Consider the following 57,671-nt stretch of genomic DNA (forward strand, 5'->3'; position numbering starts at 1 on the left):
TATCCGTCTGTTTACCATCAGCCAACAAGTTGATAGTCACAGAACCCGGACGATCAGCCTCCACATCACCAGACCACTTCTTTTCCACAGGTACCGAGGTAACTGGTGGAGCTTCCTTGGTGTTGGTGACTACGTAACCCTCGGCTGCGCTACCGCTGATGGAGGAGCTGTAGCCAGGAACCTCTACCTCAACCACCGTGTAAACGATCTCGGTCTTCTCACCATCAACCGTCACATACTTAGGTAGATCGGTAAACGTACCCTTCCAGCCATTCTCGGCAGTCAGTTCCAAAGACTTATCCGTCTGTTTACCATCAGCCAACAAGTTGATAGTCACAGAACCCGGACGATCAGCCTCCACATCACCAGACCACCGCTTCTCAACAGGTACCGACGTGGGAGGTTCGTTAACGATCGCGACCTCGATCGTCTTTGTGTCTTTGTTTTCCGTCACTACTGCGTCGTGAGATATGTAGCCATCGACTTCATGCTCGACGAAGGTTAGCGGGATAGTCTTGCCCGTCTTGGCATCAATGAGCGTGCTTGGATCGGGATAGTTGGCTAGCTCAGCCTTCCAACCGTTCTCCTTTGTGAGCTCGATGGTCTGTAGCGTCTTGTCACCAAGTTTCACGTCCACCAAAATGCTCTCGGGGCGATCTTCTGGATCATCATTAGCCCACTTCTTTTCCAGCTTCAGTTTCCACGGTTCAGGATCGCCGAAGGTCAAAGTACCGTTGTTCGCGATGCCAGCTCCGGAAATACCAGTGCCGGTGGCTACGTTATTGGTGATCTTTACAGTCGCAAGAGTCTCCGCGATAGCCTTAGCGTCCTCAGTTGGGACAGACTTGAAAGCAATGTCTTGGGAAATTTCTTCGTTTGGCTTGATAGCCGTGTTCGGCCCCTCCACTGAGTAGCGCGGAACCTTTCCCTCAGCGGACCAGTTACCGTGAATGCCGTAAATCGAACCGTCCTGGTACCAAACGCGCGGGCTTCCACCAAGCATACGTTCAGCAACAACAACCGAATGACCTGCTACCGGCTTACCGAATTCATGTGTGATAATGCTGGCGAAATCATCGCCGGCACCTGCGTTTTGCCCCTTGAAAACATTGGGTGCCACATTGTCATAAATCGCCACACCGCGTGTCACATGCATGATTGTGGAGCCCGTGGGACAGTTCCACACACCGCCGCCCTGGGCACTCACAGGGTGGTTGCCGGCTTGAATGAGAAAACCGGGCTTAATGACGTTGTCGCGAATAAGACCGTTGTAAATCGTGACCTCGGCTTTGCCGTCAATGTACATCGCTCCACCACCCCAGAAGCCTTGCGAGGTGTTACCGCTCAAATCAGCGGCGTGGATCACCGCCTTCGTAGTTCCATCGAAAGCAACGCCTCCACCAGACCTCGCAACGCTGTTAGAAGTTATCTCGGCGCCGGCAATATCGACCCTCGTATCGCCCTCTGTGTAGATCGCACCGCCGGCACCAGTGGACACGTTCCCTGTAAACGTTGCATCGCTGATGTTCAGCGTGCCTCCGTCTTGATACAGGCCGCCGCCAACGCCTTCATACTCCCCGTTGTCGTTGCCTTGAACAACAACCCCACCTGATAGAGACACGTCACTATTGATAAAGGCAAGACCCGCACCGATCTCCGTGGTGTTCTCCTGCACGGTGCCTCCGGAGATATTCACGAAGGTTCCCTCACCGTACACTGCACCGCCACGGCCTCTGTATTTGGGGTGACTAATAACGTTTCCAGTTAACGTTCCACCCGTCATTTCAAAGGTTGACTGTCCACCGCCTCTGGCCCATAGGCCAATCGCGCCACCGCGTAGCAGCCCCGTGTTTTTGCTCAGCGTTCCGCCTTCTACTCGCACGGTTCCGTTGTAAGCCGTGATAGGCGCATACTTCAGCTTTTCAACCCCTGCCGGGCGAAGCTCGCCAGACTCATCTGAAACGTTGTTACCAGAGAACTCGGCGTCTCCACCGATCGTTAGAGTTCCTCCGTCAACAAAAATGACCGGGCCCGTTACCGCAGTGTCGCGGATCGCGCCGCCCACCAGGCTCATATCTCCCGCAACGCTAAACTGCGCGTTGGTGAAAGTCGGGCCGGATAGGGTGAGCGCTGCCCCCCCTTCTACCGTGAACAGCGGGGATCCATTTCCGTTGATCTTTCCACTACCCGTGAAGGTGACCTGTTTCCCCGCAGGCACAACCAGCGGTTGAGCACCGTCCTCTACGGTGATTTCTGATGTGATTGACAGTTCTGTTGACTCACCGTCACCAAGACCATTAACCGTAGCAATAACGTCGTCCCAGGAAGTAATATCGGCTGCCTGAGCTACTCCCCCAGACAATCCGACTGTTGCCAGCACTGTGGCCAGTAAAATCCCGAATGACCGCACCCAAGGGCCCATCATTATTTGTTCCTCTCATAAGAGCGACCTCTGGTCTGCTCAACAACGGGCCAGATTACGCGCGATGTTACTTCGAGTCTTTCACATTTGGGACTCAATTCCCAAGTCTTTTCGCGATCATTTGGCTTCACCTATTGCGTTGTGTGACCGACCACTTTTGACGTCGCGCAACACGTCGGATCGTATCCGACGATCCCGCTAGGTGCTGACGCGTATTGCACTTATTTGTGTAGACACGGTCGTATCTTGTTTCTTCGCAATTCCTCTGGCAGAATGCCTTTGGTTCTATAGGGTCCCCGACCGTTTTCTGAGGCTCTTCTTGCGCTCTAAAGAAAGTGGAAAAGTGAAAAGCACAAAGCGCTACAGTTTTCTCCCCGCCTTGTGGACGGCATGTCTAACGGTATTTCTAGTGGTGATGGGCACTGGCCTGCCTCCGATTGCCGAAGCCGCGCCAGAATCCCCGGACCGGCAGGTTCTCAAGTGCTATGAAGAGGGACGTGTTCTGTACTGTGAGCCGGACCGTCTAGAAGAACTCATTGCGCAGGCTGGAACTACCCCGACCAGGATTGAAATTGGTAACGGTACCGAGACTCTGCTGACGAAGACTATTGTTATTCCCGCTGGCGCAGATATTGAGCTAGTGGACGCAAACACAGCTGCATGGTCATCAGAAAGCAAGATCATTCGCGATGACGGTGACTTCACCGGCAGCCTACTGAAGGTTGAGAAGGGCGCAAAACTAACGCTTTCTGACGGAACTGGAAACGGCGCGGGCATCACTATTGACTCGCGCGCACAATACGAGAATGTTGTTAAAGGCTCCAGCTTCTCCCCCACGATTCTCGTGGAAGGCGAACTGGTGATGAACGCCGGAACCGTTACGGGTGCGCGGAAGCTGAGTGGCTTCTATCAGGGTGCTGTCACGGCGCAGGGCGAAGGATCTAAATTCACTATGAATGGTGGAAAGATCACCGATAATCACCGCAAGAAAGACTCTGCCACTACCGTGCAACAAGGTGCCGCCAACGTTGCATTGAGTGACGGCGCCACCATGGTGCTGAACAACGGCGAAATCTCCAAAGGCGAAACGGATACATCGGCGGGCGCTTACGGTGAAGTAGGCGGAATCGGTCTCTTTAAGAGAGCGCACTTGGAAATGAACGGTGGCAAAGTCACTCAAAACACCGGCTGGGTTGGCAACATTGGCGCGTTCTCCTGGACATTGCTCGGACGGAGTTGCTCAACACTTGGTGAGAGCACGGAAGACATGCGGTCAACTATTACTCTCAATGACGGCGAAATCTCAGAAGGTGATGCAAGCTTTGGTGGCGGTGGCATAAACATCTTCGGAAATGCTGACGTCACTATGAATGGCGGCACCATCGAAAACAACCATGCGGCAAACGGCGGCGGCGTAAACGCTATGGATCTATACGTGTGGGGCGCGGCTGGCAGTTGGCAGGAAGTTGCCGGGGACGGTTTCAACTGCACCTCGGAACGAAACGGCGAACCGAACCCAGAAGCATGGACCGAGCTTTCCCCCGGCGGCTTCACTATGAATGGCGGCAGCATTATCGGCAACAGTGCTACCCGCACGGGCGGCGGCATAAACGTGGTTTCCAACGGTGTACACCTTAACGCGGGTACGATCGAGGGAAATACTGCTACCCAACAGGGCGGCGGTATCTACGTTGCCACCCAGTCGTACACCGCCCATTTCAAGGACGCCCTCATCACCGAGAACAGCACAACCGATGGAGATGTTGCGGTCGGCGGCGGTGTGTGGCTCTGCCCAACAGGGAGCCTGCTGATACACGTCACGAACGGCGTGGCGATATTCGATAACCAATCCCCAACGACTGCTACCGATCACCACTGGGGCGATGACATTGCGCATGATGCCTATGGTGGGTCCACTTCCGCACGCATGCTTATCGATTCGCGCATGCTAGGTGGTGGCGAACCTACCTTCTACAAGGATGGCGGATACAATCAACCTCGTTTCGATGCCGAGAATCCTGGTAAGAAGCAGGTGTTCGATGGTAAGGAGAGGGAATCCGACGAAACCAGTGATTATCGGACCTCGCTTCACAACGCGGGCCTAAAGACAATTATTGATCAGGACGCGAAGGACCGCGCGAAGTCCTGGGCAAGGTTGATTATCACGAAGAACCAGTCCCCACGCGGTGGTGGTATTGGCTCAAACGGTGGCGTTGAGTTTGGAACCCCAGAAAAGACCGAGGTGAAGGTTTCTAAGGCGTGGAAGGACGCAGAGGGCAAGGACCTTGACGAAGCGTCCAAGGTTGCAGTCAAGGTGCAGCTGGTGGGATCAGTTGGTAACGAGCGGTTCAACGTCGGCCAACCGGCAGAGCTGAATGCGGACAACCAATGGACGCATACGTTCAAGGACCTGCCCAAGACCAAGACGGTTGACGGCCAACAGGTAGAGGTACAGTACTCGGTTGAAGAGCTCTCTATTGAGGGCTTCACCTCTACAGTTTCGGGTGATGCGAAGGATGGTTTCACCATCACTAACGTGCAGAACCCGCCAACCGACACCCCCCCTGGGCCCACCCCGCCTACACCGCCTACACCGGAGAAGCCACGCAAACCGATGCCACGCACTGGTGCTGAGATTGGCTCCACTATTGCCCTCGCACTTGGCCTGCTTGGTGCTGGCGTACTGGTGCTTAGGCGTAACCGGGCATAGCAACACTTAATGCGTAGCCAAACAAACCAGGCAGCGCATAGCCCGTAACAGTTTGGCCGGCCATTTCAGGTGACGTGGCCGGCCAAACTCATTTAAAGCATGTTGCGCACGATCTTTGTCCTACCGTCCGTGCAGCGCGAAGCTTTCCAATACTGTGATGACTCGTAATAAGAACTGGCTCACCTAGAGCTCGGATAGACCAGCCTCGTATGCGCGAGTCCGCACAATCCTCACTAACAGCACGAACGCAAAACTTAGGTTAGGCATACTTAAGCCCTTCTAGTACTGTTGTGTCATGGACACAAATAAGAGTGAACCCCGCCTTCCACAGAGTGACCGGTCAACTAGTGTTGCGGCAGGCCATTGGGTGCTTGCCCGGGCCGGCAAGCGAGTTTTACGTCCGGGCGGATTGAAACTAACGAATCGAATGTTGGATGCGGCCGACCTATCTGGCAAGAAAGTGCTGGAATTTGCTCCGGGATTGGGACGCACGGCCACGCTCATGCTTGAACGAGGAATCGCCTCCTACACGGGCGTGGATCAAGATCCAGATGCCGTCGCACGAGTGCAGGCTGTGGTGGGTCCGAGGGGCAGGGTTGTCAATGCTAATGCGCAATCCACCGGCCTTGAGTCCGAATCAGCTCAGGTTGTGGTTGGTGAAGCGATGCTGACCATGCAAGGCGATAAAGGCAAACGAGAGATCATCGCCGAAGCGTTCCGACTGCTTGAGCCGGGCGGTTGCTATGCGATCCACGAGCTTGGACTCACTCCTGACAGTATTGGCGCGGAGCTAACGGACCAGTTGCGTCGGCGCCTAGCCCGCACGATTAGGGTTAATGCCCGCCCTCTCACTCGCGGTGAGTGGTGCGCACTGTTAGAACAGGCGGGTTTTTGTATCGAATGGGTGGGGTATGAGCCGATGGCTTTACTGTCCCCACGTCGCAATCTAGCCGATGAAGGCGTAGTCGGAGCCATGCGAATTCTGCGTAACATTGCGCGTGATAAGGAGTTGCGTCGCCGCGTGTTGGATATGCGCGCAACGTTCAACGAATACCGCGATAATTTGACTGGCATCGCTATCATCGCGCGCAAACCTGCCGCTAACCCGGAAGAAAAGGAGATCTGACTATGACTGAACTCAAACCATCACCAGCCGACGCACTGGGGTTTATTGACAACCTTGCGCAGCATGTTGAGTATTGTGCGAACTCGACCACTTCTACAACGCTAATGCGCGCTGAGGGGGTGAACGTGGTGTTGTTCTCGTTCGACGAGGGAGAAGAACTATCCGAGCACACCGCCGCGATGCCGGTGATTGTTCAAGCCCTTGAAGGTGAACTAGAAATCATGGGGGACGGTAAAACGGTGACGTTGCGTCCCGGCGGAATGGTGCATTTTCCTACGCGCCTACCACACGCGGTTAAGGCACTAACCAAAGCAAAAATGGTGCTTTACATGATGAGCCGGCCATCGGCGAACTAAGTACTTCACGCCAATTCGCGCAGGAGCAGGCCGGTTCCGCCCGCTCCTGCGCGTTGACTTTAAGGTGGCATTGTCGGGCTTGTAACGGCAGTGGGCTTAACAGTATTGATAACGTGGCCAAACGTTGAGAGAAGTTTGAAGTGTCCAGGGCTACTTCAACCCCCGAAAGCACGCGGAACAATAGAAACAAGAAAACACGGTCAACACATAAACCAACTGAACCTAATTCTCAGGCCACTTCAAGTTTAAACTCAGTCTCGGCGGGAAAACCCTCTTCTAGCACCAATCCCTAACAACACAAAACACTCTAAAAACAATCCGCACCCTCAAAAGCCCTATAGCCCGATTGGGCGTATTTCTTGGGGATCAGCAAACCCCGTCACCGCTCGATCGCGACGGTGACGGGGTTTGCACGCAAGGTAGACCGGGATCAAACCTCGTTACTGGATGCGCTCAGCTTGACGCCTGCGCCTCAGCAACAACACGCCAGTAGTGCTGAGGAAAACGAGAGCTACTAACGCGACCGGCCCCACAGAAGAACCAGTATTCGCTAATGCCGATGTCTTACCTGCGGTTTCTGGAGCACTCTGACTCGGGTTTGACGAGGAATTGCTCTGCTGCGAAGGGTTACTGCCAGGTTCACCTGTACCTGGATTAGGCGTGGTTCCAGGAGTTTCTTCACCTGGCTGTGTGCCGGGTTCAGTAGGTTCGGTACCTAGTTGCTCGTCAGCCTTTACTATCACTTTCAGAGTGATTTCTTCACTGCTGCCGTCTTCATACGTAACGGTTGCCACTGCCGAAAGCTCTCCTGCTTCGTCGGTACTGGGCGCATCACCTTTCCACCCAAAGGTGACCTTAGTTAAATCAGCTGGACCCTTCCCTTCAAACGTAATGACCGTACTCAGCTCCGGCAGCTTCTCACCTTTTTTCACCGTGATCGGATCGGCTTGCGGAGTATAGACATCTTTATCAGGAACAGTCTCAGCTGGGCCCAAATCTTCCCAGCAGAAATCGCCCGAATCCTTCGCTACCCCAAAGTTGTGGGCGCTAGTGTTATTTTCGAAAACAAAGCCGTCTTGAGTTTTAGCTATCAACTCTTTCGCTTGGTTGATTTCCCAAGTGACCTGCTCAGTATCGTCGGGTTTAATCCACGTCGCATTAGGCTCTGATTTCCCGTTAGCCACCCATTTATTGCAGGGATCGTTCACCTGAGGGATTTGCGGAATCTCTATCTTGACTAAGGGTTTAGCATTAACGCTAATAGCCACGATGATTTCTTCACTGCTGCTATCACCATACGTAACAGTGATGGTTCCCTCAATATCACCGACTGCCTCCGTGCTAGGTGTCGGCGCTTTCCATTCGAACTTCACTTTATCTAAATCGGTAGGCGCCTGACCCGGAGTATCCGGGAACTTAACCACATCTTTAGGTAGCGGAAGCATATCTCCCACTGTCAGGGAAATCGGGTCAGCAAACGGGGCGTACCGGTCTTTGTCACTCACGCGGGTAAACGTAAATTCCCACGAGGACGTAGCGGAGGGATTAAGGCTATAACCATCCTTTGCCCTAGCGGTAACGGTAAGCGTAACCGGAGCGTTCACATCAGCCTGATTAGGACTCACGTTGACAGTTCCGGCAACAACATTCCCGTCAACCACGTATTCAACGCCCTCTACCTCAGGTACCGTGTAGCTGCCGATATACTCATTTTCGCCTTCAGTAAAGTCATCATCTCGACTGCTAGGGGCATTCGGGGTCACATAGGCAGTAAAAGACCAAGTGCCAATAACGGTTTCGTCTTTAGCTATGTTCGTGATTGTCTTAGGTTCCCAGCCCTTGAAGTCATAGATCCCCTTATCGGTAATCACTTGCTTCTCCCCTGGTTCAGCCAGGGTTACCGTGCTACCAGCAGCAATATCGGTTTGCGAGGCTGGTAGGAGTTTTTGCACGTCCCCGGGGAGGGCGTCAAAATCGTTAAAGCGGTACGTGACCGTGTAAGTTTTCGGGGCGTCCTTATAAATGTTGATAGCAAACTGATTGGTGTTTGTTTTATACGCTAAGAAAATTGCGCTCTTTAACTGTTCCACCTTTGTTTGCGTGGGCAGTTTGCTGTACCAGCCCGATGGCAGCAGGCGATTATTTTTCAGGTCGTCTTCCACAGCAACATCCATCAGTTCTTTGAGCTGAGCGTAGGTGGTGACCTGCTGGGTCTTTCCCTCCCAATCAATAGTGATTGGTTTTAAGTTATCTTTCTTAGCGATCCGGTCAGCATACTGAGCCTTTTTGAAAGCCGCCATAGTAGGGTAGGCACCGCCGCTCACCTCAGAAATAATCACGTCATCGCTAAACTGAGTATTTTGCGCAACGTTACCTGGTTTTAGCTGATTAGACAGGTAGGGAACCATACCCTCGTAGTAGCCATATGCCGCAAGCATCTCCCAGCTCAGACGCTTAGTATGTATATCTCCGCTCATACCATTGGGATTATGGGGCGCTCCATAAATCGGGGTAAACAGCGGGATCGCGTAGTAGCCATTATATTTAGCGGTACCGGTTACCTTTTGCCCATCAACCATGAGTCGGTAGGCAACCACGTTCATATCCACCAAGTCATTGATTGTTTTAAGATTCTTTGCCTCATCGACAGTGATATTGTCAAACTTTTCGTCCTTGTTGGACAAGGAGGCTTTATTGAACAGCTTTGCTCTGGTGGCATCGTCTTTAGATAAAGCTACCTCAGCTTCTACATAATCCAAGGTGTAGATCAAATCCATCTGGTTGCCGTAATAGGTTTTCAAGTCCTCGGCTGTCTGGAAACGATCTGGATTTTCATTCCCATAAGTTTCTTGCCCAGTGCGGTCAAAAATCTGGTTGAGGTCGAAGTTCGCCCCTTTATCCGTATCATCGTTCTTATGCCACGGCTCGAACACGCCTCGAGTAATCAGTTCGGCACTCGCGCCAGAACGCTGACCATATCCCGCAAAATGAACTTGATTCGCCATTTGGTGGGTGTGTTCGTGAGCGTAGGTGGTCAGCCCGCGATCATCTAGACCATTGGCCAACCAGTAGTGGATTTGTCCGCTATTAATGTCGGCCACTCCATCTGCCTGCGTGAAAGTAAAATAGTAGCCCAACGGTGTCATAAACTCTTTAACTCCGCTGGCAACTCCTTCACCCTGTTTAGGCGACCAACGCTTTTGAGCAGAAATCTCATTTGGGTTCTTAATCTGCTGGTTATCCCATACGCGACGGTTACCTACCAGTTGTGCGCGTTTATCCTCTTTTGCTATGCGATACCAAAAATCCAAATAGTCGGCGTGGCGGTCAGCGGCATACTCGACCTTGTTTTCAAACTCCTCTAGCTCGGCAATATAAGCATCTCGATCGGTATCTTTGAGCGTTCTATTCACATAGGTATCTGTCAGACCGTACATGATGGATTCCGCCGTCGACACCACATACATGGAGTTCTCTGACACGTTCAACAGGGCAAGTAGCTCAGCCTGACCGTTCGGTTCACCTTTGAGCTTATCGAATACCCTATATGAAGCAGTTGGGTTCGCCTTAGACTGTTTTTCGAAAATGACAGCTTTAGAAGTCTTCCAAAACCAATCGGCAGGATTCTGACCTGTCTTGGCTACCTGCTCATTGAGGAACGATCCCAAATCAGTCTGGTCAGCTATTTTCCCGCCTAAAACATCTTTAAACAGTTGAGGCGTAGAGAGCATTTTGCGCTGGTTAGCATTCTGCTGCCCAATAGTTTTGACGACGTCGAGGGGAGCATATTCCTTCCCGAAAGCATTATTTTCCGTCATCATTTGCCGGGCAACCGTAACACCTTCTTTGAGGTTAAATCCGTAGTTACGTTGCAGATAGGCAAGACCAACCAGAAATCCAGCAGTATCGTTTTTAATCGCGTTTACATAGTAGGCTGCGTCTTTGTTCTTCCCATCTGCCACGGCAGAATCTGCTTTTAGTATGAGGGGAAGGACTGTTGGTAAGTCTGCTTTGATTTGGTTGAATGCGCCTTCCATATCGGAAGCGAGCAAGTACTCTTCTTGTAGCGCCTTGAGTACTACATCATCCGGGACTTCGTTAAGGGAAGGATACTTATCTTTATTATCCTTCCAAATCTCAACTTTTTTGTTGAGTTTCTCGGCTCCCGTGAAGTTGGTCTTTGCAAGTTTCGCCCTGATGGCTTCATCACGAAAATCAACTGTCTGCAAATCGCCCAGGACCTGGTTGAGCACTTGCTGAACCTGTTGCTCTTCTAAAGCATCTGCCGCATAGGCACGAGGGAGGACCACCGAACCTGCAATAGTCAGCATTAAGAGAGTTCCCAAAGTTAAAGCCAACAGTTTAGATAGGCCACGCTCAATCTTTCCACGTAACAGAACAGAGTGGTGACCCCTCATATTTCTCCAATGCACTTTCTTGCGAGAATTACCATCAGCAAAGACTTTCGGATTCAAGCCCAGACTCTTGTATTTGCTTCCCAAATTATCCCCTAAGATGCCGTGCCAACGCAATAAATCACTGCGCATTGCCCTTACAAAGCCAAACGACGCCTCCTGGCGACAATCGGCGCTGTCATCACCGGTTTATTCGGGATGAACGTCTCATTCCCCGTCCAGCACGACCTCAACGCATAGAAATACATTTGAGTCTTCGCGCTGATACTGGGAGTTTTCAACGCTCTGATCCTGAACTGGCTGATTTACAAGCGCTGACCTTGAGGGGTTATTCACGAGGTTCGCGCGGGATTCTCGGCGACAAAACGCAAAGGAAAAACACGTGGGTACCAAAAGTGGGCCCGGCCGGATTCGAACCGACGACATCTGCGGTGTAAACGCAGCGCTCTGACCAACTGAGCTACAGGCCCGTTACCCGCACGCGCGCGGGAACAGTCGCAAGCATACTGGGCTTGCGTTTCTCGCGCGAATCCCAGTGGCTCTTTGAGACTAAATCAACGACCTCGAGGACGAGCCGTCAAACGAATACCCGCCCAGTCATCACCAACCGAGGCAGCGGACGTGGAATGCAGTCCCGCTACCTTCGCAGCTTCTTCAACGTCAGCAACAGGAACGGTTCCAGCACGACCCGGCTTCGGGATGAAGACCCAGATCAGACCACCGTCATCAAGGTTCGACAGAGCATCAACCAGAAGGTCGGCAAGATCGTCTTCTTCAGCATCATCTGCACGCCACCACACGATGGCACCGTCAACGACATCTCCGTAGTCCTCGTCGACGAGCTGTTCACCCGTCTCGGATTCAATGGAGACGCGAATCTGCTGGTCAGCGTCATCGTCGACGTAAAACTCTTGAACAATCTGTCCCAGTGTGAAACCGAGGCTCACCGCCATGATGAACAACCACCCTTCGGCGTGAGCGCACGGAGCGCTGAAGTATGTAACACCCTTTTATCGTATTGCACATCACTGCTGAAACTCCATTTGTCCACGCCGTGAAGACTAGCGGAAAGGTCGGGCACATGTTCCCGATTGCACACCTTGAAATAATGAGGCATTACTCATGGGTCAGAAGTCCCTGTAAAGGTCGCATGAAGGGCACAAACAGTGGACAATAGGAACGAGCGCACGAAGCCGTGCACCACCGTAAAAGCTAAGCAATACCAGAGGGGATTCGTGAGTCACTTGAGCGAAAACCATCCCGTTGTTAACGGCCTGATTAGCCAGGTTCCGGACAACGATCCGGCAGAGACCGCCGAATGGATTGAGTCGCTGTCCGGATTGATCGACGAAAAGGGTGGTCCGCGCGCCCGCTACATCCTGCTTCACATGCTGGATCAGGCACGCCACCAGGGCGTCCATGTTCCGCAGGAATACACGACTCCTTACGTCAACACCATCCCGGTGCACGAAGAGCCCTACTTCCCCGGTGACGAGGCCATGGAGCGCCAGTACCGCCGTTGGATCCGCTGGAACGCAGCCGTCCAGGTGACGCGCGCACAGCGCCCCGGCGTCAAGGTCGGCGGACACATCTCGTCCTACGCATCCGTTGCCACCCTGTACGAAGTTGGTTTAAACCACTTCTTCCGCGGTAAGGATCACCCGGGCGGTGGCGACCATGTCTTCTTCCAGGGCCATGCCTCCCCTGGCCCCTACGCACGTGCGTTCGTCGAAGGTCGCCTTTCCGAAGAGGAAATGGACGGCTTCCGTCAGCAGGCATCGACCGAACATGGTCTGCCCTCATACCCGCACCCGCGCCAGCTCCCCGACTTCTGGGAGTTCCCGACCGTTTCGCTGGGCCTCGGCCCAGCAGAAGCCATCTACCAGGCATGGTTCGACCGCTACCTGCACCTGCGTGGCATCAAGGACACGTCGCAACAGCACACCTGGGCATTCATCGGGGACGGTGAAATGGACGAACCCGAATCGCGTGGCATGCTCCAGCTTGCTGCCCAGCAGGGCCTCGACAACCTGACCTTCGTCGTCAACTGCAACCTGCAGCGCCTCGACGGTCCGGTCCGTGGTAACGGCAAGATCATCCAGGAACTGGAAGCCTTCTTCAAAGGCGCCGGCTGGAACGTCATCAAGGTCATCTGGGGCCGTGGCTGGGATCAGTTGCTCGCCTCCGACAAGGACGACGCTCTTGTCCACGTCATGAACGACACGCTCGACGGCGACTACCAGACATTCAAGGCCAACGACGGCGCATACGTTCGCGAGCACTTCTTCGGTCGCGACCCGCGCACCAAGGCCATGGTTCAGAACTGGACCGACGACCAGATTTGGGCACTGCAGCGCGGTGGCCACGACTACCGCAAGGTCTACGCCGCTTACAAGGCAGCGATGGAGCACACCGGCCAGCCGACCGTCATTCTGGCGCACACCATTAAAGGCTATGCTCTTGGTTCTCACTTCGCAGGTCGTAACTCGACCCACCAGATGAAGAAGCTGACGCTAGAAGATGCGAAGCAGCTACGAGATCGTCTACAGATTCCGATCACGGACGCAGAGCTCGAACGCGATCCCTACATGCCTCCGTACTACAAGCCGTCTGAGGACGATCCGGCACTCCTGTACATGAAGGAGCGTCGCGAGAAGCTTGGCGGTTGGGTTCCCGAACGTCGCGACGACCGTCAGCCGAAACTACCACCGTTGCCGACCAAGCCGTTCGAAGGCCTGTCGAAGGGCTCCGGCCCACTCGAGGTCGCAACAACCATGGCACTCGTTCGCCTCTTGAAGGACCTCTTCAAGGACAAGCAGGTTGGCCGTTACTTCGTCCCGATTATTCCTGACGAAGCCCGTACCTTCGGCCTCGACGCCATCTTCCCGTCCGCAAAGATCTTCAACACGCACGGCCAGAACTACACGGCCGTTGACGCTGACATGATGCTCTCCTACAAGGAATCCGAGCAGGGTCAGGTTCTCCACACGGGCATCACCGAGGCTGGCTCCGCCGCGGCCTTCCAGGCTGTTGGCACCGCATACGCGACCCACAACCTGCCGATGGTTCCCGTTTACATCTTCTACTCGATGTTCGGTTTCCAGCGCACCGGCGACCAGTTCTGGGCTGCCGGCGACCAAATGGCGAAGGGCTTCGTCATCGGTGCAACCGCTGGTCGTACCACGCTCGCCGGCGAAGGCCTGCAGCACATGGATGGCAACTCCCAGGTTCTGGCTTCCACCAACCGCGCGTTCGTCTCCTACGACCCGGCATACGCATACGAACTCCGTTACATCATGGAGGACGGCCTGGCACGCATGTACGGTGAGAACGACGGTCGTGACCCGAACGTCATGTACTACATCACCGTCTACAACGAGCCGATTCACCAGCCTGCAGAGCCTCAGAACGTTGACGTTGAAGGTATCAAGAAGGGTATCTACAAGGTCGAGGATCACTCAGGCCAGGGCCACAAGGTCCAGCTACTCGCTTCCGGCGTGGGTGTGCCGTGGGCACGTGACGCCAAGCGCATGCTTGCTGAAGACTGGGGCGTTGACGCAGCCGTGTGGTCAGTGACCTCGTGGAACGAACTGCGCCGCGACGGCCTGGATGCCGACGAGCACAACTTCCTCCACCCGGAGGAAGCACCGCGCACCGCGTACCTCACGCAGAAACTGGCCGGTTGCGAAGGCCCGTTCATCGCAACCTCCGACTTCGACACGCTGACCCAGGATTTGATCCGCCAGTGGGTGCCCGGCGAATACCGTGTGCTCGGTGCCGACGGCTTCGGTATTTCCGACACCCGCCGTGCAGCACGTCGTTTCTTCCACATCGACGCTGAGTCGCTGGTCGTTCGCACCCTGCAGACTCTCGCCGATCAGGGCAAGATCGATCGTAGCGTCGTTGCTCAGGCAATTGCGCGCTACGACCTGTTCAACTGCGGAATCGATTCTGTTGCAGACCAGGCACACTGAGACGAACTGCCCTGACGTGGCGCTCAGTCGCCACGTCAGGCCTCGTCACTAAGACAAACGAAAACTGCTGGGATGCTCACCCGAGTGTCCCAGCAGTTTTTATGCGCCGAGCGTGCGACGCCATATGAACGATTACTCTTCGTCCTCCAATTCCACGACCGACGGATCACCACCCGAGTAGTAGCTCATGTCGCGGTACTTCGGACGCAACAGGTTTTCAACGCTGAGCAGTTCATCCAGCGCAGCCTCGTCCAGAAGTCCCATTTCAAGAACAACCTCGCGAACGTTGCGGCCACTACGCGCACACTCGCGACCAACCGCGTCACCGTTCGCGTGCCCGATCACCTCGTTCAGGTAGGTGACAATACCAATCGAGTTCAGGACATTGTTACGACAGACATCCTCGTTTGCCTCGATGCCGATGACGCAGAGCTCACGCAGGGTCCGTATCGCGTTCGCCAGCAGGTTGATGGACTCGAACAGAGTCTGGCCGATTACCGGCTCCATGACGTTCAGTTGCAACTGGCCAGCTTCAGCCGCGAAGGTCAGCGCCACATCGTTGCCCATCACCTTGAAGCACACCTGGTTCACGACCTCCGGGATCACCGGATTCACCTTCGCCGGCATAATCGACGATCCGGCAGCGCGTTCAGGCAGGCGAATTTCACCCAAGCCCGCACGAGGTCCAGACGACAGAAGTCGCAGGTCATTGCAGATCTTCGATAGTTTAACCGCAAGACGTTTAATGGAGGCGTGCATCGACACGTAGGCGCCAGTATCGGAGGTTGCTTCCAGCAGGTTGTCCGCTCCCCTGATCGGCAGCCCCGTGACCTCACGCAGGCAGTGAACGACGGTGTCCTGATATCCGTCAGGAGTGTTCAGGCCAGTGCCAATAGCGGTTGCGCCAAGGTTTACTTCCAGCAGTAGCGCCGAATTGTTACGTAGACGCGGGATCTCTTCATCCAAGAGCACACTGAATGCTTCAAACTCTTTGCCCAAGCTCATCGGGACGGCATCCTGTAGCTGAGTGCGCCCCATCTTGATGACGTCGTGGAACTGCAAGCCCTTCGATGCGAAAGATTCGATCAAACGTTCGAGTTCATCCACCAGATCGTCGACCTTCTTGTACAAGCCCAAGCGGAAGCCGGTGGGATAGGCGTCATTTGTCGACTGAGACTTGTTGACGTGGTCGTTCGGGTTGACGTGTGCGTAGCGTCCCTTCGCGTACCCTAGGTGTTCGAGGGCAAGGTTAGCGACAACTTCGTTTGTATTCATATTGACGCTGGTACCCGCGCCACCTTGGAACACGTCAATCGGGAACTGATCCAGACAGCGCCCATCTTCCAGGATTTCGTCGCACGCCCAAATAATCGCATCGGCGATTGTGTCGCTCAGTGTCCCCAGCTTCCGGTTCGCCATTGCTGACGCTTTTTTGACGGCAACCATGCCACGGACAAATTCAGGTTCCTCAGCGATTGTCGTACCGGAGATCTGATAGTTCTCGATTGCGCGGAGCGTGTGAATACCCCAGTAGACCTCAAGCGGAACTTCTCGTGCGCCCAAGAGGTCTTCCTCGATACGCTTCATTGCCCTCACCTGCGACTCCTTCGTCTGTGGCTACGTGTGCTGAGCGATGCTTGTGAGCATGGTCAGCTTCACTACTGTGTTGTGCTATCTATAGTGACGTAAATCTAGGACGAAAGTCCACGACTTGCCGAAACTACACAAAAGAAAAACCGTCTCATCACCTTTTCTTGACCGAAGTGAAAGAAGATGAAAAGACGGTTCGAGAACGCGGTTTCACCTACACACGCCCCGCAACATCGGACAGCACATCCTCCAATGTCTCCCACGCATCAACCTCGGTATCTCGAATCGATAGCTTCAGCTCGTGTTCAATGCGTGCAACGATCGCGTATCTGACCAACGTATCGATATCCAGATCATTTTTCAGCGTCAGGTCACCGCGCGCATCTTCGGGGGTAAGGTCGACAAATTCCAAGATGGCGTCCATCGCCACCTCGCGCGCGTGCTCAGTTTTAGGGGACGAGGCCTCCCCCGCTTCATTGATCGCTCCTCCCGTTTCAGGGGAGATATCGGACTTCTCCCCTTCAGCGTTGAGCGTGTACCCAAGCAGATCAGCGATCGAACCCACCGGTTAGCCGACCTTGGAATTCAGATAGCGAACCGGTGCGCCGGCACCGGCGTGGCGGAAGGATTCCAGCTCATCGTCCCACGCTTGTCCGAGGGCAAGATCAAGGCGTTCGCGCAATTCCTCGTAATTCGTGGCGCTCTCAATGGCGGCACGAATACGGTCTTCAGGAACGACGACGTTTCCGACAGTGTCCATCTGCGAGTGGAAGATGCCAAGTGATGGAGTATGAGCCCAGCGACCACCATCCGTGGAAGCTGTGGCTTCTTCGGTGACCTCGTAGCGCAGGTGTTCCCAGCCACGCAGAGCTGAGGCGAGGCGCGCACCAGAGTCGACCGGTCCAACCCACGAAAACTCGCAACGCACCATGCCGGGAGCAGCGTCTTGCGCGGTCCACTGAAGACGCACATCTTGACCGAGAGCCGTACCGACTGCCCATTCGATATGTGGGCACAGTGCGGGCGGTGTTGAATGCACGAAAAGTACACCGCGGGTGTATGTCCCTCTCAATGTGACCTCCATAGTCTTTGAGGATCGTCTTCCCCTACGCCCTCAACTACCCACTGCCACATCTCACAACGGTGTAATTCAACTGTAAACGCCGTCGCACCGTATAGCAAGAGGGTGCGACGGCGTTGCAACGACTGGATCAGAAGTGTGAGTTACGAATGTCCCTCAAAGCCTTCTTACGAGTCTTACGATCCAGGCGATCAATGTAGATCATGCCATCCAAGTGATCGCACTCGTGCTGCAGGCAACGAGCCATCAGCTCTTCACCTTCGACAACGATCGTCTTACCGTCCAGGTTGATGCCTTCGACGCGCGCATACCACGCGCGTTCAGTCGGATACCAGAGATCAGGAACTGACAGGCATCCTTCATCACCGTCTTGGAATTCGTCGGCTGACATTTCCACAATCTTCGGGTTGAGGACGTAGCCGATTTCGCCGTCAATGTTCCACGAGAACGCACGAAGACCGATACCGATCTGGTTGGCGGCAAGACCTGCGCGACCTTCCATGTCAACGCCTTCAAGCAAATCCTCGACCAGCAGTTTCACCGAAGCATCAATATCCGTGATCGGTTCGCACTGGGTGCGCAGAATCGGATCGCCGATGATGCGAATATCGCGGATTGCCATCATTTGCCTCCAAGAATCTCAGTGTGAGCAGCCTTCAGAGCTTCAACGGCCTGCGCGAGTGGCATTTCAGTCTTTTCACCGGTGGCGCGCTGACGAACCTCGACCAGACCGTCCTTCAGGCCACGGCCAATAACCAGAGCCAGCGGAATACCGATGAGCTCGGCGTCAGCGAACTTGACGCCAGCCGAGACCTTGCGACGATCATCGTAGAGGACGTCCATGCCGGTGGCTTCGAGTTCTTCAGCGAGGCCCTTGGCCGTGTCGAAGAGTTCATCGCCCTTACCGGTTGCCAGAACGTGCACGTCGAACGGTGCAATCTGAGCGGGCCACGCCAGACCCTTATCGTCGTGGTTCGACTCAGCGAGCGCTGCGAGCACGCGGGAAACGCCGATGCCGTACGAGCCCATGGTGACAACCTGGGACTTGCCGTTCTCATCGAGAACCATCAGACCCAGAGCCTTCGCATACTTGCGACCAAGCTGGAAAATGTGGCCAATTTCGATGCCTCGTTCGAGGTGAAGCGGACCGGAACCGTCGGGCGCCTGGTCGCCTTCGCGGACCTCGGCGGCCTCGATGGTGCCGTCGACTGCGAAGTCGCGTCCCATAACCAGGTCGATCACGTGGTGACGATCCTGGTTTGCGCCGGTCACCCAGGTGGTGCCCTCAACGACGCGAGGATCTACAAGGTAGCGGACGGAACCGGTCGGGTTCCCATCTTCGTCAGTTGTACGTGCCGGCGAGTTCGGTCCGATTACCTGCGGGCCAATGTAGCCACGGACCAGTTCGGGGTGATCCTCGAAGTCCTTGTCGGTTGCCATTTCAACTTCGGCGGGTGCGACGCCTGCTTCGAGGCGCTTCATGTCGACCTCGCGGTCGCCGGGCAGGCCAACGACGAGCAGTTCACGCGAGCCGTCAGGCTGGGTCAGAACGACAACAACGTTCTTCAACGTGTCAGCTGAGGTCCATGCACGACCGTCTTCACGCGGGTATTGAGCGTTCAGCAGATCAACGAGGGACTCAATGGTCGGGCAATCCGGGGTCGGAACAACGCGAGCCGGACCCACGTTGGACGCATCGACCGGAGCCGGTGCCGGCGTCGTCACTGCCTCAGCGTTTGCCGCATAGCCACCGGGTGAACGAACGAAGGTGTCTTCGCCGATCGGGCTGGGGTGCAGGAATTCTTCCGAGCGAGAGCCACCCATGGCGCCCGACATTGCGGATACGATGACGAATTCAAGACCAAGGCGGTTGAAGATCCGCTGGTAGGTCTCGCGCTGCGCATTGTAGGAAGTGTCCAGGCCCTCGTCGGTAAGGTCGAAGGAGTAGGCGTCCTTCATGACGAATTCGCGACCTCGAATCAGGCCTGCACGCGGACGAGCTTCGTCGCGATACTTCGTCTGAATCTGGTACAGGGTGGTAGGCAGATCCTTGTACGAGGAATACATGTCTTTCACCAGTAGGGTGAACATTTCCTCGTGGGTGGGAGCCAGCAGGTAATCCCCCGCCTTGCGGTCGTTCAACTTGAACAGGGTCGGACCGTATTCTTCCCAACGGTTCGTTGCCTTGTAGGGCTCTGCCGGGATCAGACCCGGGAAGTGAACTTCCTGAGCGCCCATGCGGTCCATTTCTTCACGGACGATGTCTTCGACCTTGCGCAGGACGCGCAGGCCAAGAGGCAACCACGTGTAGATACCGGGGGCAGTGCGTCGGATATAGCCGGCGCGAACCAGGAGCTTGTGGGAATCGACCTCAGCGTCAGCTGGGTCTTCGCGCAAAGTGCGCACAAAGTATGACGATAGAGTTCTCAGCACGCCTTCAAGATTAGTGCACCACGTCAGTGGTGTGCACCTTGAGGTCATCGACGAGGCCGAGCTCCTCTTTTCTCACACTTTGGCGTTCAGGCTCTAACGCCCACGAAGCGCCTAGCCACACGAGCATTGAGTTCCTTTTCGGCGACTTTAGGGTGTGTTCGGTAATAGCGCTCTGCTCGCCAGCCGGGGTACATCCATGTTGGCAGGCTCTGTCCGAACATAATCCAGGCAGCGATCAAGGCAACCAATGCAAAAAGGAAGATGATGATCGTGCGTTCGAACAGTGTCTCGTGGCCGATGATGGTCTGAGCACTGTAGGCACCGACTGCGATCCACAGGCACCCAACAACAGGCACAACCGGCCAAATGATTGCTTGGATCTGAGGAATAACTGGAGTGGGGCTATACGGGAACAATCGTTCCATGGCAACGACGCGTGTACGACGAGTGAGACCAGCCCATACCCAGCCCCAGCCAACAATGATGGCAAGGCCAGTTACTACGAGCATCGCTACGCCACCCCACGGTGCCATATGTCCTCCTTTGGACCAAACGTCTAGCACAAACGACTTTGGCGAGCCACGACGGTTTCTTTAGTGTAACCGTCGGAGACGCCACGTGTCTGATTCAGAACGTTAGATGGACTCAGCTGCCTTGCGGATGTCGCGAAGCATCATCATCGCCCCGTAGGTTTCAAGGGAAAGTAATCCGTAGAGCTTTGCCTTGTCAGTGTTGGTTCCGTCGCTGGTGTGACGTTCGCGCATATGGAGCATTGTGCGACCATTACCCAAGTCGAGCAGGGCAAGAACGCACGTTCCCATCTGATTGATTTCTTCACCCTCGGTTCCAGGCTTGGGAGCATTCAGGATGATGCACGATTCTTCCTCTTTGGCCTTTACCAAGGACTCGTCTTCAAGAGCAGTCTCGATGATCGTCCAGACAGTAGAAGCCGGAGCGTTAATTCGAACTGCTCGATCAACCTGAACGTCAGCGCGGGGCACAAGAAGATCACCGGGAAGTGAAATCAAGGCTTCTGAAGCGGTCAGACCCAGACGCTTCGGGAAACCGGTGGCGTACAGTGAGGCGCCAGTTGCGAGCAGTCCCAGACCGAAGACACGTGATTTCTTCATTCTCTCAAGTCCTTTTCTTAGCGACCGACGGGAATAACTTCGACCTGACCATCACCCTCAGTCAGACCCATTTCTTCAGCTAGCGCGTTTGCGTGAGCAATCAGAGTGTCAACGATCTGATCTTCGGGAACGGTGTCAACAACTTCCCCGCGAATGAAGATCTGGCCCTTGCCGTTGCCCGATGCGACACCAAGGTCGGCTTCGCGAGCTTCACCAGGTCCGTTAACAACGCACCCCATGACGGCAACACGCAACGGAACACTCAGATCCTTAAGACCTTCGGTGACGTTTTCTGCCAAGGTCCACACGTCAACCTGCGCGCGACCACACGACGGGCACGAAACGATTTCAAGAGTGCGATCACGAAGCCCCATGTATTCAAGAAGCTTGGTGCCAACCTTGACCTCCTCGACCGGAGGCGCAGACAAGGACACGCGGATCGTGTCACCGATGCCTTCTGAAAGAAGAACCGAGAATGCGGACACCGACTTGATGGTGCCTTGGAATGCGGGGCCGGCTTCGGTCACACCGAGGTGCAGTGGCCAGTCGCCCTTTTCCGACAGCTGGCGGTATGCCTCGACCATGGTGAGAACATCATGGTGCTTCACGGAGATCTTGAAGTCGTGGAAGTCATTTTCTTCGAACAGTGACGCTTCCCAGACTGCCGATTCAACGAGGGCCTCGGGAGTCGCCTTGCCGTACTTCTTCAGCAGACGAGGATCCAGCGAACCCGCATTCACGCCAATGCGCAAAGAAACACCGGCGTCGGATGCCGCCTTACAGATTTCTTTCACCTGGTTGTCGAACTTGCGGATGTTACCGGGGTTCACGCGGACAGCTCCACAGCCCGCGTCAATGGCTGCAAACACGTACTTCGGGTTGAAGTGAATATCCGCAATAACGGGGATACGCGATTGCTGTGCGATGATCGCAAGCGCCTCGGCGTCCTTATCCGTCGGGCACGCAACACGAACAATGTCGCACCCTGCTGCGGTGAGCTCTGCAATCTGCTGCAAAGTTGCGCCGATGTCGTGGGTTTTCGTTGTGGTCATCGACTGGACGGAAACGGGGGCACCACCACCAACGCAAACATCTCCAACCATGATCGACCGCGTCTTCTTACGCGGGAACGGAGACGTCTTTACTGCGGGCATGCCTAAAGATATTTCACTCACGCGCTCATTATCTCCCAGTTCGACTATTTCGTCTTAGTGCAAAGGTGTGGGAAAGGTTAATGAAGATATGTCACTGCCACAATTGGGTTTCTGCATTTAAAACTAAAGGACGCAAATTCACGTCAGAAGCATGGAAACCCGCACTTTCATTTCACACCGGGCATCCGTTATCGGTGTTGGCACATGGTAACTCAGAACTGACTGGGGCGATCCCGGGCGCACGCAACGGTGCGCAGGCACGTTCAAACGTGCCAGCTACTTCACTCCCCTCTCATCGCTGAGCTGAACGACAAGCTGGAAGACCTCTACGACCCCGCATCCGCGCCCACGAGCACGATCGCTGGTAAGCAGAACAACAGAGCGCGAGGTTAACACGCAGACGAGGTCGCAATCCACTGAAGGAGGGCAGCCTCGTCCTCATCTGTGGTGGACCACGAAATGACGAAACGAACCGCCAACCTGTCGGCGACCGGCGCCCACTTTTCGATGGCGAAACGCTCGCGCGCGTCCTCAGCCATTTCAAGCGAAAGAATCGGGAAGAGCTGGTTCGTCGGAGAATCCACCAGCATCTCAAAACCGGCGTCTTTGAATGCCCGTGCAATCCGCTGAGCGCGCTGGGTGGCCTCGCGCGTAATGCGCAGGTACAGACCGTCGGCGAACATCGTGCGAAACTGCGAACCCAAGATCCAGCCCTTCGACGCCAGTCCGCCGTGGATCTTCATCATCGCGCGCAGTGAGTAGTCAGCCTTTGACGCGTCGGGCAGGACGAGGGCTTCACCCATCATCATTCCGCACTTGGCGCCACCAATGGAGAACACATCGGTCAGCGTCGCCAAGTCAGCGAAGGTCACGTCATTTGCTGGCGACCCCATCGCATATCCCAAACGCGCGCCATCAACGTAAAGACCAACACCGAAGGAATGGCAGATCTCAGAAATCGCAGTCAGTCGTTCACGCGAATACAACGTTCCAAGCTCCGTGGGCTGGGAAATATAAACCAGGCCCGACGCGCTCACGTGCTCACGCAAACCGCCGTCGCGCCATTCAAGAAGAGTCGCTTCGAGCTCACCTGGGTCCATCAGGCCATCATGCGAAGGAATCGTGTGGACACGGTGCCCAGAGTTTTCAATCGCACCGGCTTCGTGGGTAGCAATATGACCGTCAGTGGTGGCAATCACTGACTGCCACGGACGCAAAAACAGGTCGATCGCAAGATCGTTAATCAGGGTTCCACCGGCCAGGAAACGAACCGCTCCACCGGGAATACCGCACTGGTCGAGGATCAACTTTTCAGCTTCATCGCAGATCGCATCCATTCCGTAACCGGGGAACTTCTGCATTCCAAATGCCGTCAAATCGGCAAGGATCTGCGGGTGAGCAGTCGCGGAATAGTCGTTCGTAAAAACAGCCTTAGCCATTTCAACTCCAGTTCAACGCAATGAAAGCGGATCAACGATGTCAGCGATAACGAGCACAATGCTCATCACCGCCAACAATGCTCCCATAACCCAGGTCAGCGGTAATAATCGGGCGGTATCGACCGGGCCGGGATTCGGCTTTCCTCCCACGCGCGCCACTCCTCCGCGCACGCCTTCGTAGAGCGCACCGATGATGTGCCCACCATCGAGAGGCGGCAGAGGAATCAGATTGAAAACCGCCAACGCCATATTCAGCGAGGCCATGAGACTCAAAAGGAACGCAATCTGAGAACGCACGTCCGCAACGCCAGTGCCCGCAGAATCGCTGGTCACTTCACCAGCAATTCGTGACACTCCAACAATCGAAATCAAACCTGACGAATCGCGTTCACTTCCCGTCACCATCGACATCGTAACGTTCCACAGGGACTGCGGAATCTTCGTCATTGCACCCACCGTGCCCGTGAACATGTAGCGATATTCCTTGGCCACATCCGACATCGAGGCCGCCGTGTATTCATATCCGGCAGTCACGCCCACCACGTACGTGCCGTCCTCCGTCTTGCGCGGATATAACGAGGCCTCATGAAGGTCGCCATCGCGTTCAAATGTCACCTGAAGAGGCTGTCCATTGGACGAGGCAATGGAGTCTCTCAAGTCAGACCAGTCAAACAAGTCCCGGCCATTAAGCGCGATGAGAGTGTCGCCACCGGTCAGGCCGGCCTCGTACGCCGGAGACGCAACGTTACCAGCGCTCGTCTGAATTGTGGGAGACACATCCGCAAGCGTTAACGAGGCAGTGCGGAAACCAATGCCGACCATCGCAATAACGAGGAAAAGAAACGCAAGCAAGAAATTCATCGCGGGTCCAGCCGCCATGACAATTGCTTTCTTCCACCACGTCAGACGCCAGAATGCACGGTGTGCACACCCTTCGGGCATTTCTTGGGCACTCTGGTGGCGCGCTTGTTCAGCAAGAGTCAGCTGCCCTTTCGAATTCAGCGGACGACGCCCCGGCCTGCCAGGAGCGAACATGCCGAGGATACGCACGTAACCACCCAGCGGAATCGCGCGAAAAACAACCAACGTGCCTTTGACTTCACGCGACAGAATCTTCGGACCAAAACCGATCGCATATTCACTGACGACCGCGCCGAATTTCTTCGCCGGAACAAGGTGGCCAAGCTCGTGAAGACCAACGGTGATGATGAAGCCGCCGACAACGGCAAGGATCCCCACTAGGTAGCTCATGACCAGCTACTCACCAGCGCATTCGCCTGCGCGCGCGCCCATTCTTCGACCCCAAGAATGTCATCCAACGTTGGGTCTGCAATACCGTCGTGAGACTCAACAACATTTGTCAAATAATCGACAATGCCCAGCCACGGTAGTTTCTTGGCTAAGAACGCATCGACGAACACTTCATTCGCAGCGTTGTACACCGCCGTGTGCGTCGGTGACGAGGCCACCGCATGACGCGCAAGATTGATGGCAGGGAAAGTATCACTATCGACCGGTTCAAAGGTCCAACTCTGCGCATCAACCCACGTCAGAGGCTTTTCCACGTCGTGCAGGCGCTCAGGCCACGTCAAGCCAAGCGCGATGGGCAGGCGCATGTCGGGTGGCGAAGCCTGAAGCGTTGTTGCACCGTCAATCCACGTCACCATTGAGTGCACGATTGACTGCGGGTGAACAGTCGTCACAATATACTCGGGAGCCACATCAAACAGCAGGTGAGCCTCAATCAGCTCCAGCCCCTTGTTGACCAGCGTCGAGGAATTGATCGTGACAACCGGCCCCATGTTCCACGTCGGGTGAGCAAGAGCAGCTTCCGGAGTGATATCAGCAAGTTCAGCGCGCTTCTTACCCCTAAACGGGCCACCCGATGCCGTCAGAACAAGATCGGCCACCTCAGTGCGGCCGGTGACCACCGGTGAAGTGAGGCCAGCCTCGTGAACTCCACTGGCGAGCGCCTGAGCGATAGCCGAATGCTCGGAGTCTACAGGCACAATCTGACCCGGACGCACGCAGGCGCTACGCACCAAATGGCCACCCACGACCAACGATTCCTTATTCGCCAAAGCTAGCGTCGCACCGGACTTCAAAGCAACCAGAGTGGGAAGCAAACCCACTCCCCCGGTGATACCGTTCAGGACAACTCCGTCAGGGACAAGTGAAGCCACTTGAGTTGCCCCGTCTGCCCCTTCGATAATCTGGGGGTGCGCAGACGAATCAATGGCATGAATCGCGTCGCGTAGCTCGCCACCAACAAGACGATCCACACTGACGACAGGAACATCGAACTCAACCACCTGGCGCGCAAGAAGCTCAATATTGCCACCGCCAGCAGCAAGACCTCGAATATCGAAACGCAACGGATTCGCGCGAACGATATCCAACGCTTGAGTACCAATTGAACCGGTCGACCCCAGCAGGACAATCGGCTGACGCGAAGAAGTCACGATTCGCCCTCCCGATCAGGAAACAGCCAGAAGAATCTCTACGGCGCGCCCAAGATAGGCGTCAACCGTTCCTTCCGTGTAGCCCTTCTTGCCACGAGCAGGCTGGAAAACAGCAAGACGAACGTCATCAACGCTCATCTCAGTACCCTCGTCAAAATAGGCGGCCAAACGATCCAGCAGATCATCAACCTGAGCCGCGTCATATCCACGACCGGACTCCGGGTGCGAGAAACGCTCGCCCCGAGGACGCATCAGACGGTCGTACAGCGTCGTTGCGCGCTCAGCAACCTTCTCGAACCATGCAGCCTCGCCGTTAACAGCAATATGATCCGCACGATCACGCTGAACAAAGGCCGCTTCAAGACGGCTCATCGCGGAATCAACAGCATCAATCGCGTAGCCACGACGCTTCAATGGGAACGTCGCCTGGCGAACCTGCTGTGCAGAGAACTGCTCTGCCGGCAAGCCACCTTCATACGCCTGGCGTGCGTCCGCAAAGAAAGCGTCCACACGCTCAGTCGCGTAGCCGTGACGCCAGAAGCTCACTCGTGGGAAAGAGTCACTCATCGAGTCTCCTGAATTGAAGTGGAATCTGAATTGATAGACCGACGCTTCGCATTCGCTTCCTTCACTGCTGTTGCGAGCTGACCGCACGCACCATCAATGTCAGAACCGCGAGTATCGCGAATCGTCGTCGAAATCCCATTGTTGCGCAGAGTAGCGACAAATGTGTCCTGAGCACGCCGAGTAGACGCAGTCCAGATTGTGCCGGGAGTCGGATTCAACGGAATTGGGTTCACATGAGCCCACCCGTGACCGCGCTTATTGAGCTCATCAGCAAGCAATTGGGCACGATATTCCTGATCGTTCATATCCTTGATCAGCGCGTACTCAATCGACACGCGACGACCCGTCGCAACAAAGTATCGGCGAGCAGCATCAAGCAACTCCCCTACCTTCCAGCGCGAGTTAATCGGAATCAACTCGTCGCGAAGGTCATCATCGGGAGCATGCAACGAAACTGCCAACGTCACAGGCATGCCTTCTTTCGCCAGCTTGTCGATCGCGGGAACCAAACCCACCGTCGACACAGTGACGTTTCGAGCTGAAAGTCCAAAGCCTTCTGGGCTGGGATCAATCAGGCGGTGCAGAGTATTCACGACCGTGCGGTAGTTAGCAAGCGGTTCGCCCATACCCATAAACACAACGTTAGAGAGGTGCGTCGGCCCGCCGGAAAGCTCGCCATCACGACACGCAATCTGCGCTTGGCGCACCTGATCGACAATTTCGCCCGTCGACAGGTTACGAGTCAGCCCCATCTGGCCGGTCGCGCAGAACGGACACGCCATGCCACATCCTGCCTGCGAAGAAATACACAAGGTCGTGCGCTGCGGGTAACGCATCAGCACGGATTCAACGCGTGCCCCGTCGAAAAGCTCCCAAAGGTGCTTAATCGTCATTCCACCATCCGCGTGTTGCGCGACGACTTGGCGAACCAGTTCAGGCAACAGACCTTCACGAATTGCACCGTGCATCGATGCTGGAATATCACTCATCTTCACCGGATCGGCTTCGAAGTGATCAAAATAGTGTCGAGAAAGCTGGTCAGCACGGAAACCGGGAAGACCCAGATCCTTCAGGACTTGCTTACGTCCTTTTGCGTCCACGTCAGCGAGGTGAGCAGGTGCCTTGCCACGTTTAGCTGGCGCGAATGAAATCACCGGCTTCGCATCGGCTGACGTTGCTCCTTCTGGTGGCTGGTCAGTCGGACGCACTTCACGCCGACGCTGTTTTTCGAATTCGAGGCTCATAGGATTCCTTACAGCGTCCAGGTGAAGATCATAAACATAAGCGGTGCAACCATCAGCAGAGCATCAATGCGGTCAAGGACACCGCCATGCCCCGGCAGAATCTGCGACATGTCCTTCAGACCGGTTTCACGCTTGATTAACGATTCAGTGAGATCACCGAGCGTGCCGACAACACACGCAACAACGCCGGCAAGGAAGCCGAATGCCCAGTGTCCGCCAAGTGCCCAGAAAGCAAGTCCGCCAAGTGCGACAGAACCAATTGTCGAGCCGATGAAGCCTTCCCAGGACTTCTTGGGTGATAGTCGAGGCGCCATCGGATGTTTGCCGAATAGAACGCCTGCGACCCAGCCACCGGTATCGGATGCGACGACTAAGCCAACGTAGGTGAGAACCACCCACGGGTTAGCGAACTGACGCATCATCAGCACAACGAACGAGGCAAGGAAAGGAACATACAGCGCGGCAAAGACCGATGCAATAACGTCGTTAATCCGCCCCTTGGGGTTCGGATCCAAGATTCGCCACGCAACAACAGCGAAAATGGTTGTGTACAGGGCAAAGAGGAGCGCTTCTGCGCCAAGAGACCATGCGCACGTGACCATACCGATAGCTCCCGCATACAGCGGAGCCATCGTCAGCTTTGTTTCTAGGTGGGCGAATGCGCCACCTAACTCGTATAAACCCGCCAGCGAGGCCAGCACAATGAACAGTGTCAAAAGTGGCGGTACATAAAACAAGCAGATACCGACGAAAAGAATCAAGACAACGGCAGTAGATACTGCTGCTGGAAGATTACGTCCCGCTTTCCCGGTTGCTGCCAGTGGTTCCTTCAACTTCGTTGGTTGCGGAGAGAAAAACTTCGCAACCAACGAAGGGGAAGAATGTTCAGAGGCGCTCACAGCGTCAGGAGCTCAGCTTCCTTGGATGCAAGAAGCTTGTCGATCTGTTCGACCTGCTTCTTCGTCAGCGATTCGAGGCTCTTTTCTGCACGATCGACCTCGTCTTCGCCGGCTTCGCCGTCTTTCTTCAGCTTATCGAGCTGTTCCTTTGCCTTACGACGAACGTTACGAACTGCGACGCGGGCATCTTCGGCCTTGGTCTTTGCCAGCTTCACGTATTCCTTACGACGTTCTTCAGTCAGGGCAGGAAGAACAACGCGGACAACGTTGCCATCATCGGTCGGGTTCACACCCAGATCAGATTCACGCAGGGCCTTCAAGATCTCATTCGTGGCAGTGCGATCAAACGGGGAGATCAACACGGTACGAGCTTCAGGAATCTGGAAAGAAGCGAGCTGCTGCATCGGCGTGGGTGCGCCGTAGTAGTCGACAAGAATCTGCTCGAACATCGCAGCGTTTGCGCGACCGGTGCGGATATTGCCAAATTCGTGGCGTGCGGATTCAACCGCACGGTCCATCTTTTCCTCGGTTTCAAGGAGGATGTCGTCAATCATTCGTGACTCCTATGTTGATCAGTCTTGCGCAGTCACAAGAGTACCGATTGTCTCACCCATCAGGGCAGCAGTCACATTGCCTGCTTCAGACATTCCGAAAACTCGTGTCTGTAAACCATTATCACGGCAAAGTGCCAAAGCTGTTGCATCCATGACCTTGAGTTCCTGAGAAAGGGCGTCCGAGTACGTCAGGAATTCAAGACGCTTCGCGTCCGGGTTCAGACGCGGATCGTCATCGTACACGCCGTCCACGCCGTTCTTAGCAACAAGAAGCTCGTCGCAGTGGGTTTCAAGAGCACGCTGAGCTGAAACCGTGTCCGTCGAGAAGAACGGCATGCCGGCTCCCGCGCCGAAGATAACAACGCGCCCCTTTTCCATATGGCGAATAGCGCGCAAAGGAATGTAGGGCTCACCAACCTGGGTCATCGTAATTGCGGATTGAACACGCGCAGGAACACCGGCTTGTTCGATGAAGTCTTGAAGCGCAAGGGCGTTCATCACCGTACCGAGCATACCCATGTAGTCGGCGCGCGAACGATCCATGCCTGCTTTAGCTAGCTGTGCACCGCGGAAGAAGTTACCACCGCCAACGACGACTGCGACTTCAATGCCTCGGCGGACAGCAATAGCAATCTGCTGAGCAATATCGCGAACGACAGTGGGGTCAAGGCCAACGGCGCCACCGCCGAAAGCTTCACCAGACAGTTTAAGAAGGACCCTACGAGTATGAGGCATGCGCGTTTCTCCTGTTCACGCGGTGAGAAGCATTAGTACACAGGATAGCCGAATGGCCCCGCCCATTTGGGCGGGGCCATTCATGCGTTATCAGGCTCCGACGTGAACGCGAACGAACTCGGTCACCTTTGCGCCGGCCTCGGCAAGAACCTTGCCGACCGACTTAGAGGGATCGCGGGCAAACGCCTGGTCCACGAGGCAGCTGTCCTTGAAGTAGGCTTCCATGCGGCCTTCGACGATCTTGCCGACGATGTGCTCGGGCTTGCCTTCTTCGAGCGTGATCTTCGTGAGAGTCTCGCGCTCCTTCGCCAGGACGTCAACCGGAACGGCATCGCGATCAAGGTATGCCGGCATGTAAGCGGCAATGTGCATTGCGATGTCGTGGGCAACGGAAGCGCCAGCTGCGTCGGTGACGACGAAGACACCAACCTGCGGGGGCAGGTCGGGGCTGGTCTGATGCAGATACAGGTCAACATTCTCGCCCTCGACGCGCACAACACGACGGATTTCGAGCTTTTCGCCGATGACTGCCGCCATGGAGTTGAGCTTGTCCTGAACGGTCTCGTCACCCATGGGGGATGCGAGGAGAGACTCAAGATCGGATGCGCCCGAAGCAACGGCTGCTGCAAGCACCTCGTTTGCGAAGTCAATGAACTTCTGGTTCTTTGCAACGAAGTCGGTTTCGGAGTTGACCTCGACGAGGACGCCAACGCCATCGGCAACCTGAGCGACCAAAAGGCCGGCGGATGCCTGACGATCTTCGCGCTTGGAGAGCGACTTCAGACCCTTCAGGCGGATGATTTCGAGAGCCTTTTCAGCATCGCCATCAGCCTCGGTCAGAGCCTTCTTCACGTCCATCATGCCTGCGCCGGTCTGCTCACGCAGAGCCTTGACGTCAGCAGCGGTGAAATTCGCCATTGATGTCTCTTTCTACTTTGAAGTTGGTAAAGATCAGTTCTCGGCGGGGGCTTCGGTAGCCGGAGCTTCTTCAGCCTTGGCTTCGCCCTTGTCGCCTTCGAGGAGTTCGCGTTCCCACTCGGCGAGCGGTTCTGCAACGGTTTCTGCCGAGTCAGCGGACTTGCGGGTTTCAGAGCGAGCAAGGAGGCCCTCTGCGACTGCGTCTGCGATCACGCGGGTAAGCAGTGCAACTGCGCGGATGGCATCGTCGTTACCGGGGATGCGGTAGTCGACCTCGTCCGGATCAGCGTTGGTGTCGAGGATGGCGACGATCGGGATGTTGAGCTTGCGAGCTTCGGAAACCGCGAGGTGTTCCTTCTTCGGGTCAACGATCCAGATCGCGGACGGTGTCTTGGCCATGTCGCGAATGCCACCGAGTGTGCGAGCCAGTTTGTCCTTCTCACGACGCATCATGAGGAGTTCCTTCTTGGTGCGGCCGGATGCGGCGACATCGTCGAAGTCAATCTGCTCGAGTTCCTTGAGGCGCTGGAGGCGCTTGGAAACGGTGGAGAAGTTGGTGAGCATACCACCGAGCCAGCGATGGTTCACGTACGGCATACCAACGCGGGTTGCCTGCTCTGCGACGGCTTCCTGTGCCTGCTTCTTGGTGCCAACGAAGAGGATGGTGCCACCGTGTGCGACGGTCTGCTTCACGAAATCGTAAGCAATGTCGATGTCAGCAATGGTCTGCTGAAGATCGATGATGTAGATGCCGTTGCGCTCGGTGAGGATGAAACGCTTCATCTTCGGGTTCCAGCGGCGGGTCTGGTGACCGAAGTGGACACCGGACTCGAGGAGCTGACGCATAGTTACGACTGCCATTGAATCGTCCTTCCCCGCAAAACTGCGGGATCATGAGGGTTTTCACCCTCGGTTTCGGTTACGTGCTGTGCGCGGGTACGCAAGCCCTGGTGCCATGACTTAAGTTCACCTCGAAAGGACCTGGAACTTATGCCCACCGCGGAAGACCGCTGACGTGAAAATGGCACGCGAAGTCACCTGCAAGCAGGTGCTCGAATAGCTTATCTCATATGCCCTAATACTCCCTATTTCGCTTGATGTGACCCTCGTCGCGCGACTTATCCACAAATGCCCCGCCCGATCATGGAGTATCCACAATGCGTACTCACCCCATTCGCCCTTTAGCCCGCGATCAACGACATTGAGTGCATGTTTCTTCGCAATGACCGTTATGCACGTCTTCCTTTGGCGATCCTTGCCGCCTTGGCTCTGTTTTCTTTCCTATTGACGAGGCCGGCCAGCGCATCCATCTGGCAACACTGGCAGTGGCCGACCGGGAATACGGTAAGCGTGACCAGGGGTTTTGATCCTCCGGCGTTACGGTGGCTTTCAGGTCATCGCGGAGTCGATCTGAAGGTCGATGCTGGCGCTACGATCTATGCACCGGCTGACGGGATTGTAGAAGTGGCCGGCGAGATTGCCGGCAAGGGTGTTGTCTCGTTGTCCCATGGCCCCGTCCGTTCAACATACGAGCCCGTCAATGCTCTTGTGAACGTTGGAGACCACGTCAGTGCGGGGACTCCCATAGCGACCCTCAGACCCGGGCATGAGCCAGCAGGAGGCCTGCACTGGGGTGCCAAAATCTCAAGGGATCACTACGTTGATCCCCTACGGTTCTTAGTTGGCAGTCTCGCCCTGAAACCCTGGGATGGGAGCAAATAGGGCAGCTAGCCTCGTCAATCGTGGACGGGGCGAAGCTGGAGGGCAGACGAATGACTTAAGCGCGCGGGTGTGCCTGAGCATAGATAGCGGACAGTCGTTTTGAATCAACGTGCGTGTACCGCTGGGTGGTCTGTAAAGAAGAGTGGCCCAGGATCTCTTGAACGCTACGCAAGTCTGCTCCCCCTTCGAGCAGGTGGGTCGCCATCGTGTGCCGTAGAGCGTGTGGCGCAAGATCTGGAACACCAGCACGGGTAGCTTCGCGATGGAACATGGAGCGAACAACTCGAACATCGATCCGCTTGCCGTGGTCACCAATGAACAGAGCATTCCCAGAGTCAGAATTGCTCAATTGCGGACGACCGCTAACCGTCCACGTCTGCACGGCTTCGAGGGCAAGATCGGTCAGCGGGACAACGCGTTCTTTGTTTCCTTTACCCAGAACACGTCCGGTGTGACCTGAATAATCGATGCTTGTCAGATTCAACCCAACTAGTTCTGAGATACGCATTCCCGACGCATAGATCAGTTCAAGGATCGCCCAGTTCCGCAAATCTGTCGCATCGCCTGAACGGGCGTGGGCACGCGCATAGTCCATCAGGGTTGCAGCATCATTCAATGTCAGAACCTGAGGAAGGCGTTGATCTACGCGAGCAGACGCAAGCGATGCAGAAGGATCGTGAGCCAACACGTCATGGTCAATCGCCCACCGACAAAAGTTTCGTACGGCAGCGGTCTTACGTGACAGGGTCGAACGTGATGCTCCCTGCTCGCTCAGTTTCGCTAGCCACAGGCGAAGACGGCGCGTCGTCAAGCGAGCGTCTAGTTGCTTGTTCGTTGGATTCGGGTCAACGCCGATGAACTCAAAACATCCAGCAACATCGCCCGAATATGCCGTGATCGTATGGTCAGACAGCCGGCGCGTATGGGTCAGGAATGATACCCATGCGTCGAAGATGCCTAACTCACTCATGCCTTCATTATCAGCACCGAGCTCCACCTTTGCGAGCCCAACCGCGGGAGTTAGAACGCACGTACCCGTCAAGCTCCAGTTCCGCGAGCGCCCGCAACGTTTCCTGTTCGCTCATGCCAGCGTTTGCGGCGATGGTGGAAAGTGTTGAGAGGTTGCGTATGGGAAGGGCTTCCCATGCCCTGCGCGCGTGGGGTGAGAGTGCATTGACTCCCTGATCTGGGCAGACGGGTTCACCGAAGAGTATGCCTTGGAGTTGCGTGTGCAGGGGGTCGATCATTTCGTGGATGTCGGATGCGTTTCTGATGAGCGTGGCACCGTTGCGAATGAGCTCGTGGCATCCCGTTGAGGATTGCGAGGTGATGGGTCCGGGGACTGCTCCTACGGGTTTGCCTAGTGTCATTGCTCGTCTGGCTGTTGCGAGGGCACCGGATCTGGATGACGCTTCGATGACAATGGTGGCATCCCCCCAAGCGGCTAACATTCTGTTTCGTCCAAGGAAGCGCCATTTTGCGGGTCTGAAGCTTGGTGGTACTTCTGAGACGATGGCTCCTGACGATTCGACGATCGTTTCGAAGTCGCGGGTATGAGAGACGGGATAGGGGTTTGCTACTCCCCCGGCAAGGATGGCGATTGTCTGTCCGTTTGCTGCGAGTGTTCCCCTGTGGGCGGCGATGTCGATGCCGAATGCTCCGCCGGAGAGGATGGTATCGCCTCTGTCGGCAAGGTCGGATGCGATGTCGAAAGCGTTCCTTGTTCCGAGGTTTGTTGTTGCTCTCGCTCCGACGATGGTGACTGAACGTGTGTGTGGGAGCGTGCCCACGACCCATAGGCCAAGTGGTGTTGATTCTTGAAGGATGGTGAGTTCTTTGGGGAAGGATGGGTCTTCTTGGCTGATGAAGCGTCCGCCTAGGGCGTGGATTACCTCAAGTTCTTGGTTGAGGTTGTTGCGTAGTGCACGTGGTTTGAAGCGTTTCCAGGCGTCTTCGAGTGTTTTTCGATGCTGTGACAGTGGTGGTGGGAGTGGGCCGGGAGAATCGGCGCATACCCATTCGACTGATTCAATGAGTCCAAGGTGAAGTCGTAGAGCGTGGGCATGGGCGTCTTCGGGTTCTTGGATGCATGTCCACCATGCCCAGGCGAGGTCGCGTTCATTGATAGAAGGCATCGAGTGCTCCTGAGTTTCTCAGTTGTAGTGCCTGCGCAAGGTCGGTGTCGTTGGGTGTGGATCGTTCGGCTAGGTCGGCGAGGGTCCACATGAGGCGTAAGACGCGATCGGCGCCTCTCATGGACAGAATTCCTCTGTCGACGCCTTGATCGATGCGGTCAATGTATGTGCGTGCTATGCCCGAGTGCTGTCGCACCCAGGGGCCGGGAAGCTGACAGTTGAGGGTCCATCCTGTTCCTTCTAGGCGTGTGCGTGCCCTGTCGCGTGCGGCGAGTACTCTTTCGGCTACTTCTTTGGATGTGCGTCGTTTGCTGGCGTTGAGCTGCGCGCGGGTGGGAGCATGCATTGCGATCGTGATATCAATGCGGTCAAGCAAGGGCCCTGATAGTCGTGTGATGTACCTGCGTTTTTGGATGGATGCGCATCGACAGGGGCGAGCTTTGGTTCCACCACCGCACGGGCAGGGGTTTGAGGCGAGGATCAGTTGAAATCTGGCGGGATAGGTGGCTTGTCCTTTGGCTCGATGGATCGTGATGACGCCTTCTTCGAGTGGCTGGCGCAGAGCGTCGAGGACCGAGGGGATGAATTCGGTTGCCTCGTCAAGGAACAGAACTCCCCCGTGTGCCAGTGATGCTGCACCCGGCATCGCAATCCCACTACCGCCACCAATCAGGGCCGGCATTGTGACGCTGTGGTGAGGGGATTGGAAGGGAGGGGTGCGCATCAGGGTTGCGTGGTCTTCGAGGCGGCCTGCGATGGAATGAAGTGCGGATGTCATCAGGGCCGTTTGATCATCCATCGGCGGCAAAATCGTTGGCATACGTGATGCGAGCATTGACTTTCCGGAGCCAGCTTCACCGATGAGCAACACGTGATGGCCTCCCGCGGCAGCCACCTCTAACGCGTCAACAGCTCCGTCTTGACCTCGTACATCTGCTAAATCTGAAACCGCGGCGATGCTTTCTGTCAGTCTCTCAGTCGGCAGAGCGTGGAGAATCGGGATAGGTGTTTTCGGACGTAGAGCATCTCCCCCAGCCCAGGTAACAAGATCAGCTAAGTGGTCGAAACCAATGACATCAATACCGTGGACAAGACGAGCTTCTAAGACACATGTTGCGGGAACGATGACACGTTGAATCCCGAGTTTCTTCGCCGACAAGACCGCGGGAAGAATTCCTCGGATTGATTGGATACTACCGTCAAGAGCTAGTTCTCCTAATAGAGCAGCGCCTACGAATGCCTGTCTTTTCAGTGAGCCCGCAGCTTGAAGCACTGCGATGGCGATCGCAAGATCAAACCCTGAACCAGACTTTGGAAGACCCGCCGGTGACAGGTTCACGGTGATATGAGAGTCCATCACTTCCAAGTTGCAGGACTGCAACGCCGAGCGAACCCGGTCTTTCGCTTCACGCAAAGACGCGTCCGGCAGGCCAACCAGAGTGAACTTGACCAGTCCGCGCCCCACATGTGCTTCAACGCGCACCCGATGGCCTTCTATGCCCACAAGTCCAATTGAATCAATGTGTGCAAGCGAGGCGTTCATGCGATGCCTCGAATCCATTCGATGCGCGCACCGTAGTCACGTAAGTCCGCATCTGGACCAGACTCTTCAACGACTACGCGCATTGCCGGATCGACAGTGATCGCAACAATGTCAACGCGTACGTGCCCACGGCACTCATGCGATCGCACCCAAGCAACCGACAGCGAACGTAGTTGCCTGACCTTCCGATCATCAACTGATTCGAGCGCGCTCCCCTTTGAATTCCCAAAGCGGGTTCTGACTTCGATGACAATCGTGTTCGACCCGTCCGTCGCAATGATGTCGAGCTCGCCTGCCCTGCCGTTGCGCCAATTTCGATCAACAACCTGCAGACCACCTTCGCTGATGAAGCGCGTCGCAGTGACCTCGCCTAGCATTCCGAGTCGACGGCGAAAATCGTTTCCCATACTGACCTCCGCACCAAGCGTCGGTCAGGAATACACAGAAAGAAAGTCAGCGAAAGCGAAATTGTGGATAAGTAGCACCCACCTGAAATTGTGGATAACCCACCGAAGGGGTCAGAGGTTCAGCTCTGGCTTGGTCAATTCTTCGACGTTCACGTCTTTGTAGGTGATGACCTGGACAGAACGCACGAAACGCGAGGAACGGTAAATGTCCCACACCCACGCGTCAGTCAGCGTGAGTTCAAAGAAAATATCCCCACCAACTGGACGGGCTTGAACATCGACCTGATTGCAGAGGTAGAAACGACGTTCGGTTTCGACCACGTACTTAAATAAGCCAATGACATCCCTGTACTCGCGGAAAAGCTCAAGTTCCAGAGAGTTTTCGTAGCTTTCGATGTCTTCACTCACGGTTCAATCATGCCTAACAAATTGTTCCTGACCCTTCAGGCGCGCTCGGCGCGCCCAGTGCTGGGAAGGTTCCACGAACGGCGATGAAGAGGAGAAACCCCCAGTCGCCTCAGAGCGTCAATGTGTTTTGCCGAAGAATAGCCTTTGTTCGAGGCCCAGTCGTATCCCGGATCTTCCACCGTTTTCATCCATTCGTCACGTCTGACCTTCGCGACAACGGATGCGCCGGCCACGACCGAGCATGATGCGTCAGCCTTGACGCGGGTGACAACGTTTGGCACCTCAATGTCCGGGTAGGGTGCGTCATCAATCGGAGAAAACAAATCGTCGGATCGCGTCAGCCAATTATGCGCCCCATCAAGCAGGACAATCACGCGTGCGCCATTGGGAATATCCAACTGTTGCAGAGCACGCATACCAGCTAAACGCAGGCCAACAATGATTCCGTGGGCGTCGACTTCATCATTCGAAGCAAAACCCACACCAACAGACGTCGCCCACCGGCACACCAGAGGCTCCAAGGCGACGCGTCTTTTTTCGCTCAACTGTTTCGAGTCGCGAAGCCCGGCTGGTTGAGGGGCCTCGTCCCCCGTGACAAGGCATGCCCCCACGACGACGGGCCCTGCAATTGCACCACGCCCCACCTCGTCCATTCCAATGACAACGTCATAGTGGGCAAGGAGCTCACGTTCGACATCGCGCGTCGCATCACTGGGCATCGGGAATACCAGCAAAAACGTCGCGACGATTCAGGCCAACCTTCCAATGCGACGTCGGCCAAATAACTGCGCTCACGGTGCCAACAACCGCGTCTTCGGGAACGTAAGGTGTTTCACCAGAACCCATGTGGTAGCGAGAATCCGCTGAATTACCACGGTTATCACCCATGACCCACAGCGTGCCCTGGGGAACCGTAATATCGAAAGAAATGTCAGAGGGAAGCTGACCGTCAGCAATGTAGGGTTCGTCCACGGCCACACCGTTCACTGCAACCTTGCCTTCGGCCGTGCAACAGGTGACGTGGTCACCGCCCACACCGATCACGCGTTTCACAAGTGTTTTATCTGAACCACCGGGAAGAAAACCAACAAATCTACCGACGGCATTGGCAAAAGAATCACCGGTTGAAAGATTCGACGGAAGCCAGTCCAACTGATCGTCAAAAACAACCACGTCACCGCGCTCAATATTTCCCGTGTGTGCCGCGATGCGTGAGACTGCGATACGGTCGTTTTCCACCAGGGTGTCGCGCATGGACGCGGAGGGAATCCAAAACACTTGGACGATAAAAACGCGGAGCAGAGTGAAGATCACGAACGCCACGACCACGATCAGGGCAAGTTCACGAATCCAAGCAAAAAAGCCACCCGAACCGGTATCCCCATCAGAATCGATGGCGTAATCACTGTCAGTCACTCGTAGTCCTTCACTTTTCAGAGGAGATGCCAACACCGGTTGACATACGAACACGCAAGCCCGGCGCCCCGAAGGGCACCGGGCACGCAGTGGTCATGCTCAGAGTTTCACTCTGCGCTGCCCGAACGGTGTTCCTTAATCTTGGCAGCCTTGCCGTGACGCTCACGCAGGTAGTAGAGCTTTGCACGACGGACGTCACCCTTAGTGACGACCTCAAGGCGGTCGATCGTCGGTGCATGCAGCGGGAACGTACGCTCCACACCAACACCGAAGGAGACCTTGCGGACGGTAAACGTCTCAGAGACACCGTGACCGCGACGGGCAATAACAACACCCTGGAAGACCTGGATACGGGAACGGCTTCCTTCAATAACCTTCACGTGAACCTTGACGGTGTCACCGGCGCGGAACGAGGGAAGATCGGAACGAAGGGAAGCGGCGTCGACTGCGTCCAGCTTCTGCATGTTTACTCCTTGACACTTCTGCCGCAGGTCAGTTGCGTCGAATACGGCAGGCAGGGCCTGCGCTTTCTTCACCGGGCATTCATGTGAGTGTCCCCCTGCGGCAGGTTGCACTCGAATGCACCGTCTTCAAGTGTGCCACATTCGCCGGGCGCTGCCCACTGTCGGCAAGGTACGACTACGTCTATCGAACGGTGAGATTCCGCACGAGGACAACGTCTAAGTTCATTACTCCCCCGACGTTGAACGTGCGACGTGCCTTCTTTTTGAAGCCGTGCTTCTTGTAGAACTTTTGAGCGCGAAGGTTGCCGGTGTTTGTTGCTAAAACTAAGCGCGGGGCTGTATTGGAAGCTTCAACGTCCGCCACTGCCGCTTCAAGTAAAACGCCCGCCAGACCACTTCCACGCCACGTGGCATCCGTGTAGCACTTGGACAGGTAGGCGTCCGACGCTTCGATACGTCCGGGTCGCACCATGTCTTTTTCAATCGCGTCTTCGCCGATGATCGACAGGGTGTATCCGCCCAGTTCACCGTCGATTTCGGCGACCAGCACGCGGTATCGTTCCGGCTGAGCGATGAATCGAGCACATGCTTCGGGCGATAGCTGGTCGCCGATAAACGCTGCGATTGCCTCATCAGAAAGGAAGTCGGGACAGGCGTCCGGGAACGTACGCGCCGCAAGTGCGGCAAGAGGTTCTCCATCGTGTGCCTGAGCCACTCGAATCGAAACCGCATGATGCCCGCTAGGTGTGACGAGGTGCCCGCTGGCAGCAAGAAACTCTTTGTCAGCTGAATCAAGATCCCCATATTTCAACTGAGCAATCAAATCCGGCCTGCGCTCGAGCGTCCGCTTCAGCGACAGGTCGCGTCGCCAGCGTTCGATCCGCCCGTGATCGCCACTGAGAAGAACGTCAGGCACCTCGATATCACGCCACGAACGAGGCTTCGTGTACGTCGGGTACTCCAACAGACCGTTCTCATGGGATTCTTCCTCGAGCGACTGAGGGTTCCCCATAAAACCGTCGAGTAGACGCGTCACCGCTTCCACAAGCACGAGCGCCGCCACTTCCCCACCGTTCAACACATAGTCGCCAATCGAGTACTCAAGAACCTCGACACCGGACGCGCGGTAGTAATCGGCCACACGCTGATCAATCCCTTCGTATCGTCCGCAGGCGATCATCAGCTGATCGACGTTAGTCAGGTCGCGTGCGGTTGCCTGCGTCAACGGGATACCGGACGGTGTTGGAATCGCAAGAACACGACGTTGCGCAACGTTCTGGTCTTGCCCAGCAGAGCACTCAGCAATGACCTCGTCGAGAGCCTCTCCCCACACTGTCGGCATCATCACCATGCCCGCGCCACCGCCGTACGGGGTGTCGTCAACGGTGCGGTGTGCGTCGTGCGTCCAATCGCGCAGATCGTGGACATGCACATCGACGAGGCCAGTCTCGTGTGCCTTGCCCAGCAGAGACAGATTTACGGGCGCGAAGTATTCGGGGAAAATCGAGAAAAGGTCGATCCTCATCAGTTGGAATTCCTATCCGATGCGTCGACATAGTCATCATCAAACAACCCGGGAGGCGGAGTCAGAGTGACGCGCTTATTCTCAACGTCAACCTCAGGAACAAGCTCTTCAACGAAAGGCACCATGACTGTTGCTCCGTTGACGGGCTTGACCAGAAGAAGATCCTGAGCCATTCCAAACTGCAGGCCAGTCACTGTTCCCAGTGCCAAACCATCGGGCGTCACGGCTACGCATCCCTTCAGTTGATGCGGATACCATGCGTCTTCTTCTTCAGTTTCTTCGACCAGAAGCTTCTTGCCACGCAGAGCCTCTACCTGTTCGCGGGTTGACAGTTCCTCGAAGCCAACAAGCAGGCGATCCTTGTGCATACGCGCACTGCGAACCGTCAGTTCCATTTCAGGCTCTCCCAGTACATCGAAGACAAAGCCGGGTGCCCAGATCTCAGGATCGTCGGAACGTACTTCCACCATTGCTTCACCACGAAGGCCATGAGCTGGCCCAATGATGCCTGCGGTCATCTGCATAGTGTGTCCTTCATCCTTAAGTTGTGTACACCGAGAAGTGACGTATTGGCTTCTAGTATCCCACGGCCAGCGAATCGGTCTGCATTCTGTTTACCGCCCATATCCGTGGGAGAAATAAAACAGTGGAGGGGCTCAAAACTGAGCCCCTCCACATGAGTTTTGTTTGCGAGCGCTTACTCGCGATCCGTGTCGACAACGTCAACACGAATAGGACCGCGCGTTGAAAGAGCGCCCATCACCGTACGCAGAGCGCGAGCGGTGCGACCACTACGACCAATCACACGACCGAGGTCATCGGGATTGACCCGAACCTCGAGGAGGTGACCGCGTCGCATGGAACGAGCCGAAACCCGAACATCTTCCGGGTGGTCGACGATTCCAGAGACGAGGTGCTCAAGCGCATCAGCCAGCATGATCAGGCTTCCTCGCCAGCTTCGGCCGGAGCTTCTTCAGCTTCAGCTTCTGCTGCCTTTGCTTCAGCCTCGCTAGCTTCAGCGGCGGCCTTTGCTTCTGCTTCAGCCTCTGCCTTTGCAGCTGCCTGAGCAGCCTTCGACTTTTCGGCTTCTGCTTCTGCAGCCTTGACAGCTTCAGCAGCTGCGCCAGCCTTGTCAGACTCGGCAACCTTGACGCGGGAAACCGCATCCTTCTTGCCGTTGAACTTTGCAATGTCGCCGGTCAGGACGAGCAGGTTACGAACCTGATCGGACGGCTGTGCGCCAACACCCAGCCAGTACTGAGCGCGATCCGAGTCGATGCGGATGATCGACGGGTTCGGCTGTGCGTCGTACAGACCGATCTCTTCGATGACGCGACCGTCACGCTTCTTGCGCGAATCGACGACGACAACACGGTATGCGGGAGCATGAATCTTGCCCACGCGCTTCAAACGAATACGAACTGCCACTTGTGTGGTCACTCCTGTTTCTAGTTCAGAGTTGGAACGTGCACTTCCCCGGTGGGAAACACAGGTCAGTGTTTGTTCCGGGACGCGGTCAAAGAAGGTGAGAGGGTCCTCCAGTGCCCGAGTACGCCCTCAATTGTGCCATAGTTGGCGCCCGATGCCACAAATCTGGGGCTCAGCACACGCTTCAAACCGCCGTGGAATCGGTCACGTCCGAAACAAAGCGCAATTCAGGAACGCGAGTAAACCAGCTGCCCATTAATCACGACATGGTCGGGCTGATCCAATGCACCGCTTGTTCGCGGATCCTCGCGGTAGATCAGAAGATCCGCACTGGCACCAGGGCTCAACTGCTCAAAGTTCAGCGCAATGCGGGACTTCCATGTGGCGACATCGATCAGTTCTAAGCGCGATACTCCCCGATCCAGCCAGAGTTCAAACTCTTTACCGATCGTCCCATGCTCTTGGTAGCCACCAGAATCAGTACCCATCACCAAGGTGACGCCGAATTCCCGGAGCATTGCGAAATGCTCACGACGCTCGTCGTACATACGAGACATGGTCGCAGCGTATACGGGGTATTTCGCTCCGGCCTGACCAGCGAAGTCCTTGAACAATTCAACTTGAAGCAGCGTCGGAGTAACCAGCACTCCCCTGCGCGCGGCCTCATCTGCTTGATCCGCGTCCATGCCCGTCGCGTGTTCAATGTCGTCAACGCCCGCTTCAAGAAGTGAGTCAATCGTCGCGTGAGCGAAGGAGTGAACCGCCACTTTCGCACCGTTTTCGTGGGCAGCTGCAACGGCATCAATAAGAACCTCCGTCGGCCACAACGGATCGAGGTCAGAATCTGCACCATTCGAGCGATCAATCCAGTCGCCGACCAATTTCACCCAGCCGTCGCCCCGTTTCGCCTGCTCAGCGACGAGGTCCGGAAGATCAGCGAGATTCTCGCAGTCAATGGGCATGCCACGAATGTATCGCTTGGGACGAGCAATATGACGTCCTGCTCGAATCAGTTTCGGCAGGTCATCGCGTGAATCCAACCAACGGTTATCAACGGGAGCGCCACAATCGCGCAGAGCCAAGACACCCGTGTTCCTCTGAGCACACGCCTGCACTTCTTGCTCTTCAAGGCCCACGGGCCCATCTGATCCAACGCCAATATGGGCGTGAGAGTCAACGAATCCGGGCACCGCAAAGCCGGTGAAGTCCGAACCTGTCGTCCCGGCCTCGTCGATCATGGTGATGCCGGAAGCATCAATCTTCCACGAACCGGTTGTCCACGATGCCGGTGAGCCGGAGGTCTCGGACCAGAGTAGCGATCCCTGAAAGATCACTTGAGGCCGGCCATCATGCGCTTGATGTCGTCTGGCAGATCATCCATCGACGGACGAGCGGTCGATTCACGAGCAGGCGCACCGCCGAATGCGGATCCTGCAGCGGGCGCAGACGAACGTTGCTCGGGCGGAAGAAGAGCCTCAAGCTCCTGCTGGCGACGTTTCGCAGGATTACCGGAACGTGCCTTCTTCTTCACCTTCGCACGCTTTGCCTGAGCGGCACGCGCATTCGCCTTCTGCTTCGCCTTACCACCCTGGCCGGGCATGTTACCGAAGCCGGGCACTCCGCCCATCTGGCCCATCTGGCCCATCATGGCCTTGGCAGCTTCAAAGCGCTTGACCAGCGAGTTCACGTCAGCAACCGTCACACCGGAGCCTCGTGCGATACGCGCACGACGCGAACCGTTCAGTAGCGAAACATCTTCACGTTCCGCGGGCGTCATCGAACGGACAATCGCCTCAATACGGTCGACCTCGCGCTCATCGAAGTTTTCAATCTGCTCGCGAATCTGGCCTGCGCCAGGAATCATGCCGAGCATCTTCTTCATCGAGCCAAGCTTCTTCACCTGCTGCAACTGCGAGAGAAAATCACCCAAAGTCAGTTCGCCGGCCATCGCCTTTTGCGCCATGCGCTCGGCTTCTTCGGCGTCCAGCTTCTTTTCTGCCTGCTCGATCAGGGTGAGGATATCGCCCATATCGAGGATGCGTGACGCCATACGGTCAGCGTGGAAGCGCTCAAAGTCATCGAGGCTCTCACCCGTGGACGTGAACAGGATCGGCGCACCGGTCACGCCTCGCACGGAGAGCGCAGCACCACCGCGGGCGTCACCGTCGAGCTTCGACAGGACAACACCTGTGAAACCCACACCATCACGGAACGCGGTCGACGTTTGAACGGCATCCTGACCGACCATCGCGTCGAGCACGAACATGATTTCGTGCGGTTGAACGGCATCACGGATCGCGACAGCCTGAGCCATCATTTCTTCGTCGACACCCAAACGACCCGCGGTATCGACGATGACCACATTAATGCCGTGTTCAATCGCGTGGTTCAGACCCGAGCGCGCGACCTGCACCGGATCACCAACGCCATTACCGGGTTCGGGTGCCCACACCTGAACGCCAGCACGCTCACCCACAACCTGCAACTGGTTCACTGCATTCGGGCGCTGAAGGTCAGAAGCAACAAGAAGAACGGACTTGCCTTCTTCGCGGAGCCACTTACCGAGCTTTCCGGCAAGCGTCGTCTTACCGGCACCCTGCAGACCAGCAAGCATGAAGACCGTCGGACCACGATCGGCAAACTTCAGTTCACGAGATTCTCCGCCCAGAATCTCAACCAGTTCCTCGTTGACGATTCGAATGACCTGCTGTCCGGGATTCAGTGCCTTCGAACGCGCCGCACCGTAGGCCTTCTCACGGACCTCGTTGGTGAACTGACGAACAACGGGAAGAGCAACGTCAGCGTCAATCAGGGCGCGACGAATCTCTGAAATTGTCTGGTCAACATCTGATTCGGTCAGCACACCACGAGAGCGAAGCTGCTTAAAAGACTGAGTCAGCCGATCCGACAGATTTCCGAACACGTTGAGTCTCCCAAAAGGTGGAAAGCAAAAGGGTACGAGGCCACGACCTCGTTTACTGGTCAAAGCCTATCGCACGCGGGCTATCACAGCCGCATGTGGGGCAGCCTCACACGGCGTGAGAGTGCCCCACCTAGCGTGCAATTCGAAGAGTGTCAGCCATTCACAATGGCGTCAACGAAGCCCTGCGGATCGAATGGAGCAAGATCGTCAGCGCCTTCACCCAGGCCAACGAACTTCACCGGAACGCCAAGAGCCTTCTGCACGGAGACAACAATGCCACCCTTTGCAGAACCATCGAGCTTGGTCAGGACAATGCCGGTCACTCCAGCAACCTCAGCGAAAACCTCAGCCTGCTTCATACCGTTCTGACCGGTGGTCGCATCGAGGACCAGCAGAACCTCGTTGACAGGAGCTTGCTTTTCCATGACACGCTTGACCTTGCCAAGCTCATCCATCAGCGTCGACTTCGTCTGCAGACGACCAGCGGTATCAACCAGCACGACATCAATATTCTTGTCTGCGCCAGCTTTGACAGCATCGAAAGCAACCGAAGCCGGATCTGCGCCCTCGCGATCAGAAGCAACGACCTCAACACCAACGCGTTCGCCCCACGTGCCCAGCTGTTCGCCGGCAGCAGCACGGAAGGTATCAGCTGCACCCAGCAAAACGCTCTTGCCTTCGGCAACGAGAACGCGAGCCAGTTTGCCAACGGTCGTCGTCTTACCGGTGCCGTTCACGCCAACCATCAGAATCGATGCGGGAAGCTCACCATTGTCGCCCTGACGATCAAGATGCAGGCTACGATCCATCGCAGGATCAACCAGCGCAAGAAGCTCTTCGGAAAGGAACCTCTTAATGGAATCAGTGTCGTGAACACCTTCAACAGCCACGCGATTCTTCAGTGCCTCAATCAGCGTGTCGGTCGCTTCAAGACCAAGATCAGCGACAAGAAGCGTATCTTCGACTTCTTCCCAGTCAGCGGCTTTCAGCTCACCACGGGACAACACCGAAACGATAGCCTTGCCCAGCGTACCCGAACGCGACAGGCGCGAACGCAGGCGAGCCATACGGCTCGGCACTGATTCAGGAACCTCAACTGACAGTTCAGGTGCTTCGACAGGCTCTTCAACAGGTTCTGCTACCTGGTCTTGCCCGCCATCTACGACAGGTTCGGACGTCGGAGCTAAAGAGGCGGCCTCGTCGATCAGCGACGGACTACCGCGCGCATCAGGTGCATCTGCAAGGGCCTCATCCGCAGGAGTTGTCGGCGCGGCCGTAACTGGCGTGGCCGGAGCAGCAGGCGTAATAGTCGGCACGGACTTCTTCGAGCTACGCGCAACTCCAATACCAACGCCCACGATGACAACGACGAGCAGTGCAATACACGCAATGCCCGCCGGAGAGCTTAAAAATGAAAGAACAGCGTCCATGGGCTCATCATCTCCCATGGACGCTATCAAGTTCCACTTATTGGTTGAACCTAACGTAGTCGAACACTAGTGGCACGCTAGGCAACGTTTACTCGGCCGAAGCTTCCTTGCCTGCCTTGCGGTGCTCCTGCATCGCTTCAAAACGATCCGTCACACGCTCAATACGATCAACGCCGGGCAAACGATCCGCATCAAAATACGCGTTCTTCATCGACGACGTATCACCCATCAGATCCGTCAACGTTGTCGAGTGAGGTGACACAGGATCGGCATCATTTTCGGGAGCATTCGTCAGCTTCTCACGCTGGTCACGAAGATGTTCCTGCCAAACGGACGCAGGGCGACGCTCAAGCGCCAAACCAACGATCACCGCAACAGCGATAACCACAACGAGCAGAAGAACAAAGGCCATGATGAGAAAACCCGAGAGCATACCACTATGTTCTAACTGTTCGAGCCCATCGGCGACTTGACACTTAGTGACTTCATCGTTTCGTGACCATGAGATGACTCACCGCACCGTTACTGAGATAAGACAAACGCGAGGCGATCAGTCGAGGTAATCGCGAAGCACCTGGCTACGCGACGGGTGACGCAACTTCGACATCGTCTTCGACTCGATCTGACGAATACGCTCGCGCGTCACGCCATAGACCTTGCCGATCTCATCCAGGGTCTTCGGCTGGCCATCGCCCAGACCGAAACGCATCGACACAACGCCAGCTTCACGTTCCGACAGGGTGTCGAGCACGTTGTGGAGCTGTTCTTGAAGAAGCGTGAACGACACCGCGTCGGCGGGAACGATTGCTTCAGAGTCTTCAATCAGGTCGCCGAACTCAGAATCGCCATCTTCACCCAGCGGAGTGTGAAGCGAGATCGGTTCGCGACCGTACTTCTGAACTTCGACGACCTTTTCGGGCGTCATGTCGAGTTCCTTCGCCAGTTCTTCCGGCGTGGGTTCACGACCAAGATCCTGAAGCATCTGGCGCTGGACGCGAGCAAGCTTGTTGATGACCTCAACCATGTGGACAGGAATACGGATCGTGCGAGCCTGGTCAGCCATTGCACGCGTGATCGCCTGACGAATCCACCAGGTTGCGTAGGTGGAGAACTTGTAGCCCTTCGTGTAGTCGAACTTCTCAACTGCACGAATCAGACCGAGGTTACCTTCCTGGATCAGATCCAGGAACTGCATGCCACGACCTGTGTAACGCTTAGCCAGCGAAACGACCAGACGCAGGTTTGCTTCCAGCAGGTGGTTCTTCGCCAGCTGACCGTCGGATGCCATGAAGTGCAGCTCACGACGTTCCTTCGCCGTCATCGAATCGGCTTCGTTCTTCAGCTTGTATTCGGCATAGAGGCCAGCTTCGATACGGCGAGCAAGGTCAACTTCCTGCTCTGCGTTCAGCAGCGAAACTTTGCCGATCTGTTTGAGGTAGTCCTTGACCGGGTCCGCGGTTGCACCCGCGACGGTCACCTGCTGGACGGGCTCATCGGACTCGTCGGAGTCGGAAACGACGAAGCTACCCTTCGTCTTTGCCTTCGACGTTGTTACCTCAACGACTTCCGACTTGGGCTTGGACTCTTCATCTCCCTCTTCAGATTCGTCTTCATCATCTGACGTATCGTCGCCATCGGTGTCTTCGGTATCGTCGAGTTCTTCTTCGTCGTTCAGATCGATATCAGCATCGTCGATATCGTCTTCAGTCTCTTCTTCAGACTCTTCAATTGCCGGTTCTTCGACCTTGGGCTCGTCCTTCTTCTTGCGACGAGTCGTCTTCTTTGCAGGCTTGCCTTCTTGGGTCTCTGCGACCTCGACAGTCTTCTTGGTCGTGCGACGAGTCGTCTTCTTCGCAGGTTTGTCTTCTTGAACCTCTCCAGCCTCTGCAGCCTTCTTGGTACGACGCGTAGCCTTCTTCGCGGACTTGCCTTCTTGAACCTCGACAGATTCGCCGGCCTTCTTCGTGGTGCGACGAGTCGTCTTCTTTGCCGGTTTTGCGGGCTCTTCCTGGGTAAGCGGAGCCTGCACGTCGGTTGTAGGAGCTTCACTAGAAGTGGCTTCAGCGGTCGCCTTCTTCGTGGTACGACGCGTGGTCTTCTTCGCAGGAGCCTTGGTGGCTTCAGCTTCAGAGGAAGCTTTTACAGCTTCGTCGGCGACCTTCTTCGCGGTACGTCGAGTCGTTTTCTGAGCAGGCTTGCCTTCGGGAGTGACGTCGCCAGCTTCCACAGTCTTCTTCGCCGTGCGGAGCGCGGTCTTCTTTGTGGGAGCCTTGGTAGCTTTGTCGGTAGCCTTTTGAGTCACAGCCTTCGAAGCACGCTTCTTCGTTGCTGGTGCGGTCTTTTCTACCTCTACTGTTTCGTCAACCTTGCTGGCCTTGGAAGTAGTCTTGGATCCCTTGGTAGTGCTCGATCCGGCCACACCTATCCCTTTCGCAGAAAATGGGGACTTCTTCGCGCCGATTCGGGCGCTGAAAACCTACTTTTAATTATAGTCCGATAGTGCAAATTTTCCTGATGAACCCACCTGTCAACCCCTATTTTTAATGATGTAGCTCACCAAAAGCGAAACAATAATGACCAGCACCACATTTGTGCTTGTCACGCTACAGTGTGACCTATGGAAATACTTGCCGCACGGTTCGCCGAACTCCGCCCCATCATCGACAATGCGACTCACGATCATCTGATCGCTGTGATGGACGAAATCGGCACGTCACGAGTCTCGGATGAATTTACGCAGACCTGCGTCGCATCGATCCAGTCAGGCAAGCGCTTCCGCGGACTTCTGACATATTTCGGGGCTTCGTTGGCCTTGCAACGTCCGCTGAATGATCCGGATCTTGACCTTTCGGCGTTGGCAGCTGGCCTTGAGCTCTACCAGGCCTCAGCATTGGCGCACGACGATCTCATTGACCATGCTGATACGCGTCGCGGAGCCCCCACTCCCCATGTTCGCCTTGCTGGGATTCATCGCGATAGAGGCTGGGAAGGGTCTGCAACCGCATTCGGTGCCGCCGGCGCTGTTCTTGTCGGTGACCTGTTGTTCTCCGCCGCCCAGGCCGCGGTCAATTCTCAGTGCTCGGCGTTGGACCCAGAGCGCGCCTTCTTGCTCATGCAGCGTTTTACAACGATGCACGCGGAAGTGGGCTTGGGGCAATACCTTGATATCCGAGCAGAAAATCTTCCGTTGGACGTCGAAGATGACGTAGCCATCAGCGTCGAGGATGTCATGGAGGTTGTCCTCCACAAGAGCGCGCATTATTCGATCGTCCACCCGGCGATTCTCGGGGCGATTGCCGGCGGTGGTTCACCCGAGTTGATCCAGGCGTTGGACTCTATCCTCACTCCGTGGGGTATCGCTTTCCAGCTTCGCGATGACGATCTGGGGATCTTCGGCGACCCGGCAACCACGGGCAAGCCTGCCGGCGATGATCTGCGTGAAGGCAAACGAACCGTATTGCTTTCTTTGGCGTGGTCTCATGCGACTGTAGACGAACGTCGCACTCTGCTCTCAGTGCTCGGCGATGAGGATGCTTCGGATGAAGCGATTGCCCAGTGCGCGACGATTATTGAAGAACGCGGTCGACGCGCCCACGAGTCGCTGATTGATTCTCTAGTGAAGGAAGGCCATCGCGGTTTTGACGCCTATCCATTCACTGAAGACCAGCGTCGCGATCTGACCGAGTTGGCTGAGATCGTCACCGCCCGTACGGCGTAACCAGTCGCCCTACGCGTTCAGATTTGCCTTCTGCGATAATGAAAAGAACGAGGCAACGCACATGAGCGAACGAGGCAACGCACATGAGCGGACCTCGTTCTTTGTTCAAGCGCGGGTCGGAATAATTTCAGAACGCCAGAGTTGAGGCGATTGAATTGACCTTGTGGTGGCGCCCCTTCAACAGGGCTTCCATGGGCGTTTCACCGAGTTCATCTTGAACGGTGTACAACCAAGCAGCCGCTTCTTCGGGCGTAAAACCGTCGTCCTCCAGAAGCGTCAGCGTGCCGGGAAGGCTGAACAGTGGCTCCCAGCCGTTTGCACCTAAGACAATGATTTCGCGAGGAATCGCAGGCTTTCCGTTCTCGCCCTTCACGGCAAACAAAACATGATCGCGCACAAACTGCTTGATCCGACGTTCTTCGACGCCCAACAGGCGACCGGCTTCTTCAAACGAAATAGTTTCCACATTCTGGGTCATGTTCTAAGCCTAGCCGTCAAACGCTCCCCCGGCCTCGCCCCTAGGCGCTGAGCGCACGAACTCACATGGCGCGCCGTCTTGCGTACGCCCACTACGGCGCCCCTCTAATACAATCCGAACGTGACCGATTTTGATTCAGACCGACGCACCCCTGACGCTGGTTCGCAGCCGACTGAGCGCCTGCAGACCCTACCAGGGCATCTTGTTGTGCCTGAATCACCTGAGCCCAACGATCTTTCATCCCCTACGAGCGACCAGATTGATCCGCTTCTAGGAATGCTTATTGACTCGCGCTATCGCGTGATCCGCCTGCTGGCTCGTGGCGGAATGGCAACCGTGTACGTGGCACAAGACGAACGCTTGGAGCGCCCGGTTGCTTTGAAGATCATGCATCCGCATCTTGCCCAGTCACAGGATTACGTTGCTCGTTTCCGTCGCGAAGCGCGATCCGCTGCCCGCATCATTCACCCCGGTGTCGTCTCGGTTTTCGATCAGGGTGTTGTTGCTGGTCAGGGATTCTTGGTCATGGAGCTCATCGACGGACCAAACCTTCGCACTGTCTTAAACGAACAAGGTTCTTTTACCGTTGGGCAAACCCTGTCCTACGTTCACGACGTTCTTGACGCACTGAGAGCCGCTCATCGTGTTGGTGTGATCCACCGCGACATCAAGCCAGAAAACGTCCTTGTTCCCGCAGATCCGCCTGCTCGCGTGACCGATTTTGGTTTAGCACGCGCGGCCTCTGAAGTGTCACTTTCGACCACTGGTTCAATGCTGGGAACCGTGGCCTACATTGCTCCGGAAGTTGCCCTGTCACACGACGTTGATCAGCGCACCGACCTTTACGCCGTTGGCATCATGGCGTTTGAAATGCTCACGGGTTCAGTGCCGTGGGAAGGCGAAAACGCTATCCAGATTGCTACGCATCATGTGAATGATCCAATTCCGATGCCGTCGACTCTGGTCAGCTGGTTGCCTCGCGAAATTGATGACTTTATTTCAGCATTAGCTGCGACGAATCCTGATGAGCGACCAACAGACGCCGGTGAAGCACTTGAGCTCCTCGCTCGCGTCGAAATTGGACTGCCGGAAGAGATCCTTACTCGTCGAGCCGACGTTGCACCAAAGGTTGCCTCTTCTGCGGGAGAAACGGCCACTTGGGAGCATCTGGGTGTGACGTCTTCACTTCCCCCGAATGGTCATTCCACGTCCCGCACTGTTGTCCAGGCTGCTGGAGTGCAAGGAGCGATGCATTCTCCAAAAAAGAATCGCCGTTCGTTCATCGGCAAGTTCCTGGCCATCATTGCCTTCGTCGCCATCATCGGTGGCGTAGGTGGCTGGTGGTGGTGGAACGAGTACGGCCCCGGCTCGTACTTGACCATGCCTCAAACAGCTGGGCGTTCCTCACAGGCCGTGAAGTCAGAGCTTGCAGCTCTTGGGCTTGGAGTGATTGAAGAGGAAGCGTTCTCTGACACCGTCCAATCCGGTATCGTCATTTCTTCTGATCCCGATGGCGGGCAGCCTGTTCACAAGAACGCCGAGGTTCGCGTAACAACCTCCAAAGGCATCGATATGCGATCTGTGCCCGATCTTGTTGGAAAGAACAAGTCTGAGATTGAGACTCTGCTCATCGATGCTGGTTTAGCCGTGGGCACAATCAACGAAGAGTATTCGGAAGAGGTCGCCAAGGATATCGTCATTTCTCAGTCCTTGGATCCCGATACGTCGATCCCCCACGATACGAAAATCGATGTTGTTGTCTCGAAGGGTCGAGAACCACTGACGGTTCCGGACCTCATGGCGATGAGTAGCGCTGATGCTCAGGCTGCGATCGAGGCACTGGGATTGGTCGCGTCGCCAAGCGAAGAGTACTCGGACAGTGTCGCCGAAGGCTCCTTGATTTCCCAGACAACAGCAGCTGGCACGACTCTTTATAAGGGCGACAAGGTCGAATATGTCGTTTCTAAGGGGCCAGAAACAGTTGAAGTCCCCTCCATTACGGGTAAGCAGGAAGCTGAAGCGAAGCGAATCTTGGAAGCCGCCGGCCTGAATGTCACGGTTCAACGCGTGCTCGGTGGCGTGTTCGGGACCGCGCGTTACACGGATCCCGATGCTGGCACGGTTGTGAAAAAGGGATCGACGGTCACCCTCTTCATCGTGTAGTCGATAGCTCTGCACAGAGCTTCTACCGATACAGCTTTCCCTGCGACTCTCGCTACAGCTGTCAGCAGCGTTCACGGTGCCACTCCAGTTGCCGTCACGGTCATACAAGGCGACGAAACCCGACCCGACGGCGCGAAATAATCGCCTCACACGGCCAAACCCGCCAGCCCGCACCTCGTGCGCGACCAACAACGTCATACGAGGCGACAAAACCCAGATCCCATGGAGTGGACCCCGTTTTTGGACACTTTCCTGGTTTTGTTTGTGTTCTTGAGGGGGCGTGGTGTGATGTGGCGGACTTTGTCGGAATATCCACGTCGGGCGTGGGTGGATTTGTTTGAGCAAGGCCTTGAGGTGACGGCGTGCGCTCGCCGTTTTGATCTGATGCATGGTGTTGTTGAGCAGTTGTATTAACAGTGACTACTGCATGGCAGGCTATGTCGTGTGCACAACAAGACGCGCAAGACATATTCATTCGAGGTCAAACGTGAGGTCGTGACCCGCGCCTTAGCTGGCGAGAAGCACATTGACTTGGCTCGCGAGTTCGCAATGAGTTCGTCCAAACAGGTTTCCAAGTAGGTTGCAGGTTCCGTCAGGGTGGCGAGGATGCATTGAGGCCTCGCACCCGAGCGACACCCGCTGTCCCGGTTCGCGCATTATCTGAGGAGGATAAGCTACGCCGCGAGGTGGAGTTGGTGCGGTGGTCGGGGTAGTTTACGTGCACAGACTGCACCTGATGCGACAGATTGGCGTGTAAACACGTGTTTGCGTCGCGTGGGATGTAGTTAGTGCGGTGGTCGGGGTAGTTTACGTGCACAGACTGCACCTGATGCGACAGATTGGCGTGTAAACACGTGTTTGTGTCGCATGGGGTGTAGTTGGTGCCGTCGGAAAAGCGCTAGAGCTCTCTGCACTGGGCGATTGCAACGCCGGCTCGAACGAAAGTACCGGGCACGACCAGCAATTTCATGGACACATCGGGTCGCAGAGCGATGACAGGAACAATCACGGCAAGACCAGCCTGGCGGAGGGTGTCTGGTTTTTGTGTGTGGGGTTGGTTTACAAATTATTGGCGAGGCGGTCGGGGTATGTCACTGAGAGTTGGTTGATTGCTTGTTTCCAGCCGGTGGCTTTCGTACTTTCACTATGACCGTTGGCGTCGGTGGCGCGCTTGGTTTTCTTCACCTGTTGCGTAGCACGCTTGTCTTCGATGGTGCAGATCACCAGGCAAAGCGTTTTCAACGCGTCCGTATCAATTGGGGAATTGCCCCCGATGAGGAGTAACTTTACACAGCTCAGCATTAAAAAAACTCAATCGAGTAAGTGGTGTAAAGCCCCCGTCTTACCACGGGCAAGAATTACAGAAATAGTACGACCCGTTCCCACGCGTCACGCCAGACTTTGACCGACTGCGGGTATTTACGCCCGAGTTCTCAATCCTCAAACGCATCAAGTCTAACGCCGGCAGTATCTGCATTTGATGCGGTGTAGCTCTTGCGAAGCACAGTCGAGACTGGCAAGCTCCGGGTTTTCCATCAGCTTCTCACTGATCTCGTTAACCCTAAACGGGGCACAATTCTTCTTCGAAGACACCGCAATCATTATCGATGAAACTCCTTTCAAACCAGAGCCTCACACACAAAACCCTGACCCCCTCACTCCTTCCACACCTTATGCTCAATCGACGCTTCACCCCAGAAGCCCCAACACAGTGTGGGTCAGTAACCTCACCAAATGCGCATCAACAACAGGATCTATCTACCTCTCGCCCGTCATGGACTTGTACGACCGGAGCATCATCGCGTTCTCATGCTCGACCTCTCCCTCGACCAAGGTGACCGCGAAGAGTTTGGCTGACGCGTTCCATACAGCCCAGCCAGCTCCTAGGCTGATAGTTCACACGGACCAGGAGTTCCAATACAGGCACGAACCATGGCATAGCCTGCTTAATGAGCACGGCACCGTCCAGTTAATGAGGCGCAAAGGCAACTGCTACGACGACTCGATCATAGAAAACTCCTTCTCTCATCTCAAAGCCGAATTGTTCCGCCTCAAACACTCGCCAACACACTCGCCCTCGACCACGTGATCCGCGACAACATCACCTGGTACAACACCCAACGCCAACAAGAAGGCCTAAACAACCACACACCCACCGAACACCGAAACCACGCACTCCACCTACACCACGAACACTGTCCCCAAAAAACGGGAACCAGTACAGACAGCAGCAAAATCTCGCCTCACACGACCAAAGCCACCAGAACAAGGCCGCGCCCACCAAGCAATACGATGCTTGTGCGGGCGCGTCCTTGTTGTATCGGGACGAAGATTTAGAGATCGCGACGCAAATACTCTGCGACTTGGAATGCCATTTCTAACGACTGCTGGTGGTTCAAACGTGGATCAACCAAGGTCTCGTAGCGCTTCTGAAGCGACTCATCGTCAAGCTTTTCTGAACCACCAATAACTTCGGTGACATCGTCACCGGTCAGTTCAACGTGGATGCCACCCGGAACGGTTCCTGCTTCGTCATGAGCATCGAAAAATCCTTTCACTTCCTCCATGATCGTTTCAAAGCAACGCGTCTTATATCCGGTGGACGATGGGATCGTATTGCCGTGCATGGGATCGGTAATCCACGTGACGGGGCGACCATCAGTCTTCGCAGCGTTCAGCAACGGAGGAAGATTATCAAGAATCGTGCCTGCACCCATGCGAGTGATGAAGGTCAGACGTCCTTCTTCGCCTTCGGGATTCAATCGATCCATCAGTCCAAGCAGATCGTCAGGCGTCGTTGTAGGACCAACCTTGACACCGATCGGGTTACGCACACGTGCAAGAAGCTCAATATGAGCACCTTCAAGGTCGCGTGTGCGTTCCCCTGCCCACAAGAAGTGACCGGATGTGTCATAGGGCAAGCCGTTACGCGAGTCGATACGCGTCATTGCGGACTCATATTCAAGCAGAAGTGCCTCGTGCGACGAATACAGGTCAACGTCGCGCAGGGAATCGAAGTCAACACCGGCGGCCTGCATGAATTGGACGGCGCGGTGGATCTCTTCAGCCAAGGACTCGTAGCGTGCGTACGCGGGGTTCTGCGTAAAACCACGGTTCCAGTGGTGAACCATGCGCAGGTCAGCGTAACCACCCTTCGTGAAGGCGCGGATCAGATTCAGCGTCGACGCAGCATGGTGGTACGTCTGAAGAAGACGATCCGGATCCGGAATACGCGCTTCGGGGGTGAACTCATAGGAATTCACAGCGTCTCCGCGATACGACGGAAGAGTCACGCCGTCGCGGGTCTCCATGTCGGAAGAACGGGGTTTCGCATACTGTCCGGCGATACGGCCAATCTTCACAACGGGAAGCGAGGCACCGTATGTCAGGACAACCGCCATCTGAAGGAGCGTCTGAATCTTTAGACGCAGGTGATCGGCGGTGGATTCTGCGAAGGTTTCGGCGCAGTCTCCACCCATGAGGACGAAGGCTTCACCGCGTCCCGCAGCTCCCAGCCAAGTCCGCAGATCGTCCACTTCACCAGCAAACACAAGCGGTGGCTGGCAACGCAACGCTGTTGTTACGTCTTCGACTGCCTGCGCATCAGGGTAAGTCGGTTGCTGCAGGGCTTCACGGTTACGCCATGAGTCCCACGGCGCGTCCATACCGGCTTCTGGGGCTACGAGGTCCTCCGGGTCGCGGCGCGCCGGGTACTGTGCGAACCGTGGCGTGCCGCGACCGGGATTCATAGGAAAACTCACTGTGCAGCGGGTTTCACTTCCTGGCCGATCTCGGCCATCATGTCGAGGAACCACTTCTGAGAAATATCGAAGGGCTTGCCACCGGCAATACGCGGGAACGCGATTGCGGTCAGGCGGTCACCGTTTTCTTCATCGTGGCCGATAACGCCGGATTCGCCCTTGAGAGCGCATTCGACAGCAAGATCAGTCATGGACTTGATCAGGCGCAGGTCGTCAGCGTTTGCACGCGAAGAACGTGAGAAGTAGCCCGACTTCTGGACCATGACCTTCTCAGCGTCAATCTTGGATGCGAACTGCTTGGCGAACCACTGGCCGGGGTTGATGGTATCGAGCTTCACGTGGCCAAAGGGGTCGCGCTGGACCTCAACGCCAGCTGCTTCCATTTCAGCGATGATCTCGGGAACGCCTGCACCCTCGGAGAGGAAGATGTTGACGTTGCCTTGCTCGTCCATAATGGCCTTGAGGCGCTTGGCCTCGGCGTCAATGTCGAGTGCCATTTCGGGCAGGAAGACAGCGTGGATGTCCCAGCGTTCCTGCGACAGGCCGATGGAGGGAACCCATTCCTGGGTCTTCAGCCAGTTGTGGTACTCAAGCGAACCAGCAGCGGTCAGCCAACCGCAGTGACGACCCATGATTTCATGGATGATCAGCATACGGGGGTTGGAGCGGTGCTCACCGATGACGTTCTGTGCATACTCGGAGACCTCTTCAGCGGCGGTCCATGCACCTAGGGACTGGCGGATCGGCACAACGTCGTTGTCGATCGTCTTGGGCAAGCCGACGACCGTCAGGTGGTAGTCATGCTCTTCGAGGTAGGCAGCAAGATCTGCAGCCGTGGTGTTAGTGTCGTCGCCACCGATGGTGTGCAGAACGTCAACGCCATCCTTACGGAGCTGCTCAGCAGCCTTTTCAAGCGGATTTTCGCCTTCGGCGACAAGGCC

General features: G+C 55.8%; 51 protein-coding genes, 1 tRNA gene and 1 pseudogene (1 of these 53 running past the window's edge). 10 read left to right on the forward strand and 43 right to left on the reverse strand.

The window, feature by feature from the left end:
* Positions 1–2,380: Cna B-type domain-containing protein (locus QP109_RS03340; RefSeq protein ID WP_285023293.1), on the reverse strand; the 2,380-nt coding region annotated here is incomplete at its 3' end.
* Positions 2,381–2,837: 457 nt separating this feature from the next.
* Here QP109_RS03340 and QP109_RS03345 point away from each other — a divergent pair.
* The 3 genes from QP109_RS03345 (at position 2,838) to QP109_RS03355 (ending at position 6,614) form a co-directional block, all read left to right on the forward strand.
* Complete coding sequence (locus QP109_RS03345) at positions 2,838–5,132, forward strand: Cna B-type domain-containing protein (RefSeq protein WP_285023294.1); 2,295 nt, start codon at positions 2,838–2,840, stop codon at positions 5,130–5,132.
* Positions 5,133–5,427: 295 nt separating this feature from the next.
* Positions 5,428–6,258 carry a class I SAM-dependent methyltransferase gene (locus tag QP109_RS03350; protein WP_285023295.1) on the forward strand — a complete coding sequence of 277 codons (831 nt, stop codon included), beginning with the start codon at positions 5,428–5,430 and terminating at the stop codon, positions 6,256–6,258.
* 2 nt (positions 6,259–6,260) lie between these two features.
* The gene (locus tag QP109_RS03355) at positions 6,261–6,614 is read left to right on the forward strand and encodes a cupin domain-containing protein (RefSeq protein WP_285023296.1); all 354 of its coding nucleotides are present in this window, start codon (positions 6,261–6,263) and stop codon (positions 6,612–6,614) included.
* A gap of 440 nt (positions 6,615–7,054) precedes the next feature.
* Here the strand turns inward: QP109_RS03355 and QP109_RS03360 are convergent, their stop codons facing one another.
* The 3 genes from QP109_RS03360 to QP109_RS03370 form a co-directional block, all read right to left on the reverse strand.
* Complete coding sequence (locus tag QP109_RS03360) at positions 7,055–11,161, reverse strand: ZmpA/ZmpB/ZmpC family metallo-endopeptidase (protein ID WP_285023297.1); 4,107 nt, start codon at positions 11,159–11,161, stop codon at positions 7,055–7,057.
* A 264-nt stretch (positions 11,162–11,425) separates the two neighbouring features.
* Positions 11,426–11,499 (reverse strand) — tRNA-Val (locus tag QP109_RS03365).
* Positions 11,500–11,583: 84 nt separating this feature from the next.
* Positions 11,584–11,982 carry a DUF3052 domain-containing protein gene (locus QP109_RS03370; RefSeq protein WP_270772993.1) on the reverse strand — a complete coding sequence of 133 codons (399 nt, stop codon included), beginning with the start codon at positions 11,980–11,982 and terminating at the stop codon, positions 11,584–11,586.
* A gap of 282 nt (positions 11,983–12,264) precedes the next feature.
* Here QP109_RS03370 and aceE point away from each other — a divergent pair, with 282 nt between their 5' ends.
* Positions 12,265–15,003: a pyruvate dehydrogenase (acetyl-transferring), homodimeric type gene (aceE, locus tag QP109_RS03375; protein ID WP_101627884.1), complete on the forward strand. Its 2,739-nt coding sequence runs from the start codon at positions 12,265–12,267 to the stop codon at positions 15,001–15,003.
* A gap of 132 nt (positions 15,004–15,135) precedes the next feature.
* On the opposite strand, the gene aspA is transcribed toward aceE, so the two are convergent.
* The 18 genes from aspA to rpsB form a co-directional block, all read right to left on the reverse strand.
* Positions 15,136–16,590, reverse strand: a complete 1,455-nt coding sequence (gene aspA, locus QP109_RS03380) for an aspartate ammonia-lyase (protein ID WP_270772989.1) — start codon at positions 16,588–16,590, stop codon at positions 15,136–15,138.
* A gap of 217 nt (positions 16,591–16,807) precedes the next feature.
* A complete protein-coding gene (locus tag QP109_RS03385; protein ID WP_285023298.1) occupies positions 16,808–17,158 on the reverse strand; it encodes an acyl carrier protein in 351 nt (116 codons plus the stop codon).
* A 3-nt stretch (positions 17,159–17,161) separates the two neighbouring features.
* The gene (locus QP109_RS03390; protein ID WP_101627885.1) at positions 17,162–17,665 is read right to left on the reverse strand and encodes a DUF3145 domain-containing protein; all 504 of its coding nucleotides are present in this window, start codon (positions 17,663–17,665) and stop codon (positions 17,162–17,164) included.
* Between the two features lie 139 nt (positions 17,666–17,804).
* On the reverse strand, positions 17,805–18,296 hold the full coding sequence (def, locus tag QP109_RS03395) for a peptide deformylase (RefSeq protein ID WP_285023392.1): 492 nt from the start codon (positions 18,294–18,296) through the stop codon (positions 17,805–17,807).
* Positions 18,296–20,107 carry a proline--tRNA ligase gene (locus QP109_RS03400; RefSeq protein WP_285023300.1) on the reverse strand — a complete coding sequence of 604 codons (1,812 nt, stop codon included), beginning with the start codon at positions 20,105–20,107 and terminating at the stop codon, positions 18,296–18,298. Before QP109_RS03400 ends, def begins: the two co-directional genes overlap by 1 nt.
* An 86-nt stretch (positions 20,108–20,193) precedes the next feature.
* Positions 20,194–20,640: a hypothetical protein gene (locus QP109_RS03405; RefSeq protein ID WP_285023301.1), complete on the reverse strand. Its 447-nt coding sequence runs from the start codon at positions 20,638–20,640 to the stop codon at positions 20,194–20,196.
* A gap of 102 nt (positions 20,641–20,742) precedes the next feature.
* Positions 20,743–21,237, reverse strand: coding sequence for a hypothetical protein (locus QP109_RS03410; protein WP_285023302.1), 495 nt, complete (start codon positions 21,235–21,237; stop codon positions 20,743–20,745).
* 17 nt (positions 21,238–21,254) lie between these two features.
* The gene (ispG, locus tag QP109_RS03415) at positions 21,255–22,391 is read right to left on the reverse strand and encodes a flavodoxin-dependent (E)-4-hydroxy-3-methylbut-2-enyl-diphosphate synthase (RefSeq protein WP_285023394.1); all 1,137 of its coding nucleotides are present in this window, start codon (positions 22,389–22,391) and stop codon (positions 21,255–21,257) included.
* A gap of 389 nt (positions 22,392–22,780) precedes the next feature.
* On the reverse strand, positions 22,781–23,830 hold the full coding sequence (locus tag QP109_RS03420; RefSeq protein ID WP_285023303.1) for a threonine aldolase family protein: 1,050 nt from the start codon (positions 23,828–23,830) through the stop codon (positions 22,781–22,783).
* Positions 23,831–23,842: 12 nt separating this feature from the next.
* Complete coding sequence (locus QP109_RS03425; RefSeq protein WP_285023304.1) at positions 23,843–25,081, reverse strand: M50 family metallopeptidase; 1,239 nt, start codon at positions 25,079–25,081, stop codon at positions 23,843–23,845.
* Positions 25,078–26,292, reverse strand: a complete 1,215-nt coding sequence (gene dxr / locus QP109_RS03430) for a 1-deoxy-D-xylulose-5-phosphate reductoisomerase (protein ID WP_285023306.1) — start codon at positions 26,290–26,292, stop codon at positions 25,078–25,080. The genes QP109_RS03425 and dxr overlap by 4 nt, the downstream gene beginning before the upstream one ends.
* A gap of 15 nt (positions 26,293–26,307) precedes the next feature.
* Positions 26,308–26,859 carry a DivIVA domain-containing protein gene (locus tag QP109_RS03435; protein WP_101627854.1) on the reverse strand — a complete coding sequence of 184 codons (552 nt, stop codon included), beginning with the start codon at positions 26,857–26,859 and terminating at the stop codon, positions 26,308–26,310.
* Positions 26,856–28,103 carry a dual-specificity RNA methyltransferase RlmN gene (rlmN, locus tag QP109_RS03440; protein WP_101627855.1) on the reverse strand — a complete coding sequence of 416 codons (1,248 nt, stop codon included), beginning with the start codon at positions 28,101–28,103 and terminating at the stop codon, positions 26,856–26,858. The genes QP109_RS03435 and rlmN overlap by 4 nt, the downstream gene beginning before the upstream one ends.
* 8 nt (positions 28,104–28,111) lie before the next feature.
* Complete coding sequence (locus tag QP109_RS03445; RefSeq protein WP_285023309.1) at positions 28,112–29,002, reverse strand: phosphatidate cytidylyltransferase; 891 nt, start codon at positions 29,000–29,002, stop codon at positions 28,112–28,114.
* Positions 28,999–29,556: a ribosome recycling factor gene (frr, locus tag QP109_RS03450; RefSeq protein ID WP_195224481.1), complete on the reverse strand. Its 558-nt coding sequence runs from the start codon at positions 29,554–29,556 to the stop codon at positions 28,999–29,001. The genes QP109_RS03445 and frr overlap by 4 nt, the downstream gene beginning before the upstream one ends.
* A gap of 18 nt (positions 29,557–29,574) precedes the next feature.
* Positions 29,575–30,291 (reverse strand): UMP kinase, encoded by a 717-nt coding sequence (pyrH, locus tag QP109_RS03455; protein WP_101627858.1) that lies wholly within the window; start codon positions 30,289–30,291, stop codon positions 29,575–29,577.
* A 90-nt stretch (positions 30,292–30,381) separates the two neighbouring features.
* A complete protein-coding gene (gene tsf / locus QP109_RS03460) occupies positions 30,382–31,209 on the reverse strand; it encodes a translation elongation factor Ts (RefSeq protein ID WP_285023311.1) in 828 nt (275 codons plus the stop codon).
* Positions 31,210–31,242: 33 nt separating this feature from the next.
* On the reverse strand, positions 31,243–32,070 hold the full coding sequence (gene rpsB / locus QP109_RS03465; protein WP_006681171.1) for a 30S ribosomal protein S2: 828 nt from the start codon (positions 32,068–32,070) through the stop codon (positions 31,243–31,245).
* Between the two features lie 348 nt (positions 32,071–32,418).
* On the opposite strand from rpsB, the gene QP109_RS03470 reads away from it, so the two are divergent.
* Positions 32,419–32,931, forward strand: coding sequence for a M23 family metallopeptidase (locus QP109_RS03470; RefSeq protein WP_285023312.1), 513 nt, complete (start codon positions 32,419–32,421; stop codon positions 32,929–32,931).
* A 55-nt stretch (positions 32,932–32,986) separates the two neighbouring features.
* Here QP109_RS03470 and QP109_RS03475 read toward each other — a convergent pair whose 3' ends face one another.
* From QP109_RS03475 to QP109_RS03555, 17 genes are all read right to left on the reverse strand, one after another.
* Positions 32,987–33,901 (reverse strand): tyrosine recombinase XerC, encoded by a 915-nt coding sequence (locus QP109_RS03475; RefSeq protein ID WP_165778198.1) that lies wholly within the window; start codon positions 33,899–33,901, stop codon positions 32,987–32,989.
* 10 nt (positions 33,902–33,911) lie between these two features.
* A complete protein-coding gene (dprA, locus tag QP109_RS03480; protein WP_103631879.1) occupies positions 33,912–35,066 on the reverse strand; it encodes a DNA-processing protein DprA in 1,155 nt (384 codons plus the stop codon).
* Complete coding sequence (locus tag QP109_RS03485; RefSeq protein WP_103631880.1) at positions 35,050–36,609, reverse strand: YifB family Mg chelatase-like AAA ATPase; 1,560 nt, start codon at positions 36,607–36,609, stop codon at positions 35,050–35,052. Before QP109_RS03485 ends, dprA begins: the two co-directional genes overlap by 17 nt.
* A complete protein-coding gene (locus QP109_RS03490; RefSeq protein WP_219810842.1) occupies positions 36,606–37,016 on the reverse strand; it encodes a YraN family protein in 411 nt (136 codons plus the stop codon). Before QP109_RS03490 ends, QP109_RS03485 begins: the two co-directional genes overlap by 4 nt.
* A 111-nt stretch (positions 37,017–37,127) precedes the next feature.
* Positions 37,128–37,424: a DUF2469 domain-containing protein gene (locus QP109_RS03495; RefSeq protein ID WP_006681177.1), complete on the reverse strand. Its 297-nt coding sequence runs from the start codon at positions 37,422–37,424 to the stop codon at positions 37,128–37,130.
* Between the two features lie 35 nt (positions 37,425–37,459).
* Positions 37,460–38,143, reverse strand: coding sequence for a ribonuclease HII (gene rnhB, locus QP109_RS03500; protein WP_285023317.1), 684 nt, complete (start codon positions 38,141–38,143; stop codon positions 37,460–37,462).
* Positions 38,133–38,840 carry a signal peptidase I gene (gene lepB / locus QP109_RS03505; protein ID WP_442822402.1) on the reverse strand — a complete coding sequence of 236 codons (708 nt, stop codon included), beginning with the start codon at positions 38,838–38,840 and terminating at the stop codon, positions 38,133–38,135. Before lepB ends, rnhB begins: the two co-directional genes overlap by 11 nt.
* Positions 38,841–38,947: 107 nt before the next feature.
* Positions 38,948–39,304 (reverse strand): 50S ribosomal protein L19, encoded by a 357-nt coding sequence (rplS, locus tag QP109_RS03510; protein ID WP_006681180.1) that lies wholly within the window; start codon positions 39,302–39,304, stop codon positions 38,948–38,950.
* 181 nt (positions 39,305–39,485) lie between these two features.
* Positions 39,486–40,829 (reverse strand): tRNA (guanosine(37)-N1)-methyltransferase TrmD, encoded by a 1,344-nt coding sequence (trmD, locus tag QP109_RS03515; RefSeq protein WP_285023318.1) that lies wholly within the window; start codon positions 40,827–40,829, stop codon positions 39,486–39,488.
* The gene (rimM, locus tag QP109_RS03520) at positions 40,829–41,353 is read right to left on the reverse strand and encodes a ribosome maturation factor RimM (protein ID WP_285023320.1); all 525 of its coding nucleotides are present in this window, start codon (positions 41,351–41,353) and stop codon (positions 40,829–40,831) included. The genes trmD and rimM overlap by 1 nt, the downstream gene beginning before the upstream one ends.
* Before the next feature lie 173 nt (positions 41,354–41,526).
* The gene (locus tag QP109_RS03525; protein ID WP_006681183.1) at positions 41,527–41,766 is read right to left on the reverse strand and encodes an RNA-binding protein; all 240 of its coding nucleotides are present in this window, start codon (positions 41,764–41,766) and stop codon (positions 41,527–41,529) included.
* 2 nt (positions 41,767–41,768) lie between these two features.
* Positions 41,769–42,257, reverse strand: a complete 489-nt coding sequence (gene rpsP, locus QP109_RS03530) for a 30S ribosomal protein S16 (RefSeq protein WP_285023321.1) — start codon at positions 42,255–42,257, stop codon at positions 41,769–41,771.
* Positions 42,258–42,484: 227 nt separating this feature from the next.
* Positions 42,485–43,591 (reverse strand): amidohydrolase family protein, encoded by a 1,107-nt coding sequence (locus tag QP109_RS03535; protein ID WP_285023324.1) that lies wholly within the window; start codon positions 43,589–43,591, stop codon positions 42,485–42,487.
* On the reverse strand, positions 43,588–45,180 hold the full coding sequence (ffh, locus tag QP109_RS03540) for a signal recognition particle protein (RefSeq protein ID WP_285023325.1): 1,593 nt from the start codon (positions 45,178–45,180) through the stop codon (positions 43,588–43,590). The genes QP109_RS03535 and ffh overlap by 4 nt, the downstream gene beginning before the upstream one ends.
* A 152-nt stretch (positions 45,181–45,332) precedes the next feature.
* Entirely contained in the window at positions 45,333–46,610 is a 1,278-nt protein-coding gene (gene ftsY / locus QP109_RS03545) for a signal recognition particle-docking protein FtsY (protein ID WP_285023397.1), read from the reverse strand.
* An 88-nt stretch (positions 46,611–46,698) separates the two neighbouring features.
* A complete protein-coding gene (locus QP109_RS03550; RefSeq protein WP_285023327.1) occupies positions 46,699–47,043 on the reverse strand; it encodes an ABC transporter in 345 nt (114 codons plus the stop codon).
* A 117-nt stretch (positions 47,044–47,160) separates the two neighbouring features.
* Entirely contained in the window at positions 47,161–49,029 is a 1,869-nt protein-coding gene (locus QP109_RS03555; RefSeq protein WP_285023328.1) for an RNA polymerase sigma factor, read from the reverse strand.
* A 198-nt stretch (positions 49,030–49,227) separates the two neighbouring features.
* On the opposite strand from QP109_RS03555, the gene QP109_RS03560 reads away from it, so the two are divergent.
* The gene (locus tag QP109_RS03560) at positions 49,228–50,328 is read left to right on the forward strand and encodes a polyprenyl synthetase family protein (protein WP_285023329.1); all 1,101 of its coding nucleotides are present in this window, start codon (positions 49,228–49,230) and stop codon (positions 50,326–50,328) included.
* A gap of 127 nt (positions 50,329–50,455) precedes the next feature.
* Here the strand turns inward: QP109_RS03560 and QP109_RS03565 are convergent, their stop codons facing one another.
* On the reverse strand, positions 50,456–50,806 hold the full coding sequence (locus QP109_RS03565; RefSeq protein ID WP_101627877.1) for an Rv2175c family DNA-binding protein: 351 nt from the start codon (positions 50,804–50,806) through the stop codon (positions 50,456–50,458).
* A gap of 120 nt (positions 50,807–50,926) precedes the next feature.
* Here QP109_RS03565 and pknB point away from each other — a divergent pair, with 120 nt between their 5' ends.
* Both pknB and QP109_RS03575 read left to right on the forward strand, forming a co-directional pair.
* A complete protein-coding gene (gene pknB / locus QP109_RS03570) occupies positions 50,927–52,969 on the forward strand; it encodes a Stk1 family PASTA domain-containing Ser/Thr kinase (protein WP_285023331.1) in 2,043 nt (680 codons plus the stop codon).
* Positions 52,970–53,413: 444 nt separating this feature from the next.
* Positions 53,414–53,548: a hypothetical protein gene (locus tag QP109_RS03575; RefSeq protein WP_285023333.1), complete on the forward strand. Its 135-nt coding sequence runs from the start codon at positions 53,414–53,416 to the stop codon at positions 53,546–53,548.
* A gap of 480 nt (positions 53,549–54,028) precedes the next feature.
* Here the strand turns inward: QP109_RS03575 and QP109_RS03580 are convergent.
* Positions 54,029–54,486 (reverse strand): annotated as a pseudogene (locus tag QP109_RS03580) (transposase); the annotation flags it as partial.
* Here QP109_RS03580 and QP109_RS09275 point away from each other — a divergent pair.
* Together QP109_RS09275 and QP109_RS09280 are read left to right on the forward strand one after the other, a co-directional pair.
* Positions 54,450–55,058 (forward strand): DDE-type integrase/transposase/recombinase, encoded by a 609-nt coding sequence (locus QP109_RS09275; RefSeq protein ID WP_350224206.1) that lies wholly within the window; start codon positions 54,450–54,452, stop codon positions 55,056–55,058. The pseudogene QP109_RS03580 and the gene QP109_RS09275 overlap by 37 nt on opposite strands.
* Positions 55,055–55,306 (forward strand): IS3 family transposase, encoded by a 252-nt coding sequence (locus QP109_RS09280; protein WP_165778249.1) that lies wholly within the window; start codon positions 55,055–55,057, stop codon positions 55,304–55,306. The genes QP109_RS09275 and QP109_RS09280 overlap by 4 nt, the downstream gene beginning before the upstream one ends.
* On the opposite strand, the gene QP109_RS03585 is transcribed toward QP109_RS09280, so the two are convergent.
* Complete coding sequence (locus QP109_RS03585) at positions 55,303–56,718, reverse strand: class II 3-deoxy-7-phosphoheptulonate synthase (protein ID WP_101628665.1); 1,416 nt, start codon at positions 56,716–56,718, stop codon at positions 55,303–55,305. The genes QP109_RS09280 and QP109_RS03585 overlap by 4 nt on opposite strands.
* Before the next feature lie 8 nt (positions 56,719–56,726).
* A protein-coding gene (locus tag QP109_RS03590) for a pyrophosphate--fructose-6-phosphate 1-phosphotransferase (RefSeq protein ID WP_101628666.1) crosses the window boundary here: on the reverse strand, positions 56,727–57,671 show its 3' portion. The gene runs 273 nt beyond the window's last position; the window shows 945 of its 1,218 coding nt (coding positions 274–1,218); the start codon falls outside the window, past its right edge; the stop codon is at positions 56,727–56,729.

This window comes from Pauljensenia sp. UMB9872, assembly GCF_030212665.1.
GTDB classification, from domain to species: domain Bacteria; phylum Actinomycetota; class Actinomycetes; order Actinomycetales; family Actinomycetaceae; genus Pauljensenia; species Pauljensenia turicensis_B.

Bases quoted from the DNA above. Each gene is read 5' to 3' on its own strand.
- QP109_RS03425 (WP_285023304.1), bottom strand. From the start codon at position 25,081: ATGAGCTACCTAGTGGGGATCCTTGCCGTTGTCGGCGGCTTCATCATC.
- pyrH (WP_101627858.1), bottom strand. From the start codon at position 30,291: ATGCCTCATACTCGTAGGGTCCTTCTTAAACTGTCTGGTGAAGCTTTC.
- ftsY (WP_285023397.1), bottom strand. From the start codon at position 46,610: ATGGACGCTGTTCTTTCATTTTTAAGCTCTCCGGCGGGCATTGCGTGT.
- QP109_RS03550 (WP_285023327.1), bottom strand. From the start codon at position 47,043: ATGCTCTCGGGTTTTCTCATCATGGCCTTTGTTCTTCTGCTCGTTGTG.
- QP109_RS03585 (WP_101628665.1), bottom strand. From the start codon at position 56,718: ATGAATCCCGGTCGCGGCACGCCACGGTTCGCACAGTACCCGGCGCGC.
- ispG (WP_285023394.1), bottom strand. From the start codon at position 22,391: ATGCCCGCAGTAAAGACGTCTCCGTTCCCGCGTAAGAAGACGCGGTCG.
- QP109_RS03435 (WP_101627854.1), bottom strand. From the start codon at position 26,859: ATGAGTGACTCTTTCCCACGAGTGAGCTTCTGGCGTCACGGCTACGCG.
- trmD (WP_285023318.1), bottom strand. From the start codon at position 40,829: ATGAGGATCGACCTTTTCTCGATTTTCCCCGAATACTTCGCGCCCGTA.
- QP109_RS03490 (WP_219810842.1), bottom strand. From the start codon at position 37,016: ATGGGAAACGATTTTCGCCGTCGACTCGGAATGCTAGGCGAGGTCACT.
- QP109_RS03485 (WP_103631880.1), bottom strand. From the start codon at position 36,609: ATGAACGCCTCGCTTGCACACATTGATTCAATTGGACTTGTGGGCATA.
- QP109_RS03470 (WP_285023312.1), top strand. From the start codon at position 32,419: ATGTTTCTTCGCAATGACCGTTATGCACGTCTTCCTTTGGCGATCCTT.
- QP109_RS03410 (WP_285023302.1), bottom strand. From the start codon at position 21,237: ATGAAGAAATCACGTGTCTTCGGTCTGGGACTGCTCGCAACTGGCGCC.
- rpsB (WP_006681171.1), bottom strand. From the start codon at position 32,070: ATGGCAGTCGTAACTATGCGTCAGCTCCTCGAGTCCGGTGTCCACTTC.
- QP109_RS03350 (WP_285023295.1), top strand. From the start codon at position 5,428: ATGGACACAAATAAGAGTGAACCCCGCCTTCCACAGAGTGACCGGTCA.
- QP109_RS09275 (WP_350224206.1), top strand. From the start codon at position 54,450: ATGCGGTGTAGCTCTTGCGAAGCACAGTCGAGACTGGCAAGCTCCGGG.
- rplS (WP_006681180.1), bottom strand. From the start codon at position 39,304: ATGCAGAAGCTGGACGCAGTCGACGCCGCTTCCCTTCGTTCCGATCTT.
- def (WP_285023392.1), bottom strand. From the start codon at position 18,296: ATGGCAATCCGCGATATTCGCATCATCGGCGATCCGATTCTGCGCACC.
- rnhB (WP_285023317.1), bottom strand. From the start codon at position 38,143: ATGCCCAGTGATGCGACGCGCGATGTCGAACGTGAGCTCCTTGCCCAC.
- QP109_RS03475 (WP_165778198.1), bottom strand. From the start codon at position 33,901: ATGAGTGAGTTAGGCATCTTCGACGCATGGGTATCATTCCTGACCCAT.
- aspA (WP_270772989.1), bottom strand. From the start codon at position 16,590: ATGAAGCGTATCGAGGAAGACCTCTTGGGCGCACGAGAAGTTCCGCTT.
- QP109_RS03345 (WP_285023294.1), top strand. From the start codon at position 2,838: ATGGGCACTGGCCTGCCTCCGATTGCCGAAGCCGCGCCAGAATCCCCG.
- QP109_RS03405 (WP_285023301.1), bottom strand. From the start codon at position 20,640: ATGGCACCGTGGGGTGGCGTAGCGATGCTCGTAGTAACTGGCCTTGCC.
- QP109_RS03525 (WP_006681183.1), bottom strand. From the start codon at position 41,766: ATGCTGGCTGATGCGCTTGAGCACCTCGTCTCTGGAATCGTCGACCAC.
- rlmN (WP_101627855.1), bottom strand. From the start codon at position 28,103: ATGAGCCTCGAATTCGAAAAACAGCGTCGGCGTGAAGTGCGTCCGACT.
- QP109_RS03360 (WP_285023297.1), bottom strand. From the start codon at position 11,161: ATGCGCAGTGATTTATTGCGTTGGCACGGCATCTTAGGGGATAATTTG.
- QP109_RS03560 (WP_285023329.1), top strand. From the start codon at position 49,228: ATGGAAATACTTGCCGCACGGTTCGCCGAACTCCGCCCCATCATCGAC.
- QP109_RS03565 (WP_101627877.1), bottom strand. From the start codon at position 50,806: ATGACCCAGAATGTGGAAACTATTTCGTTTGAAGAAGCCGGTCGCCTG.
- rimM (WP_285023320.1), bottom strand. From the start codon at position 41,353: ATGCAGATGACCGCAGGCATCATTGGGCCAGCTCATGGCCTTCGTGGT.
- QP109_RS03370 (WP_270772993.1), bottom strand. From the start codon at position 11,982: ATGGCGGTGAGCCTCGGTTTCACACTGGGACAGATTGTTCAAGAGTTT.
- QP109_RS03355 (WP_285023296.1), top strand. From the start codon at position 6,261: ATGACTGAACTCAAACCATCACCAGCCGACGCACTGGGGTTTATTGAC.
- dprA (WP_103631879.1), bottom strand. From the start codon at position 35,066: ATGCCTTCTATCAATGAACGCGACCTCGCCTGGGCATGGTGGACATGC.
- frr (WP_195224481.1), bottom strand. From the start codon at position 29,556: ATGATTGACGACATCCTCCTTGAAACCGAGGAAAAGATGGACCGTGCG.
- tsf (WP_285023311.1), bottom strand. From the start codon at position 31,209: ATGGCGAATTTCACCGCTGCTGACGTCAAGGCTCTGCGTGAGCAGACC.
- QP109_RS03420 (WP_285023303.1), bottom strand. From the start codon at position 23,830: ATGGCTAAGGCTGTTTTTACGAACGACTATTCCGCGACTGCTCACCCG.